Genomic DNA, 55,045 nt, shown 5'->3' with positions numbered 1-55,045 from the left:
GGTACCCACAAGCACCGCATCCCCGACTTCACCCTGCTCGCGGAGGCGCTCGGCTGCGCCGGGCTCCGCTGTGAGACCAAGGAAGACGTCGACGCCACCATTCGGCGCGCCATGGAGATCAACGACCGCCCCGTCGTGATCGATTTCGTGGTGGGGAAGGATGCCCAGGTGTGGCCCATGGTGGCCGCGGGCACCGGTAACGACGAAATCATGTCCGTGCGCGGGATCCGCCCGCTCTTCGACGACGACGAAGTCGCCGCCGAGGCGGAGATCAACGCGGCGGCAGAAGGAGACGCGCGATGAGCGTGCACACCCTGAGCGTTCTGGTGGAAAACAAGCCCGGTGTCCTCGCGCGGGTTTCCGGACTGTTTTCCCGGCGCGGTTTCAACATCGAATCCCTCGCCGTCGGGCCCACGGAGAATCCCGAGGTGTCCCGGATGACGATCGTGGTCGCCGTCGAAGAGCTACCGCTCGAACAGGTGACCAAACAGCTCAACAAGCTGGTCAACGTCATCAAGATCGTGGAATTGGAAAAGTCCACCGCCGTGCAGCGCGAACTGCTGCTCGTCAAGGTCCGCGCCGACAACACCGTGCGCAGCCAGGTCCTCGAAACAGTGCAGTTGTTCCGCGCGAAGGTGGTGGACGTGTCTCCCGAGGCGCTCACCGTCGAAGCCACCGGCACCTCGGACAAGATCGGTGCCCTGCTGCGGATGCTGGAGCCCTATGGCATCCGCGAACTGGTCCAGTCCGGAATGGTCGCGGTCGGCCGGGGCTCTCGTTCGATCACCGCCACCTCCGCCCGCTAAGAATCTTTGTCTGTAAGTCAGGAAAGGAAGTAGTACCCCTCATGGCAGTGGAAATCTTTTACGACGACGACGCGGACCTTTCGATCATCCAGGGTCGCAAGGTCGCCGTGATCGGCTACGGCAGCCAGGGTCACGCGCACTCGCTGAGCCTGCGCGACTCCGGCGTCGATGTCCGCATCGGTCTGCCCGAGGGCTCGAAGTCGCGGGCCAAGGCCGAGGAGCAGGGTCTCCGCGTGCTCACGCCCGCCGAGGCCAGCGCCGAAGCCGACCTGATCATGATCCTCGCGCCGGACACGAAGCAGCGCGCGATCTACGAGAAGGACATCGAGCCGCACCTCAAGGACGGCGACGCGCTGTTCTTCGGTCACGGCTTCAACATCCGCTACGACCTGATCAAGCCGCCGGCAGGCGTCGACGTCGCCATGGTCGCGCCGAAGGGCCCGGGCCACCTGGTCCGCCGCCAGTTCGTCGACGGCAAGGGCGTCCCGGCGCTCATCGCGGTCGAGCAGGACGCCTCCGGCAACGCGCAGGCGCTCGCGCTCTCCTACGCGGCCGCCATCGGTGGCGCCCGCGCCGGTGTCATCAAGACGACCTTCACCGAGGAGACCGAGACCGACCTCTTCGGCGAGCAGGCCGTTCTCTGCGGCGGCGCCTCCGCGCTGGTGCAGACCGGTTTCGAGGTGCTCACCGAGGCCGGCTACGCCCCGGAGATCGCCTACTTCGAGGTGCTGCACGAGCTGAAGCTGATCGTCGACCTCATGTACGAGGGCGGCATCGCGCGTCAGCGCTACTCGATCTCCGACACCGCCGAGTACGGCGACCTGACCCGCGGCCCGCGCGTCATCTCGCCGGCGGTCAAGGAAGAGATGAAGAAGATCCTCGGCGAGATCCAGGACGGCACCTTCGCCCGCGAATGGGTCGCCGAGGACGAGGCCGGACGGCCGAACTTCACCAAGCTCGAGAAGCAGGGTGACGAGCACCCGATCGAGGCGACCGGCAAGAAGCTGCGCGACCTGATGTCGTGGGTGGACCGGCCGATCACCGAGACCGCCTAGTTCTTGGGCCGAAGGGGCCCTTCGCCGCATCCAATGCGGTGAAGGGCCCCTTCGTCGCATCTGATGTGGGCAAAGTTCCCCTCAGCTTGCGCGCCGGAAAGCGATACCGTGGACACCATGAGTGAGCAGCCGGTGGACGACAAAGCCCACATCCGGCCGGAACTGGACTTGAGCGACGCGAAGTGGATCCGGGCGGAACCGGACGGCGCGAATCTCGAAGACTGCGTCGAGTACGCGTTGGTCTCGCACGCGGACGGCGTCACCTACACCGCGATGCGCCAGTCCTCGGATCCGGAAGGCCACGTCCTCGTGTTCACCCCGAGGGAATGGGACGCCTTCGTGAAAGGCGTGAAGGACGGCGAGTTCGACCTTCCTGTTTAGACGGTGTCCGGTTCGCCGGGCCGTCCGGTGGCGGCCGTGATGGCGAGATGGTCGGCGTGATCGCGGGATTTGACCGGAGCGCCGAAGTGACGGCTCGGTGTGGCGGCGTATTCCGCGTGCGCGCTGACTTCCTCGGCCACGCCGGAATTGTCTCAGCCGAGGACGAACGGCGGGTCGCTCATCGGGTCGGTCTCGCGGGTCTTCCGGTCGACTGGGTTGAGGCTGGCGGCGTGCGCCTGGACCAGGGTTTGGGTCGGGGGTGGGGGTGGGTCTTTCGAGGTCGGCGGGTTCGAGGGCTTCGGGGCTGCTCAGGCGGTCTGGTTGATCGCTTGCAGGGGGTTCAGTGTTCGGTGAGTGTCGTGCTTTCGGTGTGGCTCGGGTGGGCTACGGGTCGTCAGGTTCGGGGCAGCGGGTGCCCGGGGCCTGCGGGAGTGCGTTGTGAAAGCCACTTTGGCAACGTTGAGGGTTGCGAAAGTGGCTTTCGCAACGCCGCCGCCCCGCCCGGCCTGCCCGGTCTCGAAGGGGTCGCGTCAGCTCTCTCCGGTGTCGCGAAAGCCACTTTCAGGACATCAGACGTCCCGAAAGTGGCTTTCGCGACACCGCTGCACGGCAGTCGTGAAGAGGCGACCCCACCTAGGCGCTGCCGGAGCAAGTCTGGTCGCGAAAACCGCGAGCATGACTTACAAGGACACCACCTAAGAAGGTATTGGCTCCAACAGAAAGGTATGACCGACCCGGCCCAGCGCGAACCGCCCAAGCCTCACGAACCCCGCAGGACCGCCAGGATCTCCCGGTGCCCGAAATGCTCAGCCCACCCCACGGCGGACGACGAGTACAAGGAATCCTCGAGCAAAGGATCCGCCCCCACCGCCAGCAACGCGCGAACGGCGTCCACGTGCCCACCCTGCACTGCGAGGTGCAGCGCCGTCACCCCCTCGCCGTGGGAAAGCCCGCCGAAAGTCCCCTGACGGTTCACCGAAGCGCCCAGCTCGGCCAAGGTCCCGATCACCTCGGCCTTCCCTTGCGCGGCGGCCCAGGTCAGCGCGGTTCCCCGGTAGACGTCGGCGTCCACCTCCGCGCCACGCGCCACCAGGGTCCGCACCGCCTGCGACCGGTCGTTCCGCGCGGCCCACGCGAGCGCCTCGTTGACGATCTCGGCCGGATCTTCGCTCGGCCGCCATTCCGGGAAACCGCTGTGGGGACGGTGGAACTCGCGATGCGCGCCCGCCGCGGGGGAGAGCGTGCCGTCCGGCGCGATCAGCGCGTCGAGCAGGTCCGCGTGTCCCAAACCGGCCGCGACGCGCAGATTGGCGGGGGACAGGCTTCGCGCGGCCAGCACCTCGGCGGCCTCGCGGTGGCCCCAGAACAGCGCGACCACCAGGGGTGTCCCGCCGTCGCCGCGGGCGGGCACGTCGACAGGGGCGCCCGCGTCGAGCAGCATCGTGACCAGTAGCGGCAACCCGACATAACCTGCCTGGTGCAGCGCCGTCCAGCCGTGCACGTTGGCCGACGCCGGATCGGCCCCGTGGTCGAGCAGGATCCGGCACAGCCGCTCGTCGCGGGTCGCGGCGGCCATGCCGAGCAGGTCGTTCCCGTTCTTCCCGTGCGCATGGACGAGCGTGGGCAGGTCGCCGATCAGGCGCGCGAGACCGGCGAGGTCCCGCGCGTCGATCAGTTCCCGTGCGTTCTCGAAGGCGAGCTCAGCCGGTGACGTCACGCTTCCGCACGTTACCGCCGACCCCCGACAAAAGCCGCCATTCGGCCAGCGGGATCCGGTCGTCCTCGGTCAGGACCTGCAGGCAGACATGGTCCGCCCCCGCGTCCAGGTGTGCCTGCACCCGCTCGGAGATCGCGTCCTCCCCGACGGCGACCAGCGCGTCCACGAGCCGATCGGAACCGTAGTCCACCTCGGTGTGGCCGAACCGCCGCAGATTCGCCCGGTGGTGGGCGGCCAGCTCCAGGTACATCGACACGTGTTTCCGGGCGATCTCCCGGTCCGAGCCCAGCGCCACGGCCTGTTCGACGGCGAGGAAAGCCGAAGGTCCCATGATCTTGCGGGCCAGCGCGGTGTGTTCGACCGGGACGAAGTACGGATGCGCACCGTCCGCGCGTTCCGCGGCCAAAGAGAGCATCTTCGGCCCCAGCGCGGCCAGGAGCCGTCGTCGCGGAAAGTCCGGTGTGGACAGTTCGGCCGCGTCCATCCCGTCGAGGTATCCGCGCATCGCGTCCAGCGGTTTGGCGCCCGGAAGATGTCCGCCGAGCCCGAGGATGAACCGGCCCGGATATGCCTCGGCGAGTGTCCGTTCGGCCGCGGCGGCGGCGATCGGTTCCCGATGGCCGAAGCGCGCGATACCGGTGGCGACCGTCAGCCGCGAGGTCGCCGCCAGCAGCAGCCCGGCCTGGGTGAAGGCCTCCCGTCCCCGGTACTCCCCGAACCACAACGTGTCGAAGCCGAGCTCTTCGACTTCCGAGGCGGCATCGCGGACTTCGCCGATTTCCTTGCCGTCGAAGGAGAACGTCCAGATCCCGACGCTCATCGGGCCACCGCGGTCAGCGCCGGGGCCAGCCGCTCCAACTGCGTCACGAGCGTCTCGAGATCGTCGCCGACGGGGGTGACGAGCACGGTGTCCGCGCCGGCGTCCACCAGTTCCTTGATCCTGGCCGCGATCTTCTCCTCGTCGCCCCACGCTGTCAGCCCGTCCACGAGCCTGTCGCTGACGCCGTCGATGTCGGCGTCGGTGTAGCCCAGCCGCTTCCAGCCCTTGAAGTAGTGCGGGATGTCGTACTGCTTCATCAGTTCGATGCTCTTCGCGACGTCCGCCCGCGCCTGTTCGCGGTCGCCGAGCAGGACCGAATGGGTGGGGATGAGCAGTTTGTCCTGGCCGAGGATCTCGCGCGCGTACGGCGTGTGCTCGAAGGGCTGGGCGAACGGATGCGCGCCGTCCGCCATGTCCCGCGCGAGTTCGAGCATCTTCGGGCCGACGGCGGCGAGGATCCGCGGAAACGGGACCGGCGAAGGGAATTCCTCCTCCGCCGCGGACATGCCCGCGAGGTAGTCACGGGTCTGTTCGAGCGGCCGGTACGCCGAGCCGGTCTTCGCTGCCTGGTGTGCGTGGCCGATCCCGACGCCGAGTACGAACCGGCCGGGGAAGGCCTGCGCGAGCGTCCGTCCACCGCTTTGGGTGGTGTACGCGGGCCGCGACCAGATGTTGGCGATCCCGGTGCCGACGACCACCCGTTCGGTGGCGGCGAGCGTGATGGCGCTGTACGCGAACAGCTCCCGGTTCCCCGGCCCTTCGCCACCCCACACGGTGCGATACCCCGCTTGTTCCAGCCGCTGCGTCGCCCGCCGTTCCTCGTCGGGTGTCGGCGTGAACATGCCGACAGGCAGCCAGACGCCCACCGGTCCCAGCCGGTCGCGGGTGTCTTCGATCAGGTTCATTTCAGTCTCCCCAGCTAACATGAGGCAGCCTCCGGTTACCTCGCCGACTATACGGAGGCTGCCTCCGATTTGTCGAGACTAAGCTCGGGAGCGCGATGGACACCGTGAAGAAGCCGCTGCGCGCGGACGCCAGGCGTAACTACGAGCGCCTCCTCCAAGAGGCGAGGCGCGCCTTCGCGGCGCACGGGGTCGACGCGTCGCTCGAAGAGATCGCGCGTCAGGCCGGTGTCGGGATCGGAACGCTCTACCGGCACTTCCCGACGCGGGAGGACCTGGTCGAGACGGTGCTCCGCGAGGGGTTCGACACGCAGGCCGAGGTCGCCCGCGAACTCCTGGACTCGCCGGAGCCGCTGAGCGCGCTGAAGACCTGGCTCGCCGGAATGGGTGAGCAGTCGGCGCGTTATCGCGGGCTGCCCGACCTGATGGTCGACGTCCTCAACGACGAGACCTCGCCGCTGTACGCGTCATGTCACGCCATGCGGGACGGCGTGTCCCATCTGGTGGAACGGGCGAAGGCCTCCGGGGAGCTCCGGGCGGACGTCACGGTGAACGAATTGCTGGTGGTGCTCCACGCGCTTTCCTGGGCCAGTGAACACCTTTCGGGTGACAAGGGGCTCGAGCGGCTCCTCGATCTCGTTTTCGCCGGATTACGGGCGAGTTAACAATCCCCTGTCACCAGGTCTAAACTGCGGCGCAACCGGGCACAACGGCGTGACCGTCAACAGTGAGTCGCAGGCACAGACCAGATAGTGGGAGCCGTATCGTGACCAAGCCGAACAAGCCCGTCGTCCTCATCGCCGAGAAGCTCGCGCCTTCCGTGTTGAGCGTGTTCTCCGACGAGGTCGAGGTCCAGCATGTGGACGGCACGGACCGCCCCGCGCTGCTCGAAGCCGTGAAGACGGCGGACGCGCTGCTCGTGCGGTCCGCGACCAAGGTCGACGCCGAGGTCCTCGCCGCCACCACCTCGCTCAAGGTGGTCGCCCGCGCCGGTGTCGGACTGGACAACGTCGAGGTCCCCGCCGCCACCGAACGCGGTGTCCTGGTGGTCAACGCGCCGACGTCGAACATCGTCTCCGCCGCCGAGCACGCCGTCGCGCTGCTGCTCGCGGTCGCCCGCCGGGTCCCGGCCGCGGACCAGAGCCTCCAGGGCGGCGCGTGGAAGCGCAGCAGCTACTCGGGCATCGAGATCCAGGGCAAGACCGTCGGCGTGGTCGGCCTCGGCAAGATCGGCCAGCTGTTCGCGCAGCGTCTCGCCGCTTTCGACACCAAGCTCATCGCCTACGACCCCTACGTCTCGGCCGCGCGCGCCGCGCAGCTCGGCATCGAGCTGGTCACGCTGGACGAGCTGCTGGAGCGCGCCGACGCGATCTCCATCCACCTGCCCAAGACCCCGGAGACCAAGGGCCTGATCGGCGCCGAGGCGCTCAAGAAGGTCAAGCAGGGCGTCATCATCGTCAACGCCGCGCGTGGCGGGCTGATCGACGAGCAGGCACTGGCGGACGCGGTCAGCTCCGGTCACGTCGGCGGCGCCGGTATCGACGTGTTCGTCACCGAGCCCACCACCGAGAGCCCGTTGTTCGGCCTGCCGAACGTCGTCGTCACGCCGCACCTCGGCGCGTCGACGGCCGAGGCGCAGGACCGCGCGGGCACCGACGTCGCGAAGTCCGTGCTGCTCGCGCTGCGCGGCGACTTCGTGCCGGACGCGGTGAACGTCGCGGGCGGCGGCACGGTCGGCGAGCACGTCCGCCCGTACCTCTCGCTCACCCAGAAGCTCGGCACCGTGCTGACCGCGCTCAACCCGAAGGCGCCGACCTCGGTCACCGTCGTGGTCAAGGGCGAACTGTCCAACGAGGACGTCAGCGTGCTGCCGCTCGCGGCCGAGCGCGGCGTGTTCTCCGGCGTCGTCGAAGACCAGGTCACCTTCGTGAACGCGCCGCGGGTGGCGGAGGAGCTGGGTGTCCAGGTCGAACTGGTCACCGAGCCCGAAAGCCCCAAGTTCCGCAGCCTGGTCACCGTCCGCGCGGTCTACTCCGACGGCGCGACCCTCTCGGTGTCCGGTTCGGTCACCGGCAAGGACGAGGTCGAGAAGCTGGTCGAGGTCAACGGCCGCCACTTCGACCTGCGTGCCGAGGGCAACGTGCTGCTGCTCGAGTACCCGGACCGGCCGGGCATCATGGGCCGCGTCGGCACGCTGCTCGGCGAGGCGGGCATCAACATCGAGGCCGCGCAGATCAGCCAGACCACCGACGGCGCGGACGCGGTCATGCTGCTGCGTGTGGACCGTTCCGTGGACTCGCACCTGCTGGAGCCGATCGGCGCCACCGTCGGCGCGCACACCATTCGCGCCGTCAACTTCGGCTGACCTGAAAAGCCTGTAACGAAAGCCGCGTCTCCGGACGCGGCTTTCGTTATCTGGCAACAAGTCGTAGTTGTTCTCCGTGCACTTTTCCCCTGGTGGCCACAAGATTGCGAAGAGCAAGATTCAATAACGGGTGAAAATTGCCTACTGAAGTCGGGTGGACGGGCCGATAGGTTCTTCCGGCGAGGCCGAACCATCGCGCCGTCAAGGGCACGGCGCGGCGCCGGGGCTCACCGTCGGGGGTGTGTTCGAGCGGCAGGCAGGTTCCGAGTCAAGGCCTCGAGTGAGGGCACGTACTCATGAACAGATCCCGCGTACCCCGGTGGGCCATCCGCTCATCGGCCGCGGTCTTCGCCGCGTTGCTCGCGACGTCCGTGACGGGCGCGACCGCGGCCGCACAGGATGTCCCCCTCGCGGACGGCGTCACGCCGGCGAAGATCGACCGTAACGGATTCCAGGGGAAGGTCGAGCCGAAGCTCAAGGCCGCCCAAGGCCAGATCACCGCCTTCGTCGAGCTGGCCAAGCAGCCCGCCGTCGACGCCTTCAACGCCGAGCAGAACAAGGGTGCCGGCAAGGAGAAGGCCAAGAAGGCGGCCAAGGACGCCAAGGCCGACGCCGCCGCGACGGTGAACTCCGTCGTCGGGCAGCTCAAGGCCGCCGACGCCGGGACCCAGCTGGTCACCCAGACCTCCAACGCGGTCGCGGGCGCGGTCGTCACGGCCGACGCCGCGAAGATCCGCGAGCTGGCGAAGCGGCCGGACGTCGTCTCGGTCAAGAAGGTCGTGCCGAAGACCCGCACCAACTCCAGCGCGGTCCAGCTGACCAACACGCTCGCCTCGTGGCAGCAGACCGGCCGCTACGGCGACGGCATCCGCGTCGGCGTGATCGACGACGGCATCGACTACACCCACGCCGACTTCGGCGGTCCGGGTACGGCCGCGGCGTACAACGCGATCAACCGCGACCAGGCCACCCCCGCCTTCCCGACCGACAAGGTCGTCGGCGGTATCGACCTGGTCGGCGACGCCTACGACTCGGGCAGCGCCGACCCGGCCCTCAAGACCCCGAAGCCGGACCCCAACCCGCTCTCGTGCGGCCACCACGGCACGCACGTCGCGGGCACGGTCGCCGGATTCGGCGTGGACGAAGCGGGCAAGACGTTCACGGGTGACTACAAGAAGCTGAACAAGAAGAAGCTCGAAGCGATGCAGATCGGCCCGGGCACCGCGCCCAAGGCCCTCCTGTACGCGATCAAGGTCTTCGGCTGCGACGGCTCGACCAACGTCACCTCGCAGGCGCTCGACTGGTCGCTCGACCCGGACGGTGACGGTGACTTCACCGACCACCTCGACGTGGTCAACCTGTCGCTGGGCGGCGACTTCGCCACCCCGGACGACCCGGACTCGCTGTTCGTGCGCAAGATCGCCGCGAACAACGTCGTCCCGGTGTTCTCCGCGGGCAACGGCGGCGACCTCAACGACGTCGGCGGCGCGCCGGGCAACACGCCCGAGGCGCTGACCGTCGCCAGCAGCCGTGACGCGTCCGTCCTGCGCGACGCCATCGAGGCCGTGGCCCCCGCCGGGGTCAAGGGCGCGAAGACCGGGCAGTTCAGCCAGAACTACGCGACCTACGACACGCTCGACGTCACCGCGCCGGTGGTCTCCCTGTCCGCCGCCAACGCGGCCGGATGTGCCCCGTACTCCGACGCCGACAAGGCGAAGGCCGCGGGCAAGATCGTCTGGCTCGAATGGGACGACAACGACGCGACCCGCGCCTGCGGTTCGGGCGCCCGTTCGAACAACGCGCAGGCCGCCGGTGCCAAGGGCGCGGTGTTCTCGTCCACCCTGGAGCACTTCTCGGCCGGTATCGCGGGCAACGCGGCCACGCCGACGTTCCAGCTGACCGGCAGCGCGACCGCTTCGCTGCGCCCGGCGCTCAACGCCGGAACGCTGCAGGTTCGCATGACCGGCAAGGGCCGCGTGTCCGTGCCGACCTTCGACCAGACCATTGTGGACACCCCGAGCTCGTTCACCTCGCGTGGCGGGCGCGGACCGGCCGTCAAGCCGGACGTCGCGGCGCCGGGTGACTCGATCTCGTCGGCGTTGAGCGGAAGCGGGGCGGGCCGTCTGGTCATCTCCGGGACCTCGATGGCGGCACCGCACACCTCGGGTATCACCGCCCTGATCCGTCAGGCGCACCCCGACTGGTCGGTCGAGGAGGTCAAGGCCTCGGTCATCAACACCGCCGGTCACGACATCCACGACGCTTCGGGCCGCACCTACGGTCCGCAGCGCGTCGGCAGCGGCCGGATCGACGCGAAGGCCGCGCTGGACAACCAGGTCCTGGCCTACGTCGTCGACAACCCCGGCTCCGTCACGGTCAACTTCGGCGTCGTCGAAGCGGGCGGTCCGGTCACCCTGACCAAGACGGTCAAGGTGGTCAACAAGGGCCTCAAGCCGGTCGAGTACTCGGTGGGCTACGAAGCCGTGAACGCGCTCCCCGGTGTCGAGTACACAGTGGACAAGCCGACCGTGAAGCTGAGCCCGCGCGGTGTCGCGCTGGTCAAGGTGACCCTGAAGATCGCCGACCCCAAGGCGCTCCGCAAGGTCATGGACCCGACCATGGCGGCGACGCAGGTCGGCCTCGCCCGGCAGTTCGTGGCGGACGCCTCCGGCCGGATCGCGTTCACCCCGAAGAGCGGCACGACCGTTCCGCTGCGGCTCTCGGTGTACTCCGCGCCGAAGCCCGTCTCGTCCATCAGCACCCCGGGCAACGTCAACTTCGGCGCGGGCCAGAACCAGGCCGTGCTGAACCTGACCGGCAAGGGCGTGGACCAGGGCACCGGTCCGCAGCGGTACCGCTCGCTGATCAGCGTGCTCGAACTGCAGGCGGAATCCCCGCAGCTGCCCGAGTGCGACGGCGACGTCACCACCGACTGCACGCTGAACCAGACCGCCAAGGGTGGTGACCTGCGCTACATCGGCGCGGCGTCCACGGCCCCGCTGGCCAAGGCGCAGGGTGAGCCGGAGAACGCGTTGCTGGCCTTCGGCCTCACCACCTGGAGCGACCTGGCCAACCTGGGCAGCAACACCTCGCCGTTCGTGGACATCGACACCACGGGCGACGGGCAGCCGGACTTCGAGACCTATGTCACCAAGGTGACCGCGACCGACGTCCTGGTCGCCGTCACGGTGGCGCTGAAGCCGGGCTTCCCGCAGGTGGACATCCAGCCGGTCAACGGCCAGCTCGGCGACGTCGACACGAACGTGTACGACACCAACGTCGTCGTGCTGCCGGTGAGCATCGCCGCGCTGGGCATCGACCCGAACGCCGCGTCGCACAAGATCAGCTACACGGTCGGGACCTCCGGGTTCTACGCGGCACCGGGTGCCGGCTCGTCGACGATCGACTACGTCGGCACGCCGCTCGCGTTCGACGCCTTGGCTCCCGCGTACACCGTCCAGGGCGGCGGCGACTCCGCGCTGGGCTACGTCGCGAAGCCGGGCACGGCGCTGGTGGTCAACCGCAACGCGGCCGCGCAGGACACCGTTCTCGGCCTGCTGGCGATCGATCACCACAACGCCTCGGGCAACCGGGCGAACGTGGTGAAGATCCAGACGAACGCCGGTGGTGGCAATTCGGGTGTCGACCGGCCGGGTAACGGCGGACGGCACACCGGACGTCAGCCGATCGGTGTCGGCTGACACTGAACTGCGGTAACCCGCGTTCTATGAGGTGAGGGACGCCCTGGCGGCAAGCTTCGCGCCAGGGCGTCCCTTCTTGTATTCACTCTTTCGGCTGTCTCGCTCTGTGGGAGCCTCCGGCATAAGGGTGGTGCGGCTACGGCTACCGGGCTACAGCCGGTAACCTTCCGCTGCTGGCGTTTTCTTGCGGATGGGCCATCCGGACTGCCGGTGGCCTGGTCTACGGAGGTGTGTGGATGCGGCTCGCGGTGATCCCAGGAGACGGGATCGGGCCCGAAGTGGTCTCCGAGGCGCTCAAGGTGCTCGGTGAGGTCGTACCGACGGCGGAGACCACGAACTACGACCTCGGCGCCGCCCGGTGGCACTCCACCGGTGAGCTGTTGCCGGAGTCGGTACTCGGTGAACTCCGTCAGCACGATGCGATCCTGCTGGGCGCGGTGGGCGACCCGACGGTGCCGAGCGGCATTCTGGAGCGTGGCCTGCTGCTGCGTCTCCGGTTCGAGCTCGACCACCATGTGAACCTGCGCCCCGCCCGGTTGTACCCGGGGGTGCGCGGCCCGCTCGCCGAGGGCGGCGAGATCGACATGGTCGTCGTACGTGAGGGCACCGAAGGCCCCTACGCCGGCAACGGTGGCTTGCTGCGCAAGGACACCGAGAACGAGATCGCGACGGAGGTCAGCGTCAACACGGCGTTCGGCGTCCGGCGCGTGGTGACCGACGCGTTCAACCGTGCCGAGGCGCGGCCCCGCAAGCACCTGACGCTCCTGCACAAGACGAACGTGCTGGAGTACGCGGGCTCGCTGTGGTCGCGGATCGTCGAAGAGGTCTCGCTGGAGCACCCGGAGGTGACCGTCGCTTACTCCCATGTGGACGCGGCGATGATCCACCTGGTGACCGACCCGTCCCGGTTCGACGTCATCGTGACCGACAACCTGTTCGGCGACATCGTCACCGACCTCTCGGCGGCGGTGACCGGCGGCATCGGGCTGGCGGCGAGCGGGAACCTCGACATCACGCGGCGGAATCCGAGCATGTTCGAGCCGGTGCACGGCAGCGCGCCGGACATCGCGGGCCAGGGTCTCGCCGACCCGACCGCCGCGGTGCTGTCGGTTTCGCTGCTGTTGGACCACTTGGGACAGAAGGAAGCGGCGCGGCGGATCGAGGCTTCGGTCGCCTTCGATCTCGCGACCCGCGATCAGGCGTCGCCCGGTGCGACGCACGCGATCGGTGACCGGCTGGCGGCTCTCGTGTCGTCGAACGTGCGCCCGGTCACGCAGTAGTTCTCACGACGGGCTGAAGGGGCCCTTCACCGCATCTCACGCGGTGAAGGGCCCCTTCGCTGCGTCAGATGCGGGCAACTCGTTACTCGCGTGATCAGACACGTGACTCGCGTGACCACAGACGTGACTCGCGTTATTGGACGCGGCACTCGGTGTTCCGCCTCTGATCACGCGAGTCACGTCCCTGATCACGCGAGTTCCGTGTCTGATCACGAGGAGAGTCGATTTGCGTCACTGGAGCCTTCAGTCACTCTCAGGAAGTGGGAACCCTCGCCCGGCTTGTGGACGCCCGGCGGAGCGTGTGCCATGATGCGTTCGTGACCTCCTGCACCATCATTATCGCCGAGCGCGCCGGATAACAGCTCCACAAGAGCCCCCGGCGCGCAACCTCTCGCACCCATGCGGGAGGTTTTTTTGTTGCCTGAACCAGCTTCGCCCTCCCGCCACAAGGAGATTCCCGTGACCCGCAAGGAGCCCGCCGATACACCGCTCGGCGACGCTTTCCACCTGTACGACACGACGTTGCGCGACGGCGCGCAGCGCGAGGGGATCTCCTACTCCGTCACGGACAAACTGGCGGTGGCGAGGCTGCTCGACGATCTCGGGGTCGGGTTCATCGAAGGCGGATGGCCGGGCGCGCTGCCCAAGGACACGGAATTCTTCGCCCGCGCCGCTTCCGGCGAACTGAAACTCAGCCACGCCGCGCTCGTCGCCTTCGGCGCGACGCGAAAAGCGGGCACCACCGCGGACCAGGACAAGCAGGTGCGGGCCCTGCTCGATTCCCAGGCGCCGGTGATCACGCTGGTGGCCAAATCGGACCTCCGTCACATCGAACGCGCGCTGCGGGTCGACGTCGACGAAGCCTGCGCGATGGTGCGGGACACCGTCGCCTTCCTCGTCGGCGAGGGCCGCCGCGTCTTCCTTGACGCGGAACACTTTTTCGACGGCTACGCGTTCTCCCCGGACACCGCTTTGAAGGTGCTCGACGCGGGGGTGAACGCGGGCGCCGACGTCGCCGTGCTGTGCGACACCAACGGCGGCCAGCTGCCGCTCGGCCTCGCGGAAACCGTCCGCGAGGTCAAGGAAAGGACCGGATTCCGGCTCGGAATCCATTGTCAGGACGACACTTCCTGCGCGGTGGCGAATTCCGTCGCCGCCGTGCAGGCCGGCGTGACGCACGTCCAGTGCACCGCCAATGGTTACGGCGAACGGGCGGGTAACGCCGATCTGTTCGCCGTGACGGGAAATCTGGTGACCAAGCTCGGGATGGAGGTCCTCCCGACCGGAGGTGCCACCGAGCTCACCCGGGTCTCCCATGCCCTTGCCGAAATCGCCAACCTCGCCCCCTACACCCACCAGGCTTACGTAGGGGCGTCGGCTTTCGCCCACAAGGCGGGACTGCACGCGAGCGCGATCAAGGTGGATCCGTTGCTGTACAACCACATCGATCCAGCTTCTGTCGGCAATGACATGCGGGTACTGGTCACCGAGATGGCCGGCAGGGCCAGCCTGGAGCTCAAGGGACGTGAGCTCGGGGTCGACCTTGCCGGCCAGCCCGAGGCGCTGACGAGCGCCGTGCGCAAGGTGAAGCAACTCGAATCCGAAGGCTGGTCCTTCGAGGCCGCGGACGCTTCACTGGAACTTTTGCTGCGGCGGGAGGTTGACGGCCCGCAGAGCGACGTCCTCGACGAACCGCCGTTCGAACTCGAGTCTTACCGGGTCGTCCTGGACCACCGCTCCGACGGCGAGGTCGTCTCCGAAGCGACGGTGAAGGTGCACGTCGCCGGGCAGCGCGTGATCGCCACCGCCGAAGGCAACGGCCCCGTGCACGCGCTCGACGCCGCACTGCGCGAGGCGCTCAGCCCGCACCTGTCCTGGTTGGACAGTGTCGAGCTCGCCGACTACAAGGTTCGCATCCTGCCCGGCCACCCTGGTACCGACGCCGTCACGCGCGTGCTCGTCGAGACGAGCGACGGCGAGCGGGAATGGACCACCGTCGGCGTGCACGGCAACATCGTCGAGGCGAGCTGGCTCGCGTTGTGCGACGCGCTCGTGCACAAGTCCCTCAGCGAAGCCCCGGCCTGAGGAGTCGTACAGTGGGGGAGTGCGTCTAGCCCGAATTGCTCATCCCGGTGGTGTCGCGTTCGCTTCGATCGAAGGGGACGGCGACGACGCCCAGGTACTGGAAATCGCCGAGCACCCCTTCGGCGCCAACCCCAACTTCACCGGCAAGCGGTGGCCGCTCGCCGACGTCCGGCTGCTCGCGCCGATCCTGCCGTCGAAGGTGATCGCGGTCGGCCGGAACTACGCCAAGCACGCGGCCGAGTTCGGCAACGAGATCCCGACGGACCCGATGCTGTTCATCAAGCCGTCGACGACGGTGATCGGCCCCCACGCGCCCATCCGCCGCCCCCGCGGCGTCGGCCGGGTGGATTTCGAGGGTGAGCTGGCGATCGTCATCGGCCAGCCGGTCAAGAACGTGCCCGCCGCCCGCGCGGCGAGCGCGATCCTCGGCTACACCGTCGCGAACGACGTCAGCGCGCGTGACCTGCAGAAGGCCGACGGCCAGTGGGGCCGGGCGAAGGGGTTCGACACCTTCTGCCCGCTGGGCCCCTGGATCGAGACCTCGCTCGACGCCGCCGACCTCGCGCTCAAGTCCGAGGTGGACGGTGAGCTCAAACAGGACGGCCGGACGTCGGACCTGGTGCACAAGATCCCCGAGCTGGTCGAGTTCGTGTCCGGCGTGATGACCTTGCTGCCCGGCGACGTCATCCTGACCGGCACGCCCGAGGGCGTGGGCCCGATCGAGGACGGCCAGTCCGTTTCGATCACCATCGAAGGCATCGGCACCCTGACCAACCCGGTCCAGGACATCTGACACGAGTCTGGTGAAAGGCCCCTCGTGCGCGAACTTCGCGCGGAGGGGCCTTTCTTTTTCGCTAACCGTCTGCCGGCTCCATCGCACGTCGTGCGAACGCCGGCGCGTGCTCCGGCCGGAGGCCCAGGCCCAGCACCCGCGCGGGGAGGTAGGAAAGCACCGGGAAGCGGCTGAACAGCTTCACCATCACCGCCGGCGGGCCGTTGCGCCTGCCCTCCATCACCGGCCGCATGATGTTCTTGTGCAACAGCCGTTGCAGCCCCTGCACCAGCATCGTCGGCGCGAGACGGCGTTTGCGGACCTTCGCCAACTCGGCCTCCGCCGGCCTGCCGCGGCGGAGCGGCTCGGCGAGCAGGGTGGCGGCCGCGACCGCGTCCTGCACGGCGAGATTGATGCCGACCCCGCCCACCGGTGACATCGCGTGTGCCGCGTCACCGATGCACAGCAGCCCGTCGAGATGCCATTTCCGCAGCAGGTTCATCTTGACGTCGAGGAACTTGACGTCGTCGGTCGTCTTCAGCTCGTCCACGCGATCGGCGAACTCGGGGCAGACTTCGGCCACGTTCTCCCGGAACCATTCGATGCCCTTGGTCCGCAGGTCCTCGCCCTTGGGGCCGAGATAGGCGACCTGGAAGTACCCTTTCCGCGGCAGCGGCACGGCGAATCGCCGGTTCCGCATCTTCGGCGTCAGCCTGCCTTCGAGTTCGCCGTCCCGCCGGGAGATCCGGAACCACCACGCGTCGAACGGGGTGTCGTACTCCCTCGGGATCAGCCCGGCCTCCCGCCGGGCCAGCGACCAGCGGCCGTCGGCGGCGATCACCAGGTCGGCGCGCAGTTCGCCGGTCTTGCCCTCGGCGTCGCGGTAGCGGACTCCCGACACCCGGCCCTGCTCCAGGATCAGCCCGGTCATCTCGGTGCTCTGCCGCAGCGTGAACGTGGGTTCCTTCGCGCCGGCGTCGGCCAGCAGGTCCAGGAAGTCCCACTGCGGGACCATCGCGATGAAGGGATGCGGCACCTTCAGCCTGGTCAGGTCGGCCAGCCGCATCATGGTGCCGTCTTCTGCGGGAAAGCCGGCGTAGGCGATCTCGCTGTGCGGCAGGCTGAGGAATTTCTCGCCGAGGCCCAGCTCGTCGAGCAGGGTCAGCGTCGACGGGTGCACGGTGTCGCCGCGGAAGTCCCGCAGGAAGTCCTTGTGCTTCTCGAGCACCGTGACCTCGACCCCGGCCCTGGCCAGCAACAACCCGGCGACCATGCCCGCGGGGCCACCGCCGACGACCACGCAGTTCGTGCGTTCGTTCATCCGTCCCACCCCTTCGAAACTCTTATTCATCACTTGTTGAATAAGCTCAGCATGCACCTGCTCGAGGGGTGCGTCAAGCGCCATCCGGGCGGATACGCTGTTCGGGCTATGGCGTGGGTCTCACCACCTTCACCGTCCAAAAAGGACTTAAGGCGGCATGACAGTCCTGGAAGGACAGCGGTCGCGGAAGCGCCCTTGTGGACTGTCCGCGATTCAGGATTCCGTTGTCATCACAGGGTGTGCGTGCGGCGAATCGGACGTGTCGCGGGGGTATCGGCGATTCACCCGGCCGTCCGTTGTCCTGTAACTAAAACACGACATCTCGCCAACTGGGAGTAGAGTGCCCGCGCCGGAACAGAGCAGCTTTAATCACCTCATCGGCAGAGTCGCGATCGCGCTGTGTGCCCTAGCCTCACTTGGTGGATTTCGCTCTCGTGCCCCGGACCCCGTCACGAACCACTCCGGCCGTTCCGGACGGAGCCCCTTGGGAGCCCCCGGAATTGCGGTTGGTGTGTCTCGACATCGACGACACGCTGATCGACTGCACGGCGGCGATCCGGCTCAGCCTGCGCGAGCTCACCGGCCAGAACGACCTTTGGCCCCTGTGGGACCTCATCACCGAGGAGCATGTCGCGCTGGTGGTCGCGGGTGAAATCGATTACGCGACCATGCATCACCGGCGTACGGAATGCTTCCTCGCGGAGATCGGCATTCTGGCCGACGAAGACCAGGTCACCGGCTTCGAAAGACGCCGTCGTGAAATCCTCACTCGTTCGTGGCAATTGTTCGAAGATGTCCTCCCGTGCCTGGAATGGCTGCGGGCCGCCGGCGTCCTCGTCGCGGCGGTCACGAACGCCTCGGGCGTACATCAGCGCAAGAAGATCGCCGACCTCGGGCTCGCCCGGTTCTTCGACCACGTGGCCATCGCCGGTGAACTCGGAGTAGCCAAACCGGACCCCGTGATGTTCCACTCGGTCTGCCTCGGCCTCGGCTGCGACCCGGCCCAGGCCGTCCACGTCGGCGACAAACTCGACACCGACGCCATCGGCGCACGCGACGCCGGCCTGGGCGCCGTCTGGCTCGACCGGGACGGCATCGCCGAGCGCGCTCCGGCGGGCGTGCACACCATCTCCGGCCTCGACGAGCTGCCTGAGCTGCTCGTTTCCGAGTTCGCGAAGCTCGGCGTCCCGGCCCAGCGCGCCGCGGAGACCCCCGCTTTCACGGTGCGGAACAGCGTGCTCTAGTATTCTTTCTCGTGCGGCACCGAGCCGGTCAAGATCGGAACGGTACCTCACTGGGGTATGGTGTAATTGGCAGCACGACTGGTTCTGGTCCAGTTAGTCTAGGTTCGAGTCCTGGTACCCCAGCTGGAGAACTCTCCGGAGTGAAACACAGAGTGACCCCCCTGCGAAGGCGGGAAACCCGGTCTGGTAAGTTTCTCCACAGCAACACAGCAGGTGAACAACTGAAAACCTCCTTCTGAAGGAGGAAAGATCCTAGCCCCCGTCGTCTAGCGGCCTAGGACGCCGGCCTCTCACGCCGGTAGCGTGGGTTCGAATCCCATCGGGGGTACTCGCAAAAAGCGTCGATCATTTTGATCGACGCTTTTTGCTATTTCGGGAGCTGACATGGCTTCGGTGATCCTTTCTCCTGCTTTCGCTATCGCGGTCACTTGATCTGCTGGCAGTTTAATCCCGATCGTCACTTCGTCGCCGCGGCCGTTCAAATGCACGGTGAGCTGTGTCACCTCGAAGAGTGCCTGAAGCAGGGGCTGTGGAGCTCTGGCCAAGTTGACTCGTAAGTAGGGAACAGCGTCCAGGAGGCTCAGGTCCGATGGTGTGGGTGGTTCTGGAGTCTCGGTGTCTTGCGCGTTCAGCTGCGCCACTTCGGCTTGAACGGTGTTCTTGGTCGTTGCCAGCTCGTTGAAGCTTTGCCTCAGCGCCTTCGCGAACGGATCGCCAGGTGCACCGTTTTGGGCTTGCCGGAGCAGGACTTCCTGTTTGCGTTCGATGTCGGCTAGCTGTCGTTGGAGGCGTTCTCTGTCTTCGGCGCGTGCTTGTGCGGCGGTGTCGTCCACAGTGGCCAGGTCGGCTTCCAGAATGGACGTACGGTCAGGTCCGAAGATGCGGTCGGCGAAGAAGCATCCGACGGCGTCCAGGAGCTCGTCTTCGCGGATCCTGACCGCGGTGGGCAGATCGGCGTGTGGGTCGGCGCCGCCGCGGTTGTTCTTCCGGGGCCAGCACAGGTAGTACGTCGGCCGCCCCTTCCGGGAGTCTCCGATCATGCGGCGTCCGCAGCTGTGGACGACCCTGCCCCGGAACAGGTAGGTGCGTTCGGTCTGTGGGTGCGGATTGGTGGTTGGGGTTGGTGCTGATGTTGTCGACCGCACTTCGCCCCCAGAAGCCCCGAGTCCGAGCCTTGCTGGGTGCAGTCGGCGGTGGGTAGCGCTCGAGATCGGCGTTGAGCAGGTCCGCGATGGTCTCGCAGCCGAGACCGTCGTAGTACCGCCAGCGCAAGATCTGTGTGACGGTCTCGGCCCGGAGCCCGTCCGGTGCAAGACGAGACTTGGTCTTGCCCTTGTCGGCCTTCGTCGGGTTCGGGTGAGGCAGAACCTTTGCCTTGTATCCGTGCGGTGGCTTGCCGATGTTCCAGCCGTCTCGGACGTGGGTGCAGAGCCCGCCCCAGGACTGTTCCAGGGTGTTGAGGACCTCGTACTCGGCAATGGACTGGTTGATGCGGCGTTGGAGAACGCGTTGCGCGCGGCTGCCGGACAGCCCCTGAGAAATGGTGGGCGCGGTCATCGGCGGTGGCAGAACGCCAGCAGAATGTCGGCTGCCACCGTGTCGGCGTTGTCGAACGCTTCGTGGATCTCGTTGGGGATGCGACCGTGCTCGGCAATCGAGTAGCCGTTCGCCGATGCCCAGGCGCGGAACTGCTGGTTGCGCTCGCGGTCGACCGGCGCCATGGTCGTCTACTGGCCGCGTTCGCTGTCAGTGAGCGCGGCCAGAGCGCGCCGGTGTGGTCGGTGGCTTTGAGTAGTTCGTAACCTGAAGGCGCTGAACGGAGGTTTCTCGGCGGCACTGAGATTCGAGGCGTCGAATCGCGAGAAGAATCTGGTTTCTCGCGGACCGGGCTGGCGGTCGTCGACGAGGCGTCCGAAGGCGGTAGGAGCTAGTGCTCCAGTCTGATCAGGACTTCCTCGATGATGTCCGGCGCGGACACGACTACGAAGCCGAGGCCTCCCAGGGGGATTGCGCAGGCTGTAACCTGGATGCCTTGGCGTACCGAGCGAATCCCTCGAAAGCCCACGAAGCCGATCGCGACTGCCGTCGCGAGCAGTAGGACGCCGATGCCTGAGCGGCCGGACTGCCGGACAACGTCGGCGATCAACAGTCCGATTACCGCGGCGGTAGCGACCGTGCCGCGGATATCGGTTCGCCCGATCGTATTCAAGAGGAAGCCGGCGAGGAGGCCGCCTGCGATCGCCAGTGCGCACCACAGCGTTGTCGTCGACACGTCGATCTGGTACGGCATGCCCTCGTACTTGATGCCATAGAACAGGGCCTTGCCCCAATAAAAGGCAAGAACAGCCGCGATCAGCGCTCCGGTCGCTCGGATCACCGCGCGCCGACGAGGTGCGCCGGCGGTCACCGCGACGACCAGCACGATCCAGATGGTGAAGCTGTGCGCCAGCGGCCTCAGCACGTCGCTGTAGTAGGCGTAAGCGCCGACGGCGCCAGAGACCACACCGGCCAGGACCGCGCCGAGATCGGAGGCACGAAAATAGTCCGACCGGGGCGCTCGCGTCGCATCATCCTCAGTCTCAACCGGCACCCTGACCCCCGCCTAGTGCATGTAGCGACAACTTGCAGTCTCCTGCGAGGAGCGGCAGGTCCGACACCATCCGTAGCCGCTGCGGGGGCAGCATACCGTCATGATCAAAATCTGGATGTGATGCGGGCGGTCGCACGACGTCGCGTCGGCGAGCGCGCAGCAAAGCCGGCGGGGGAGGACTCGGCGGCGTTTCGCCGCCTGCTCTGGTGAAGGTGGTGATACGGCGCAGCACGCGTGCATTTAGTTCGTCGGCCGTAAGGTCGTTCGCCGGATATCGGTGGTGGTCCCGGGCTACCGGTGAGCCGCACTGGTAACCGTATCGGGTCGGGGTTTCCGCCTTCGGTCATGGCGCCGGCTGTGCAGGGAATGACGAGACACGGGTCAGCAGGTTCGACTACGCTGGCCGCTCGGCCGGTTACGCTCGTGTATCGATCACGGAGTAGCTCGGCGTGGCCGGTGGGGCGGCCAGCAGGGGAGATGTCGGGCGACGGGGAGGGCGAGCCGGCGTGTCATTGAACGTGCCCAGGTTGCGGCAGCAGGCTGGGGAGCTTGACGTTGAGTTGGAGCAGGCCCGGTTCACCGGGCAGTCTGCTGACGGTGTGGCGTCGGCGGTGGTGACTGGCCAGGGCAGGCTGGTGGATCTGACGATCGCGGATCATGTGATCCGGAGCTCGCATCCGCAGCGGCTGGGGCCTGCGGTGCTGGAGGCGGTGTCGGTAGCCCGTCGTGCGGCCGCGCAGGTCGGTGTAGCCAAGGTGCGCGCGGTGGTGGACAAGGACCAGGAATGGATGCCCGAACCCGCCCCTGGGCCTGCGGCGGGCCAATGGAACGACTCCGTGCCGGCATCTCCTCCCCGTGCCGCGACGGCGGCTGAGCCGCGTGGAGCGCGTCCCGATGCCAGGGAGTTCGAGGAGGAGAGTTTCGATCAGCTCGACTTCCTGGACGCTGATCTCGAGGACGAGGGGCGGTAGCGCTGGTGAGTCACCAGGACGAGCTGTATCACCTGGCTCGGGAGATCGACGCGACGGTGGCCGCGGTCGAGCGGGCCGCGACGAGCGCGGCACGGGATCGTGCCACGTGGTCGTTGCCGGGAGAGCTGGGGTCGGTGACGGTGACCGGTGCGGGTGAGCTGGTCGATGTCTCGGTGGACGTGGCCGCGATGAAGGACTACAGCGCGCCGAGCTTGTCGCGGCAGCTGCTGCTGGGCATCCGGCGAGCCGAGGAGACCGCGGCTCGCCGGTTTGAGGCGGCGATGGCGGCTGTTCGGGATGAGGAGCGGCTGGTATGAGCATTCCGGATCCGTTCGACCCCGGTCCCGGCCAGGGCTATCACGTCTATCCGGAGAAGTTGCGGGCCGCGGCCGACGCGATCGCCGAGGCGGCTGGACTGTTGCAGAACTTCGCGGTGGCGGACCTGGCGGACGTCACGCTCGGCGCATACGACCTGGGCTTGCCGGGAACGGCGACGAACCTGATGCCCGGTCTCAACGGTCTGGGGACGGTGGACCGGTACAACGCGGCCATCGACACGATTCAGCGAATCACAGCCTCGAACTCGACTCAGCTCGCTGTGCTGAGCGCGGCGCTGGGCAAGGCCGCCCAGCATTATGAGCAGCTGGATCAGGAAGCGTATGAGCGGATGAAGAAGCTGGAGGGTGAGATCAAGTGACCACCCCCGACCCGGGCCAGAGCGCCGCGGAACTCGCCACCATGAGCTACCCGGAGGGCGCGGACGCGAAGATCCGGGAGTACGCGGACCTGATCGGCGCGCATGGGATCATCGGGCTGCTGGACAAGCTTCGCGTGTTCGTCGCCGGTGACTTGGCAAAGGCGTTGAGGTTGGCTGAGGCCTTCGCCAGGGAGAGCAAGTTGAAGGACGCGGCCGAGATCGTCAATGACACGAAGCTGTCGCTGACGGCCGCGTGGCGTGGTGACGCGTTCGACCAGTACTCCATGTATTCCGGGATGGCCGTCGACAGCCTGAACAAGGGCCAGGTCTCCATCACGAGCCTGACCAAAACGATGAGCACGATCGCGACAACGGTGATCGACACGTACAAGAACCTGTTGCTCGCGCTCGGGAACTGTGCGGCGAACCTGGCGCAGCTGAGTGGGAAGTTCGCGATCGTTCTCGGGTCGTTGCTTGTCCCGCCGTTGGCCGCGTTGTCGGCCAAGGACTTCGTGGACGCGATCAACTCGGCGTTCGAGAAGTTCTGGCGTGACTGCAACGCGCTCCTGGGCAGCATGATCACCAACATCGGAGCGCTGGTCGGGAGCGGTCTCGAGCTGACGGTCATCGAGACCACCTTCCCCAAGATCCCGGATGTCGGCACGAGTGTCGAGGTAGTCGGGGAACCCCGCCGCTGGCGGATCAAACCGGGAGCCGATCCTTCGTGACACGACGTCCCGCCCGAGGGCTCGCCATGCTGATGGCCGGCGGACTGGTGGTGATGGCCGGCTGCGGAACGAGCCCGCCGCCTCCGCCGCCGGGACCGTCGGCCTCGGTCCCGCCGATCCCCGCACAGCTGAACGGCAACAAGTTCATCGCCGATCCGTGTTCGGCGATCACCGTGGAGCAGCTGCGGAGCATCGGCTTCGGTGAAGGCAGGCACGAACAGACCCGGCAGGGTCAATGCCTGATCGTGCTCGGCCGGTCGGTCGACGTGACCACATCCTGGTTTCCGCCGCTGCGGGAGAGCATCAGCACGTTGTACAGCGGCCGCGCCCAAGGCCGCGATGCCGGCAACCACTGGGAAGAGATGACGATCAACGGCTACCCTGCGGTGATCGTGGATGTCGAAGAGAACATTCCGAGCAGGCGTGACGAGGGGCCTCTGGCGTGCAGGCTGGTTCTCGGCGTCGACGACAACACGCTGGTGCACATCAAGGCCAACACCCGGGGCAAGCCGGAAGCGGGCCCCTGGCTGAACGATCCCTGCGGTGCGGTCAAGAAAATGGCGGAGTTCGTCATCGGCAACCTACGCAGCTAGGTTCGCCGATCCGGCCCAGGCCCAAGAGCGGAAGTCAGCAGGCGACGTGACGTCGATGCGGCCACGCTCTCGCAGCCACTCATAGGTTCCGTGCCGCGAACGAACGTCTCGGACCATCGTGAAGCACGGGACGCCTGCCAGGGAGGAGCCTGCCACTCAGGCTTACGTCTGTGCGCTGGATGGCCAGGTCTGAATCAGCCACCGCTCGTGTCGGTAGTCGAGATCCGGGAAGTCGGCGTTCTCTACAGGGGCGCTGGTGCGGAACGCGCGTAGCTGGAAAGGGCCGGGGATGGGAAGTTCGATGATGACGTCCGATGGCGAGCCGGTCACGGAGCCGAGGACGACACGCCAGGTATCCACGGTGAAGGACCCTTCAAAACGATCTCCCTCTGGAGGCACGGGCGGGGCGGGTTCTGCTGTCCAGAGTTCGAAGTCCACCACAACGTCCGTCATCTCGCCCAAGGTGAAGAACTTGCCTCCCCCGTGGCCGCTGACTGCGATGGCCCCGTCGGTCTGCGGAGACAGGTGTGAGGCCCGGGCCTCGGCGGACTCGACATCGAACAGCATGAATTGGTGATAGTCGATCCAGGGGCTTCCGGTCTCGCGGAGAAGCAGGACTGGTTCGGCCATTGTGTTTCTTGCTGTGCGTGGGTGATGGTCAGGATATCCACCATCACCCACGCGAACGACTCTACTTGCAGGCCTCTACGAAGCTGCGAGCGACGTCGCAGCGCAGCGGCCATGACACCGGCTGAGTCTGACCGATATTGCCCCACGGTCCGGGGCCACCGTAGCCGTAGGCGTAGCTGGAGATGCTGTACAGCGTGCGTTTCTCGGGCTTGACCTGGTCGGGTTCCTGAGGGTTGGGGGATCCTCGCCCTGGAACTGGAACGTGTAGTCGGTCTGTGTGATGGCCTGCCGGCCTCCTAGCTACTTCCCGTTGGCGTTTGCCCGGATCCAAGCGCGAAGTTCAGGCTCGGCCAGGTTGGCGAAGACGGTATAGGAACCGTTCTTGGTCGGGTACAAACAGCGATAGCCGAAAGACACCAAACCCACCAGAAGTCTGTGGGAATCGGTCGCCGGTCCGCCCGAGTCACCTTTGCAGGTGTCCAAGTGGCCATCGGCCGTGCCAGCACACAACATTCTTTCCGTGAGCTTTGTTTTGTACGCCGGCTGACAGACGTCGACCCGATCCACCGTCGGGACCTGTATTCCCAGCAGATGTTTTGGCGTTCCGCCGCCGTGGTGCTTGATACCCCATCCCACCACGGTCAGCATGGTGCCCGTTCGTCGGTCCGTGTCCGCTATTCGTGCGACCTTGATTCTCGGGTTGGGTCTCAGCTTACGCTCCAGGCGCAGCACGGCGACGTCGAAGTCTCTGCTCTCTGCGTTGTTCTGGGGGTGCGAGAGGGCGGACGACACGGCTACCCTGTCTCCTTTGGTGCGATCGCTATCGCCTGCGCTGACACGCAAGGTGGCGGGTATTCTGTTCCGCATGCAATGAGCGGCGGTCAGGGCGATGTCGAGATCGACCAGGACGGCACCACAGAAGGGGGTGCCGTTCGCAGTTTGAAGGCTCAACGTCCAGGGAACCAGTTTGATGTCGTACGGAGTGCCGCCCTGGATGTCTTCTTCAGCGGAGGCGGCCGGAGCCATTGACAAAGTCAGCAGGACGGCGATGGCCGCGATCAGGAAATGCCGCATGGTGTCCTCCTTGTTGATCCGTGCCTTTCAGGATCAACGGGCGACATCGGCGACTGAAAGGGAATTCACCCGGCCATCAGGTCAGGCCCCCCAGTTGGCCGCGTCGAGCCGGGCAAGCGTGACGAGCGGGTCGAGCCGGAAGTGATCGAGGGCGGCTCCTCGAAAGGGCCTCGAGATCCGCGCTGCCCGCATGGGTGGCTGGCCCACGATCAAGGGCACTCGCATCCCTTACGACACCATCGCCCAGCTCGTCGAAGACGGCGACGTAGGCGTCGAGGACGTACGCCACTACAGCCCTGGTGTCACTCCGGACGCCGCCCGGGATGCGCTTGACTTCGAGCAGGCCGTGCGAGGGGCCGCCGCGTGAAGTTCTTCTTCGACCACAACCTCAGCCCCCGGCTCATTGACACCCTGAAGGCGCTCTTGCCTCATCTGGTGGACTTCCACCTGCTGGACCGCGAGATCGTCGACCTGGCCGGAGCCAAGATCGGCAAGGTCGACGACATCGAGTTCGAGATCGGTGACGACGGACGGCCCCTGGTCGCGGCCCCGCTCGTCGGACAGCGCGCACTCGGGCTCCGCATCGGCGGCCGGTTCGGGGCCTGGCTCGCCGCGGTCGCCACCCGGCTGCGCGCCGAGGAAGACCCGCAGCACTGCGAATCCCGTACGACCATGTCTCACAGGTCGGCAGCCATCTCACGCCGGCACTCCACCGCGAAGTCCTGACGACGCCACCGCTGGAAAGCTGGCTACGCCGCCACCTCATCGGCCGCATCCCTGGAGCCCGTGATGCGCGCCAGTGACCTTCTCGGCGCCGCCGCCTACGACGACTTCGGACAGTGCATCGGCTGGATCGTCGAACTCATCGCCGAAACCTCACCGGGTGGTCCACCGGCGATCACGACAGTCCTCGTCGCGCCACGAAGGCATGAACCAGCGTGAACCGGTTAGCCGGTTGAGACCACATGAACGACGAGATAGGCCAGGTCACCGGCACGAAAGACAAGCACTGCATGGAGGGCTACGCCCGTATCCCGGGCGGCCCTTTCCATCGTTCGAAGGGGGATGGGTACCCGGTACCCGACGGTAGAAAACTGTTCTGAGCAAAGAAAAAAAGATCGTCTTTCACCCAATCTGATGACCTTCCCCGGCCCGAAAACCTCGTGACAGGTGAAGCTCGGGAAGGGGGTGAGATGGATGAAGTCTTCCCAGTCACAGGCGATCGCGGAGGCCAGCGGCAGTACGGTCCTCGCGCGATTGTTTGTCACGGCAGGCGCGCTGCTCGGATTCGTTGTCCTGGCGGTGCTGATGTCGGGGGCAGCGGACGCGGCGGAGAAGCCCGCCGAGCCCGATGACCACGCGTTCCTCGGGAACGTCCTGCACCCTGTTCACGAACTGACCTCAGAGATGGCGCCCGTCGTGGAACGGGTGACGAAGCCGGTCGAGCCGGTGGTTTCCCCCGTGGTGCGGCCGGTCGTGAAAGCGGTCGAGCCCGTACTGAACGTGGTGCGACCGGTCACCGGCCCGGTGACGAAGCCCTTGGTACGCACACTGGCGCCGATCACCCATGTGGTGGGCGCTGATCCGGTGGCCGACGCCGTCACCGGAACACCTGCCAGGCCGGTTCCTCCGGCGCCTCGTGCCGATGTCAGCCCGGAACCACTGATCTATTCCGGACCGCAGGCACGGAAACAGGAGATGCGGGTGCCGGCCATGCCGCGTGCTTCGGCCGTCCCACTGCGAGAGTACGCAGCTGAGCGGACGAGCGAGCAGGATGATGTGCAGTTGAGTGCCCCGTCCGGGCATAGTGACGGTGGTGGCCCGGCTTTGCCCGCAGGACCGGGTGCCGTTCAGACGGGCGGCACGATGACGGCCGGTGGCTCCGGCGCACACGGTGGTGACCACGCGGTGACCGAGACCGGTTCCGGAATGCCCGGAACCGACCGGGCATGGCGGGCACCGCCGGACGATCGCCGGGCCGTTCCCTGGCCGGACGACTACGGTATCGACCATCCGAGTTAGTGGGCCCTTTTCATCCTCAATTCCACAATGGACAGAAGATGAGAAAGGGAACGTCATGCACAAGTACGTGCGACGCGGATTGACCGCCGCAGTGCTGTCCGGCGGGTTCGTCCTGCTGGGCACCGCGGTGGCGAGTGCGGACACCGGGAACTCCGGACCGCTGGGCGACACGGTGAACTCGGTGGTGGCCGGCATCTCGTCGGCGGCCGCGCACGGCGGTGACGGTGGTGACTCCGGCAAGGCCGGGAACGCCACCAGTGGCAACAGCGCCGTGAGCGGGAACTCCGGTGATTCGGGCAAGTCCGGTTCGACCGGTGGGAACAGCGCCTACGGCGTCTGCGTCCTGGCCAGCTGTTCGACGTCGGTCTCTTCGGGCGGCTCTGGCGACACCGGATCCACCGGTGCGACCGGCAACGCCTCCAACACCAGCACTACGACCGGGGGAAACTCCGGCAAGGCCGGTGCCGGAGGTAGCGGGACCGCTGCCACCGAGGGACACAACGCCGCGGACTCGCGGGGCGCCCACGGCGGAAGGTCCAGCGTGCTCGGCAAAGTGACGGGGACCGCGAAGGGCGGCGATGGTGGTGACTCCGGCAAGGCCGGGAACGCCACCAGTGGCAACAGCGCCGTGAGCGGGAACTCCGGTGATTCGGGCAAGTCCGGTTCGACCGGTGGGAACAGTGCTTACGGGCTCTGCGTGCTCGCCCGCTGCGAGACCAGTGTGAACTCGGGCGACTCCGGGAACACCGGCGACACCGGCTCCACCGGTGACGCGCACAACGAGAGCGCCACCGACGGCGGGAACTCCGGTCAGGCGGGCGACGGCGGCGACGCCATCGCGGCCGCGTCCGGCCGCAACTCCGCCACGAACAACGGTGGACACCGCAGCAGTGACAGCGGTGTGCTCGGCAAAGTGACTGGGATCGCGAAGGGCGGCAATGGTGGTGACTCCGGCGATGCCGGGAACGCCACCAGCGAGAACAACGCCGTCAGCGGCAACTCCGGCGACTCGGGGAACTCGGGCTCCACCGGCGGCAACACCGCGGCGACGTGGACGCTCGGCGGCCGGGACTCCGGTCACGGCGGCTGGAAGCATCAGGGTGACCACTCGAGCACCACGGTCACCTCTGGTGATTCGGGCAGCACTGGTGCCACCGGTGCGACCGGCGACGCGAAGAACGACAGCGTCACCACCGGCGGACACTCCGGCCCGGCAGGACGTGGCGGCGACGCCGCGGTTCTCGCCTCCGGCCAGAACTCCGCGGCGACCCACAACGGTGGACACCGCAGCAGTGACAGCGGTGTGCTCGGCAAAGTGACTGGGATCGCGAAGGGCGGTAACGGTGGTGACTCCGGCGATGCCGGGAACGCCACCAGCGAGAACAACGCCGTCAGCGGCAACTCCGGCGACTCGGGGAACTCGGGCTCCACCGGCGGCAACACCGCCGTCCAGTCCGTCCGAGGTAACGAGCAGGGTCACCACGGTGACTGGAAGCGTGAAGGCGACCGCGTGAACACGACGGTCACCTCGGGCGATTCGGGCAGCACCGGAGCCACCGGTGCGACCGGGAGCGCGGACAACTCCAGCATCACCAACGGTGGGAATTCCGGCCCGGCGGGCCACGGCGGCGACGCCGTGGTCGACGCCCTCGGCTGGAACAGCACCGGTGATCACCTCAGCCTCGTCTGACGAGCAAAGGGGAAACACGAGCGGGGACACCGGATTCCGGTGTCCCCGCTTTCTCGCTGGCGCCCGGAACGCGGCTAAAGTTCGCGGCGGTGCTGGACGACCCATTCGGCGACCAGTTGCAGTTTCAGGTTGGTGGTCTGGGAGGACTCGACCAGGAGCTGAGAGGCCTGCAGGTCGTCGATGTCGTGGCGTTGCATGAGGATGCCTTTGGCCATTCCGATCACGCCACGGTTCTCGACCGCGAGGTGCAGGCGGGCTTCGTTCTGCGCGCCGATGAGCGCGATCGCGGCATGGGTGGCGAACAGCCCGGTGTACCTGGGGTTGGTACTCGAGGGCGCCGGAACCCGCCCCTGCCGGGTTCCGGCGCCCTCAGCGCTCGTCACTCACCTTGGCCCGGTGGGACGAGACGTCGTACGGCGCCATCGAATCCGGTGCTGTAGAGGCTTTCCAGATCCCAGCCCGGTCCGGCGCCGAAGCGCACGGACGAGCCGAGGTGGACGCCGGTGGCGATCGCGCAGGTCGAGCCGGATTCCGGGTCGACGCGGTAGACGATGCCGTGTTCGCCCGCCGTGTAGAGCCGTCCGTCGGGTCCGATGGTCAGGTCGTCGATGATGTTCAGCGGCCATGGCGCCTGAAGCCGGATCTTCTTCGCGGGCGCCGAAGGATTCGCGAGGTCGATACCGGCGATCTGGAAGCCGGGGTCGCCGGTGTTGGCGACGTACAGCGTGCGGCCGTCGTTGCTGACGACCATTCCGTTGGGCCCGAGCAGATCGGGTCCGTACCGTTCCGGCGCCGACGGATTCTCCTTGCGTACCAGCCAGAGTCCGCGTTCGGGGCCGATGAGGGTGCTGATCACCGCGTCGCCGTTCGGCAGCACCGTGCCCCCGTCGGGCATCGTCAGGTTGGTCGCCCAGGTCCTCCGTTTCCCCGTGCCGAAGTCGTAGATGTCGATGGTGCCGGTCTTCAGCCCGAGCGTCCCGTCGACGGTCAGGTGCCCGGTGTTGACGTACAGCTCGTCGCCGCGCACCGTGAGCGCGCCGGGGCCGCGGACCGGTAGCAGGGTGCTCACCGCGCCGTCCGGGGTCACGCGTTCGACGGATCCGTTGCCCGCGAACAGGGTCTTCGAGACGAGCAGTCCGCCCCGGCCGTCGAAGGCGAGGTTTTCCAGTGGCAGGCCGAGACCGGTGGCGACGGTGCGGACCTGCCAGGGTGTGCAGTCTTGTGCCGGAGCGGCCGTGGCCGCGCCAGGTGTGGTGAGAGCCGCCGCGGCGATGACGGCCGCCGTGATGACGCTTCGGACACGTCCGGTCATGACGTCCTCCCACAGTTTCCGGCGGTCGGGACGCCGCTCAGTCGTTGGCTGATCCAGGAAATGGCGTAGGGCACGCTCGCGATGGCGTACGTGATGTGTTCGGGCACGTTCGACAGGTGGTACTCCACGTTCGCGCCCCGCGCGCACCAATCCGCGACCGAGCCCTGGTTGTAGGAGGGGGAGACGATTTCGTCGAAACGGGACTGCTGGACGAGGACCGGCCCCTTCGGCGCGCGGGTGCCGACGTAGTTGTCCGCGAGTACCGCGTCGACGTCGGCGTTGTGGTAGATGTCGTACCGGGTGTAGTCGTTGACATGCTGGAACGGGTTGGCCGCGACCAGTTCGATGACACAGTCGTCGCCGATGCGTTCGGCCAGTTGCTTTCCCTTGTCGTTGAACGGGTCCAAGGTGGCGTATTCGCGGGACAGGCCGACCATCGCGGCGAGTGCGAATCCGGAGAACGGACCGCCGTCGATCCCTTCGACGGTTTTGCGGAGATCGCCGGTGAAAGCGTTGGCCACCCAGGCTTTCACGTCCATTTCGGGGGCGTAGGAGGGTTGCTCCTGTGCCGCCCACGCGGTGGCGTGCCCGCCGCCGGAGTACCCCCAGGCGGCAACCGGCGCGTCCGGGCCGAGGCCGGCTTCGGGGAGGGCCAGCGCCGCGCGGATGCCGTCGAGTGTCGCGCGTCCCGCCACCTTGCCGGCGATCCACGACATCCGGGGGCCCTGGTAGTCGGTCTGGATGGCGACCCAGCCCTTGAGCAGTGCGGCGGCCACCGCGCTGGGATCCTTCTGCAGGCCGGTCCGCAATTCGTACGACGGATTGCAGTGCGTGCCGAGGCTGTCGATCGCGCTTTGGTACGACAGCAGCGTGCGCTTGCCGCTCGGGGGTGCGGCGAGCGGCACCATGATCGTGCTGACCGTGGCGATCGGCCTGTCGGCGCCGTCGGTCGAGCGCACCAGCACCTGGTAGGCGCGGACCGGGGTGGGGATGAGGTAGGTGCTGATCTTCACTTCGCGCTTGCGCAGGACGGCTCCCGGCGGTTGCGCCTCGTACCCGGCGGGCGGGCGGTAGAACGGATCGTCGTCGGGCCGCGGGATCGTCGTCTGCGCCGAGGGGGCGGCCGACGGCACCGCCGCGGCGACCCCCGTTCCCGCCGCCGGCGAGATGATCAAAACACCCAGCAGCAGCATCGATCGCAGTACCGGTCTGGACTTCATCGCTCCTCCTTGAGCACGCGCCAAACTAATACATGTGTATCAATTTTTCTGATACGGGAGTATTGATCAGGGCTCGGGAGCGTGTCAACGGTCACCACGATGTGAGGGCCTCGTGTCCGGGATCGGGAGGTCGAAGTGCGCGTCGATCGCGGAAACCTGTAGCCGAGATCGACGCGCTGTACCGAGGCTCCGCGCGTTAGTCTCGACATGTGCGTTGCGAGCGATGTGCGCACCAGCTTCGATATACCGGTCATGGATGGCCGCGTACGGTCTTGGCGGGCCATAGGCGCTCTTCGTCCGCGATCTGCCACTCCCTCAAACTGGTCACCGGCAACCTGAACCCGGTCACGGCCTTCCTACGTCGCAGGATCAGCGTGCGCGACGATCTCATGTTCGCGAGCAGGCTCCTCACCGTCTTCACCATTCCGACGGCGAACCCTCATCGCAGCTGGAGACCGTCGATGAGCCACCGGCCGTCCTGATGGACCAGGGTGAGCTCGACGCGGTTGCGATCGACCCGGGCCTGCGGGCTGTTGGTGTTGGTGATCGTCTGGTCGACGAACAGCACCGCGACCACCCGGTCCGCGGTCGCGTTCACGATCCCGCTCTGCAGCACGGTGCTCTTGGAGACCGCTTTGTACTGCAGGAGCAGGGGTTTGATGCCGTTCGTGGTCTCCTGGTACTGCTGGGCGAAGGCCGCGGTCGAGTTCCCGGCGACCGTTTCGAAGTTCTCGTCGAGTTTGCCGAAGTCGTAGCTGGTCAGGTCGACGGCGTACTTCCCGGCGGCGGCGGAAGCCTCGTCCCGCGCGGTGTCCAGCAGTTCCTGGCGATACCACTGCCAGCCGGCGAACCCGGCCGCTCCGGCCAGCAGCACCACCACGGCCGCGGCGGCGATCCGGCGCGGAGCCCTCTTCGCCGGCATGTCCTCCTTTTCCGGCGAAGGGACTTCGGCCGCCGCGGGCTCGCTCTCTTCCTTCTCCGGCGGGGGTTTCCGCGGCATCGGTGACGGCTTGACGTCGTCACCTTTCTTGGCGGGCGGCGGATGCCCCGCCACTCGTCGCGTGACGGAGGTGACTTGCGTGTTCTTCATCAGCGCGCTCCTTGCAGATAGAGGGACGACCAGGACGTACGGCCGGTGGACGAGTCCGGCGCGCCGGGCGGCGGCACCGCCGGGGCACCCGTGCCGGTACCCGGTCTCGGTGCGTTCGCCGCCCCGCGCACTCCGGAGTCGCCGCGCTGACCACCCGGGCAGTGGAAATCGAGCCCCGGCTCCCGCGGCGTGGTGTCGGTGGGGGTGCGGCGATCCACCGGGTAGTAGCAGATCCCGCCCTGCGCCAGCACCAGGGTGAACGCGGCGTACCCGTTCCTCGCGGAACTCGCGAGGTCTCCGAGCCCCTTCGGACCAGCGGTGAACAGGGCACGCAGGGCCGGGATCCGGTCCGCGGTCACCTCGAGCGGGGACACCAGGTTGGCCAGCAGCGCGCTGATCTGCGGCTGGTTCACCCGCAGCAACGGCACCAGCTGTTCGGCCAGCCCGGGCGCCTGCTCCAGCAGCGGAGTCGCCTTCGGCACCAGGCCGCGCAGTTCCCCGGTCAGCCGGTTGAGCGAACTGACCACCTTGGGCAGCCGTGCCGAGGTGCCTTCGCCGAGGAAGTCCTTGGCATCGGTGAGCAAAACGTCGACGGTGGGCCGCATCGCTTTGAGCTGCGCGACGATCTCACCGCCGTCGTCGAGGATGTCCCGTAGGTGCCCGCTGGTCCCGTCGAAGCCGATCGCCAGGTCGTCGGCGATCGAGGAGACCTTGCCGAGGTCGACACTGTCGGCGAGCCGCATCAGGTTCACCAGCAGGGTCTGCAGGGGGAGCACCGTCTTCGTCTGTTCCGAGTGGATGGTCGCGCCGTCGGTCAGATAAGGCGCCTTGTCCGCGGCCGGGCGCAGATCCAGATGTTTGAGCGCGACCGCGGTGTCCTGTGCGACGACGGCCCGGGTGTCGGCGGGGACCCGCAGCCTGCCGTCGAAACTGATCGCGATGTCCACGCCGGACCCGTCCGTGCGCAACCGGACGGCGTCGACGTCTCCGGCCCGCACCCCGTGATAGGTCACCGAAGCGCCGGGGGAGAGACCGCCGGCGTCGGGCATCTGGACGGTCACGTGCGTGGCGTCCCGGAATTCGGCCGGGCCGACCGCGGTCACGCCGAGGTAGACCGAGCAGCCGACGCCGATCACCAGGAACAGGGCGAGCTGCACCAAGGGCAGCCCGCCGCCGCGACGGATCCTCATCGCGTTCCTCCCATCAGTGGCGCTCCGGCGTCACCAGGCAGGGGAGAACCCGGCGGGGACGCGGGGCCGCCCAGGAACGAGGTGAACAGTGACGAGAGCGACGCGGGAACGTTCACGGTGAGATCGATGTCGAGGTAGTCGCCCGGGATCGACTTGTCCAGTACTCCGCCGACCGTCTTCAGCGCGCCCAGCGTCCGGCCGAGGTCGCCGGCGAAACCGTTGAACGCGTCGAGGATCGGCCCGAGATCGCTTGCCATCCGGGTGAGCGAGTCCTTGGTGCGGCCCAGGGTGTCCCCCGCGACGTTCGCGAGCGGCGGGACGCTCGCCAGCATCGCGTTCAAGGCTCCCTGCTGGTCGCGCAGCATCCGGACGGCGGGGGTGATCCGGGTGAACGCGGTGTCCAGCAGCGCCTTGTTGTCGGCGGTGGTCTTGCTCAGCTTGCCGAGTGACTCCAGGGTGCGCTTGAAGTCGGTGGTTCTTGCGTCCAAAGTGGACAGAATGCCGTCGACGCGGGACAGCAGGTCGCGGATCTTGTCCTCGCGTCCGGACAGCATGGTGTTCAGCTCGGTGATGATCGTCCTCGCCTGCTCGAACCCGCTGTTGTCGAGCACGGTGCCGAGCAGGGCGAGCGTGTTCTCGACGTCCGGGCCACGCGCGGTGTCGGCGACGGGGATCACGGCGCCGGGCGGCAGCGTTTCCCCTCCCGCCCGCGCCGGGGGCAGGAGGTCGACGTACTGGTCGCCGAGCGCCGTGCTCAGCTTCAGCTCGGCGCGGGTGCCTTTCGGCAGCTTGACGTCTTCGCGGAGTTCGAGCGTCACGTGCGCCTGGAAGTTCTCCGAGCGCGCCGAGATCACCTTCCCGACCGCGGTGGGGCCGAGCTTGACCTCACCGCCCGCCGGGAGGCCGGACACTTCGGTGAAGACGGCGGTGATGCGATAGGACGGTCCGTCCACGCCGGTGACGGAGTCGAGGTTCTGGAGACTCACCCCGCAGCCACCGAGCAGCCCCGCGGTGACGACCAGACCGAGTACCTTTCCGTGCGCTCGCATCACTTTCCTCCCGTCGGAGGCACGGACACCGGGAATCCGAGCGGGTCGTTCACCGAGGGCGGGAACCGGACCGGGTTGACCAGCCCCGCTCCCGAGCACAGTGGGATCGGGAACGATTCGCACAGTTTCCGCCCGGCCGCGAACTGCGAAAGGTTCGTGGACACGTCCAGCCGGACGCGCAGCCGGTCGTCCCCCGTAACCGCCTTGCTGAGGTTCTGCGCGCCGAGCGGCAGGGTGTCGAGGATTTCGGCGATCTGCGGGCCACGGGCCGCGAGGTCGCCGACAACGGCGTTGAGCTGGGGCAACGTGGTGGTCAGGGAGGCGCCGCTGTCCTTCACCAGCTGGGCGACGTCGGTGAGGACGACGGACAGGTTCGACATCGTGGCCGCGATGGTGTCCTGCTGCTCGCCGAACTCGGCCGCGGCCAGGTTCACCGAATTCGTCACCGAGTCGACCGTGTCCTTGTTCTTCGCCAGCGCGCCCACCAGTGTTTTCAGTGTCTCCAGGAAGGTGGCGACGTCCGGCAGCTCCCCGGCGACGAGCCCGCTCGCCTGCGCCACATGGGTGATCGCTTCCTTGAACGCGGGACCGTTGCCGTGCAACAGCTTCGCCGCCGAGTCCAGCAGTTCGCCGAGCGGTGCGGTGGTCTTGCCCGGTTCGGGGCCGAAGGTGGTGAGCAAGGTGTTCAGCGACGCCATCAGGCTGTCCCACTTCACCGGGGAGTGAGCGCGGCCGACCGGGATCACCCCGCCTTCGGGAAGGGCGGGACCGGACTTGTAGGCCGGGGTCAGCTCGACGTACTGATCGCTGATCACCGCGGGCGACATCACCCAGGCCTGCGCGTCGGCGGGCACCTTGACGCCCTCGGGGAGCGACAGGCTGACCCGGACCTTGCCACCGAGCGGCTCCACCGCGGTGACCTCGCCGAGTGGCACGCCGAGCACCCCGACCTTGCTGCCCGGGTAGATGCCTTCCGCCTGCGGGAACTCCGCGACGACGGTGTACGCCGGGGCCGGGCGCAGGACGAGGAAGGCGCCGGCCACGAACAGGGTCGCGACGATGAGCAGGGACAGCACCCGGGCGGCCGCGGTCATTTGCATCCCTTCACGACGCCGAAGAGGCAGAGCAGATCGTCCGGCACCGGGCCCGCCGGGCCGACGACGTCGAGCCAGGGGCCGTTGCCCGACGCGTTGGCGAGGTAGCGTCCGGTCGGCGCCAGCAGATCCAGCGTCCGGCCGAGCTGTTCCTTGTTGTCGGTGAGCGTCTTCGCCACCGTCTGCAGCCTGTCGAGCAGGGGCCGGACCATCGGCCGGTTCGTGTCCAAAAAGGACCGGACCTGGGTGCTCAGGGTGCCGAGGTCGGTGATGAGTTTCTCCAGGGTGGCCTTGCGCTCGACGAGTGCCGTGGCGATCAGGTCGGTGTCGCCGAGCAACGCGACCAGGCTGTCCTGTTGGCTCACCAGGGTGCTCGTCACCGACTGGGCGCCCGCCAGGAGGCTTTTGAGCTGCTCGCTGTACTTGTCGAACACGCTGGTCGCCGCGCCGACACCCCGCAGAGCCTGCGCGGCGAGATTCGCGTCGGGAGCGTTGGCCCGCAGGGTCGAAATCATCTGCTTGAGCGCGCCGAGGTCGAGTTCCTCGGTGGTCTTGGCCGCCGAGCGGCCGAGGTCGTCCAGGGAGAACGGGACCGAGGTGCGCGCGAGCGGGATCGTGCCACCGGCGGGGATCCGGCCGCCGCCACGGGGCTGGACGTCGAGATACCGCTTCCCGAGGATGGTCTGGAGTTTGACCCCGGCCGTGGTCTCCGTCCCCAGCGTCTGGTCGTGGTCGAGGCGCAGACCGATCCGCACCCGGTCGACGGCGAGGTCGACGGTGCGCACGCGCCCGGACGGCACCCCGGCGATGAACACCTGGTCGTCCGGCCGGAGTCCGGCGGCGTTGGCCAGCTCGACCGCGTAATCGGTGGTGCGCTGGTAGAACACCGCTTGCGGCAGTCCGATGGCGAAGCCGACCAGACCGAGCAGGACGAGCATGCCCGCCCCGGCGAGTTTGACCGGATCGCGGTCGCGATAGGGCCGCCTCATCGGCACACCGCCGAATGCGGGCCGTTCCCGATGTCGATCCGCGGCCCGCCGATCCCGATGCCGAGATTGCAGAAGTAGATGTTGACCCAGCCGCCGTAGCCGAGGATGGTGTCGACCTTGCCCAGCACCTTGGGCAGGTCATGGAGGGCTCCCACGAGCGGCTCCCGGTTCGCGTCGAGTTTCCCGGACAGTTCGAACAGCGACCTGAGATCGCGGTCGATCGCGGGTTGGGTCTGCCGCACGACGTCGGCTACGGTCCCCGCCAGCCGGGCGCCGCTGTCGAGCGCTTCGGTGATGAGGCCGCGGTTGTCCGCCAGCCCACCGGCCAGCGCGCCGAGTCCGGCGATGAGGTCCTTGAAGTCCTGGCCGTGGGCGATCGTGCTTTCCAGCACGGGCTGGAGATCCGCCAGCACCCGCCCGATCACCTCGTCCTGCCCGGCGAAGGTGTCGGTCAGGGAAACGATCCTGGTCAGCAGCGCGTTGATGGTCGGACCCTCGCCCTGGAACACGGCGATGATCTCCTTGGCGAGCTGATTGACGTCGGCGGGGGCGAGGACGTCGAAGATCGGTTTGAAACCGTTGAACAGTTTTGTGAGGTCGAGGGCGGGGGTGGTCCGTTCGAGGGGGATAGTGGCGCCCTCGGCGAGTCGTTCGCCGCGTGCGGGGCCCGGGTTCAGCGCGACATACCGCGCGCCGAGAAGATCGGCGTAGCGCACCGCGGCGCCGGTACCGATGGGCAGTTCCTGGTCCGTGGTCACTTCGAAGGAGACCAGGGCCTTGCCTTCGCGCAGCTTCACCGCGTCGACCTTGCCGACGCGGACACCGGCGATCCGGACGTCGCTGCCGGGTTTGACGCCGAGCGCGTCGGTGAAGACCGCCGAGAACCCGGCCGTGGGTGTCCCGAAAGGACGGTGCAGGGTGTTGGCCACCAGCGCCGTGCAGAGCAGGCAGACCGTGCCGAACACGCCCAGTTTCGTCAGTGTCGGCAGTAAACCGCGCAGAGCCCTCATGGCACCGGCACCTCGGCGCCGCGCAGGATCGGCCCCGCGAGCACTCCCAGGATCCCGGTCCGTGTTCCCGGGTCCGGGCGGAGCCGTCCAGCCAGCCTGTCCGCGAACCGGGTGAGCGACTTCGCTTCGACGTCACTGCCGACGGGACCGGACGCGCCGCCGAAGATCGGCGGGACGACGACCGCACGCGGTTCTTCCCGCGGCCGTTCCGGTGCGGGGCCGCAGTTGGGGCCGGTCAGTTCGCCGTAACGCGGGCAGTCGGCCGAGGTGTACGGACGGGTCCCGTCCAAGGTCACGTCGAGGTCCACCGGGAGGGTGCGGCCGTCGCCGACCACTCCGGCGATGTTGGTCATCAGCCTGCCGAAACTCCCGTAGAGCTCGGTGATCCCCTTCGCGTTGTCCGCCAGGGCGCCGGTGACCTCGCCGCCCTTGTCGACCAGCCTGATGACGCGATCGGCGTTGTCGCCGAGCAGTTGCCGTCCCTGCCCCATCAGTTCGAGTCCTCCGGTGAGCAGCGCCTGGATGTTCCCCTTCTGCCGGACGAGGTCCTGCGAAAGGACGATCGCGTTTTCGAGCGCCTGGATCCCTTCCGGCGCGACCTCACCGAGTTGTTCGCTGAGGTCGGAGACGAACCCGAGGGTGTCGCCGAAGGTGGCGAGCAGGGCGGGCGCGTCCGCGGTGAGTTCGTGAGCCTGGTCGATCAGTTCGCCGAGTTCGGCGCCACGGCCCGAAAGCGCCTCGCTCACCGCTGTCAGCGCCGTGTTGATCTTCGCGGGCTGGACGGCCTGCAGGACCGAGAACAGCCGCTTGAAGGCGGTGTACAGCTCGACTGTCTCGCCGGAAGTGTCGGCGGGAATGGGTTCGTCGGTGCTCAACCGCCCGGCACCGGGCCGGTCCGGTGGCACGAGGTCGATGTACTGGTCGCCGAACAGCGTGCGCGGCAGGATCCTGGTCCGCACCCCGGCCGGGATGTTCTCGAGCTGGTCGGGGAACATCCGGAGGGTCAGCCGGGTGCCCTGCCGATCACTGCGTACCTCCTCGACGGTGCCGACCACCGCGCCCCGGTACTCCACTGTGGACCGTTCCAGCACGCCGACGCTCTGGCCGGGGATGTCCGAGGTCACCGCCGGGTCGGCACTGAGCGCACCCGCGCCGTACGCGATCACGAGCACGATCACCACCACGCCGACGACCAGACCGGTGACCCCGCGCCACGCGAGCGCGGCGAGGCCGGGTTCCCCGCGCCGCCTCATCGGCCCGCTCCGGTACCGGGAAGGGTGGGGTAGACACCCCAGAAGGCGAACGACACCAGGATGTCGGCGATCATGATCAGCACGATGCTGGTCCGCAGCGCGCGTCCGGCCGCGATGCCCACGCCCTCGGGCCCGCCACGCGCGGTGTAGCCGTAGTAGCAGTGGATCATGGTCACGATCATCGCCAGCACCAAGGCTTTCAGCAGGGACAGCAGGATGTCCTGGGGTGGCAGCACGAGATGGAAGTAGTAGTCGTAATTCCCGCCGGACTGGCCGTTCGCGTTCACCACGATCAGCCTGGTGGCCACGTAGGAGGCGAACAGGCCGACCAGGTACAGCGGGATGACCGCGACGAACGCGGCGATCATCCTGGTGGCCACCAGGAACCGCAGCGAGCGGATCGACATCGCGTCCAGCGCGTCGATCTCCTCGGCGATCCGCATCGCGCCCAGTTGCGCGGTGAAGCCGGTGCCCACCTTCGCGGCGAGGGCGATCCCGGCCACGACGGGCGCCAGTTCGCGGGTGTTCACCAGGCCCGACATCGCCCCGGCCAACGGGGAGAGGCCGACGAGGTCGAGGCCGCGGAATCCTTCGAAACCGATCTGCGATCCGGTCACGAAGCTCATCGCGAAGACCACGCCGACGCTGCCACCGCCGGCCAGCAGCGTGGCCGAACCGAAGCTGATCTCCGCCACCAGGCGGACGATGTGACGCCAATGCCGGGCCGCCGCGGCGGGCAGTTCCAGCAGCACCCGCAGAGCGAAGGTGAATTGCGCGCCCGCTTCGGCGATACCGGCTAGCCCACGGTGCGCCCACGGCGCCAGCTTCCGGCCGAGCGCACCGGCGAACGGGACGGCCATCAGAAACCCCCGTCCGGGGGAGAGACCAAGGCATAGAGCTCGCCGATTCCGACGTTGGCCAGGAACACCAGCAGGAACGCGAGTACCACCGCTTCGTTCACCGCGTTGCCCACCCCGGCGGGCCCGCCTTTCACGGTGATCCCCTTGAAACAGGCGACGCCGGCGGCGAGCAGCGCGAACACGGCGGACTTGAGCTGGGAGACCAGGAAGTCCGACAGGTGCGCGAAATCGGTCAGCGTGGTCAGGAAGCTTCCCGCGCTCACGTTCAGGACGGTGACCTGGAACAGGAAACTCGCGGTGATCCCCACCGCCATCACCAGGCTGTCGAGCAGCATCGTGATCACCACCGCGGCGGCGATGCGCGGGACCACCAGCCGTTCGAGCACCGGCAGGCCCATCACTTCGAGCGCGTCGGTCTCCTCGCGGATGGTGCGGGCGCCCAGATCGGCGCACATCGCCGAGCCGCCGACCCCGGCGATCATCAGCGCGCAGACCAGCGGCGCCGCCTGGCCGACGATCAGCAGCCCGACCACGGCGCCGCTGTAGTTCTGCGCGCCGATCTGCGCGGTCAGGGATCCCACCTGCGCGGCCACCACCACGCCGAACGGGATCATCACCAGGATCGAGGGCAGCGCGGTGACCCCGGCCAGGAACCACATCTGGTGCACGGTTTCGCGGACGTTGAACCGGCGCCGGATCACCGCCGACCAGCTCGCGGCGAGGGTGTCGGCGGCGAAACCGAACAGCACCCCGATCTCGGCCACCGAGCCGGAGCGCCACCGTGCCGGAGCGGTCATGCGGGCCCCCTTGCCTGCGTCCGGCTACCTACCTGTCGGTAAGAAACGAGTGAACGTAACGCAGGTTACGCAACACGCGTTACGGAAGCTAGGATGAATTTCGTGGCACGCCAGATCAGGGATCCCGAAAGCCGTCGTCGTGTCATCGCCGCCGCGTGGCGGCTCGTGGCCGGGCAAGGGGTGCACGCGACGACCATGCGGGCCATCGCCACCGAGGCCGGGGTCACCACCGGGTCGGTGACCCACTACTTCGAGGACAAGGCCGAGGTCATGGCGTCGGTGCTCCGGTACAACAACAAGCTCGCCGCGAACAGGGTGCTCGAAGCCGCCGCGGGCAAGAGTGGGCTGAAAGTCATCGACAGTTACGCGAAGGCGATGCTGCCGCTGGACGAGGAGCGGCTGAAGTCGTGGACGGTCTGGCTCGCGTTCTGGGGACAGCACGACGCGCACCGGCTCGTCACCCGTGAAGGTGCCGCCGCCGGTTACGGCGCGATGAGCGGATGGCTGGTCCAGGCGTTCGCGGACGCGGTGGCCGCCGGAGAGCTGCCGGACACCGTCGATCCCCGGTACGAAAGCGACCGGATGCAGGTGCTGATCGGCGGACTCGGGCTGATGGCCGGCGGTGCTCCGCAGCTGCTCGGGGACGTCCGGCGGCGGTCGCGGAAGATGCTGGCCGAGCACCTCGCCACGCTCGCCGCGAAGTCCTGACCGGCCCCTTTTTCGCGAAGATCGTTCTCCCGCAAGGGCTTGCCCAATTACTTCGGCTGTGTATATTCACTTGCTACAGCCCTGTATATTCACTGGGCACCGAGCTCGGGAGGCGTCGATGGCGGCCAGGCGAAAGAGCGATGTGGCCAGGAAAAGCGATCCGGCCGCGGTTCAGCCCCACCAGGACTACGGGTTCTTCGGGCCGGACTCGGTGGCGTGGAAGGTGTGGAGCTACCCGACGTCGCTGACGGTGGGTTTCCAGCGCGCCGTCACCGTCGAGGAACTGGATCCCGCGCTGGTCGCGGCGGTCGACGAGACCCGCGCGATCCGCAACCGGCCGCGCACCCGGTACGACCGCACTCTCCGGTACTTCGCGATGGTCGTGTTCGCCGGTTCGCACGATCTCATGAAGGCCGCCGACATCCTGGTCAAGGTGCATTCCAAAGGGATCGGGATCGAGCCCCTTTCCGGCGAGCCCTACGACGCCAACGACCCGAAGTCGCAACTGTGGATCCACCTGACCGCTTGGCATTCCATCCTCTACGCCTACGAAAAGTACGGCCCCGGCAAGCTCGATGAGGCGGAGGAGAAGCAATACTGGCGGGAATGCGCGGTCGCCGCGGAGTTCCAAACCTGCAGCGTCGACGCGATCCCGCGCGGGCGCGCCGGAATCCAGGCCTATTTCGAGACCATGCGGCCGAAACTGGTCGGATCCGAGGTCGCCCGGTCCACAATGGACCACCTGCTGCACGCCGAGGTCATGTTCCCGCCGGTCCCCGCCGTCTTCCGGCCGATCGCGCTGATCGTCGCGCGGGTGCTGCGGATCGGTACGATCGCGACCATGCCCCACTGGATGCGGGAGATGTCCGGCCTGCGCCAAGGCCGCCTGCTCGACGCGCTGGTCACCCCGGTGCTGAAGATCGCCTTCCGGATCCCGCAACTCAACCGGCGGCTGAAACTGGCTCTGCTCAAGCGGCTCTCGCCCGCGACCGTGTCCGTGGTGGCGCCGGTGATCCTCGAGATCCCGCCGTTGAATCCGGTCACGCTCACCCCGGCCGAGGCGCGGGAGAAGTACGGCTACCCGAAGCCCGCGGACGCGCATCTGGAATGGCGCGCCAAGCAGCACGAGAAGGTGTTCGGCGGGAAGGGAAAGCCGAGCGACGCGGGACTCCTCGAATCCGAACCGATCCTCGGCTCGCTGACATGAGCGGACGGCGGCCGTACACCGCGCGGATGCCCGTCGAGCAGCGAAGGACACAGCTGCTCGACGCGGCTTTGCGGATCATCGCCGACGAGGGGTACCGCGCCGTGTCGATCGATCGCGTCGCGCGGGAGCTGGATGTCACGAGGCCTGTCGTCTACAACGTGTTCGACGGGCTCGACGCGTTGCTGAAGGCTTTGCTGGAACGGCAGGAACAGCGGGTGGTGCAGCAGCTGCTGACCACGATCTCGACCGAGGTCGACCTGCTCGACCCGGCCGCGTACCTGAGGCGGACGATCACCGCGCTGGCCACGATGGTCACCGCCGATCCGCTCACCTGGAAGCCGATCTTCCTGATCTCGGTCGAGGCGCCGGAAATCGTGCGAAAGCGGATCGATCGCAACCGGGACGTCGTCCGCGAGCGGATCCAGACGATCGTGGAGATGTCCGTCGCCGGGCGGAAACCCAAGCCGGACGTCGATCCCGCGGTGATCGCGCATTCCCTCATCGCGATCGGCGAGTACTTCGGACGGTTGCTGCTCACCGACCCGGGCGCGGTCGACGTCGAACGGCTGGCGTCCACGGTCACGGCCCTGTTCGAGCCGGTGAACCGTTCGGCGCACGCCTGAGCGTCGCCTTGTGCGGGATCCGAAAAACAGGACCGTAGTAGGGATTCTGTCCAATCAAGTCGTCATGAGGACCGGCCGATGACAGTGGGGAGGGCGCCCCGAGGAGCCGGGGTGGTGGGTAGCGAACGGGGGTGTCGCCGACGGCGCGTGTGAGCGCGCCGCGCGGCCGGCGGATTCAGCAGGGGATCCGCCGGCCGTCGTCGTGCCGTGAGGGGTGAGACCCGGCCGATCGCTTTCGCAACCTCGGCACCGCAGGACGTGAAGGCCTCCTTCACTACTTTCAGGGTAGGGAAGGAGGCCTTCACGGACCCGCGACCAGCCGAAGTCGGTGTTGCCAGCGACCGCTCGCGCCACCCCGGAGAATCGTCCGAGATCGCTCCGCGCTCCTGGGATTCACGACAGCACTGTCCGTTGCGGGTTCAGTACGTGAAGGTCGCGCATCGCAAGTGCTCGTCTCCGACCCATTCCAGTACCGACCGGGTCAAGCCTGGCGGTGCGCACACGTGGAATCGCCGCCGCCCGGCGGTGCCCGCGGACCGGACGTCGGACGGCTCGATCCGTCGTGTGTGGACGCGCGCGCCGAGCTTGCGCAGTTCCGCGATCTCCGGCTCCTGCCCGGCGCGAAATCGCGCCGGACGTCGCACTCGCCCGCACCCACGGCGATCCGGACAACTCGTGACGAACGGCGGCTGGGCCTTTCTCAGGCGCTCGTGATCGGTGCGGCGTCGAGCGCGGCGGCCTGGTCCGGATATACCGAGAAGAGGTCGAGCAGCCCCATGAGTTCGAGCGGTCGCCGTACGATCCGGGAGCCGGGGATCAGCAGCAGTCGCGCGCCGGCCGCCGGTATCCGGGTGTTGAGGGCGACCAGTTCGGTGATCCCCGCCGAGGCGAGGAACGTGAGGCCGGAGAGGTCCACCACCACCGCGGTGGTGGTGGGTCCCGGTTCGGCTGACACCGCGTTCTCGAAGAGTGGGGCGGTCGCCATGTCGAGGTCTCCGGCGGCGGTCACGACCACTCGTCCGTCGCCCAGCCGGGTGACGCTCACCTGGAGCGCGTCCCGCTGATCGCCGGGCAAGCGGCTCGCCGCGCGATCCTGGTCTTCCGTGCCCATGTCGCCTTCCTTCGCGGGCTTGTTCACCAGGACGCTTTCGTGCGTTGCCTGAGAACGATTTCGAGATCGGCGGGACCGGTCGGTGTCCGCAGGGAAGGCCGACGAAGTCGTCCAGTGACCTCGTCGCCCTCGCGCAGGGCTGTGATGAAGCGTGAGACGCGGTCCGCCGGGGGAGCGATGGTGTCTCCGCCGAGGTACCGGATGACGACGAGTTCTCCATCGGAGTGGTTCTCGATCGCGGCTGCCCAGCCGTGGGTTTCGTTCCACACCAGGGCGGTGTCGCATCCGGGGTGGGCGCGGAACTCCTCGTCGAGGGCAACGTAGGCGGTCACGGGGGTGTCGTGGTCGACTGTGCACGACTCCAGGCCGACGCCCAGGGCATCCGTGACTTCGGCGAGGTAGCCCCACACGGCATCGAGCGACAGATGAGGGTGACGGCTCGGCAAGGCGAACATGGCGGTCAACGCGGGTCCCTGGGGTCTCGGAGCCTCCCGAGGTGGGGCCGGTACTCGCCCCGCCCCACCTCGGATGTGCTGTCAGGCCTGGATTTCCCTGCGGTCGGTCTCGGTGCCGGTGACTTCGATACGCCGGGGTTTGGCCTTCTCGGCGATCGGGATGCGCAAGGTCAGCACGCCGGCCGTGTAGTCGGCCCGGATGCGTTCGGTGTCGAGCGCGTCCCCGAGGAACAGCTGGCGGGAGAACACGCCGAGCGGACGTTCGGTGACCTGCATCTGGACGTCGCCGCCGGTGGCCGGGCGTCGTTCCGCTTTGACGGTGAGGACGTTGCGTTCGATGTCGAGTTCGATCGCGTCGGGGGCGACCCCGGGAAGATCGAAGCAGGCCACGAACTCGTCGCCGTCGCGGTAGGCGTCCATCGGCATCGCGGCGGGTTTGGACCAGGTTCCCTGGCTCGCCGCGCCGAACATCTGCTGGGCCAGCCGGTCCAGCTCGCGGAACGGGTCGGTGCGCATCAACATCGATTCCACCTCCTGGGTTCGTTGTCTGGTGTCAACACGCCCCACTGTTCTAGCATGTCATCGAAACGATGACAACACTGAAGTCGTCGAGAGGATGACTATGACCGAGGACGATCTCGCCCATCGGGTCCAGGCCCTGCACGACGTGGTCGTGGCCGCCCGTTCGGATGCCGTGGATTCGGCGGTGCTGCTGGCCGCGCTGTCTTCCTTGCGCATGGCACGTGAGGAGCTTTCGGCCTGGGAGCCGGAGCTGATCGCGGCGGCTCGTTCCGGTGGCGCCAGTTGGACCGCGCTCGCGCCCGCGTTGGGGGTGGCGAGTCGTCAGGCGGCGGAGCGGCGGTTTCTGCGCCTGCGGCCGTCGGCGACAGGCGAGCACACCGGCGAAGCGCGCGTCGACGCGGAACGCGACCGGCGTGCCGGCGACCGTGCGGTCACCGACTGGGCGCGGCGCAACTCGGCGGTCCTGCGCCGGCTCGCCGGGCAAGCGGAGGGGCTGGACGGTCTGACCAAAGAGGGGCGGCGCAGCGCGGACAGGCTCAGTACGGCCCTCGGTGAGGACGACGCGGCCGACCTCCTGGCGCCGTTGGCCGATTTCCGCACCCACTTGACCGGGAAGCACGCCGGCTTCGCCGACCGTCTCGGTGCCATCGGCGACCATGCCGGGCAGGTCAGGCAAGAGGCGCTGGAAAGCCGACGGCAACGCGACAACTGAAGGCTCCTCTCGCGGAGTGCGGAAGGGGCCTTCGGCGTCAGCTCTTGGACTTCTTGGTGGCCTTCTGTTTCACGGCTTTGGCCTTGCCCTTGACTGTGCCCACCGCGTCCTGGACCGGCGCGTAGGTGCCGTAGAGGGCTGGGTCGGGCTTGGGCGCGGTACCAGGTCCGCCGAGCGCTTCGGGATCCATCAGGTAGTCGATGCCGTCTTCGCCGGAGCTCCAGCCGCCCTTGGCCCCGTCCGGCCCGTCGGACAGATGCCAGACGGTGTTGTTGTGCTCTTGGTTCTCCTCGTCGAACAACGCCGTCGGCGCGATGCACGGTGTCGCGGGCGAGGTTGGCGCGGAAATCGGTCGTTATTCGGGCACCGCGTTCGACGTCCGGCGCGTCCGCTGGATGGTGAAGATCGCGACGACGAGGGCCGTGAGCGAGGTCAGCGCGTGAAGGACGTTGTCCGCCCAGTTCAGATTGACCGCGTCTCCGGCCGACGTCGTGGCCGCGGAGAGGACGCCGAAGCCGGTGAGCCCGGCGAAAGCCACGAATACGAACCAGGTGTAGAGGGAGATCAGGGCCGGCCTCAGCACCGCGACGAGCCCGATCACCCCCGTCGCGGTGCGCAGGAGGTCCAGTATGCCGGTCGCGCTGAAGATCCAGACCGTGTTCTCTCCGGTCTGGTTGTTCTCCGGCATGAAGAAGAAGCCGAGGACACCGATGGCGAGGTGGACGAGCGCCAGAACCAGCACCGTCACGCGGAGAGAAGACAGTGTCATCGATTTGCCCATCGGAGAACCTCCGTCTCGTGGGAATTCATTTCTTGGTGTCGAAAATCCGGGTGAGGCTGTCCTCGGTGTCCTTGCCGATCTTTTCGAACACGAGCTTGGCGATGGGGGAGGCGAGTTTCGCCGCGCCATGGAATTCGATGGTGGCGTGGTAGGTGAGCTCAGCCGTCCCGTTTTCGCCGGTGGTGACCGTGATGTCGTCAGTGGAGGTCGCGGTGTCGTTCTTGCCGACGAAGACGACCCGGCCGGGTTCGAGGCGGGTGAGCTCGTAGGTCAGCTCGGTCTTCATCCCGGCGATCTCGGACACGTTGCGCCACCGGGTACCGACGGCGACCGGGCCGGGGCTGGTCTGTTCGCAGGTCACCGTGCCCGGATCCCATTCGACGGCGCGGGAGAAGTCGCGCAGGTAATCGACGACGACCTGCGGGGTGGCATCGACGGTGAAATTCCGGGTGACTTCGACCATGGAGGTCCTCCTGGGCTGGATATCGGTTTGTCGCGGATACCCGGTCAGGGAGCTCTCACACTTCAGGTGTCACGGCCAAGTCATGGACGTCGCCATCATCCGAATGATGACGGCATCTAGACGATGCGGCGGGTCCTGTAGCGAACGAGCGGGTCCGAACGACTGCATGCGGAGAATCCTGGAGGTTCGATGCGGTCTGGTCCTGCTTGTCTCACGCCTGACGAACTCAGCGCCGCGGAGCTGGAGTTGGTCGAGTGCTCGATGACGGGAAACCGGTGGGAGGCGGCCAACGCGACCTTTGGCCCTGTCCGGAAGGACGAGCCTTCGCGGGAGAACCACATCCGGGCGCAAGTCCTCTACCAGTTGCTGTCCGGACACGGTGAACTGAGTGTCGGCGAAGACGGTGAAGTGAAGTCCGTCCGGGCCGTTCGCCTGTACGGGGCGACGATTCCCGACCATCTCGATCTTCGCGGTGTCGTCATGCGGTGCCCCTTGGAGTTGGTTTCGTGCAGATTCACCTACGCGCAGGGGCCGGTTCTGTTCCGGGACGCGAGTGCGCCCTACGTCAGGCTCAACAGCAGCGTGTTCAGGGGGGGCATAGACGCGCATAACCTCACTGTCGACGGCGATTTCGAGTGTGGTTACGTCAAATCCGACAAGACCGTCAACCTGCTGCGGTCACGGATCCGCGGCGCGGTGAGCTTCCGCGGGGCCGAACTGGGTGCGCTGGGCCTGCAAAGCCTGAGTCTGGAGGACGCGGAAGTCGGTGGATCCGTGTTCTGCGACGCGGGCTTCCGTTCGTACGGGTCCGTGACGATGTTCGGAGTCCGGGTCAATCGCTCCCTGGAGTTCAGCGGTGGGAAGTTCGTCAACCCGGGTGCCACCTGCCTGTCGTTGGACCGTGCCACGATCAAAGGGGCGGTTTTCGCCCGTTCCGGTTTCTCTTCGGAGGGACAGGTCAGTTTGCATGGCGCGATCGTGGACGGGGTCGTCTATTTCGACGGTGCCCGCCTCGAATGTCAGGGTGGGACCGCGCTCAACCTCAGTAGCGCCGACATAGGCGACCTGCGGTGCGGAGCGGGGTTCGAGGCGAACGGGATGGTCGACCTGTCGCAGGTGGAAGTGGCGAACACGGTGAACTTCGACGGCGGACGGGTTTACTCTCCCGGACTCAGATCCGTCAACGCCGACGGGGCGAACATCGGCGGTTCGGCCTTCTTCAGATCCGATTTCAGATCGGATGGTGAGCTCCGGTTGCTGGGAGCGACCGTCGGCAAGCAGTTGAATTTCGACGCGGGCGAGTTCGTCAACCCCGGGCAGCACGCCATCGCGGCGGATCACCTGCGGGTCGGTGGTTCTCTGTATTTCCGGGACGGTGCGCGCGCCGACGGCACGCTGCGCTTCGCCGGTGTCGCCGTCGAAGGTCAGTTCGGCTTGAACGGGGCGACAGTCGAGTCGGACGCTCTTGACGCCGTCTCTCTGCGCAGTGCTTCGATCAAGGGTGACGGGGTGCTGCTCCCGGCCGCGCTGGTGGGCAACGTCGACCTTCGCGGGGCTTCGTTCGGCAGGATTTGGGACAACGAGCGGTTCCGGGCTTCCCGGGTCCTCCAAGACGGCCTGAAGTACGAGTCGCTGCATCCGGAACCGCCCGCCGTGACGGTGCAGGAGCGCTTGCGGATGATCTCCGGGGATCCCGAGGGCTACGCGGCGCAACCGTACAGTCAGCTCGCGAGGACGTACCGGGACAAGGGGTACGCGGAATCGGCAAGGAAGGTGTTGGTCGAAGCGCAGAAAGTGCGCCTGAGCCAGGCTTCCGGGTGGCGAGGCGTGCTGTCTTTCGTGTGGAGCGCTTTCTTCGGGTCCGTCACGGGGTACGGCTACCGGCCGTGGCTCGCCGCGGGGTGGAGTTTCCTGGTCCTCGTGGTGGGCACCGTGTCCGTGGACCTGCTCAGCCGCAGATCGCCCTACTTCTTCGAAAAGACCACTGGCGCACCGGATTTCCATCCGATCTTGTACGTGATCGACACGATGATCCCGTTCATCGATTTCGGCTACGGCAAATGGGTCGCGCACGGCGTCGCGCAATTCCTGGCGAGCGGGCTGGTGATCGTGGGCTGGGTCGTCGCGACCATGCTGGTGGTCGCGTTCACCGCCGTGCTCAGGCGCGGCGAGTAGCGCCGGTCAGTCCCTGTCCAGTCCGAGGGCGTCGGCGAGGCTGAGCAGGCAGTCTTCGAAGACGGGTTCCAGATCGGTGTAGGCGAAGTCGAGCTGATGCAGGACTTCCATGCACAGCAAGCCGTACAGCCGGGTCCAGCAGGTCAGGAAGACGTGCGCGGCCTCGGGCGGGAGACGTCCTTCGATGGTGGCGGAGTAGGCGATCAGCTGTTTGCGGAGCGCCGGGGGAAGTTCGGACGGATCGGGTACCGGGAAGGGCTTGCTCCGCCAGAGTTCGGTGGTCAGCTCGAGCAGGACGTTCTCGAACCGTTGTCCTGCCTCGTGCCGGGGTGAGCTCTGCTGCCTGTCGGGCGGGGCGATCGGGCTCGCGAAGATCCAGCCGAATTCGGCCGGATGCGTGATCGCCCAGGTCCGCAGGGCCCGGCACACCTCGAGGATGCGATCGCCGACCGGGGCGGCGGCGTGGGTGTCGCGCGCCTGTTCCAGGACGGTGGTCAGCTCGCGGAAGAAGTCGGCGGTCACGGCGCCGACGAGTTCTTCGTGGCCCGCGTAGTAGTGGTAGAGCGCGGGGCCGCTCATGCCCACCTTCCTGGCGACCGCGTTGATGGTCACCGCCGCCGATCCCTGCTCGACCAGCAGCGCGCGCACGGCCGCGTGGATCTCCTTCAGCGCGTCCTGACGCCTTCTTTCCTGCCTGCTGCCCGGACCGGCGGCCATGGTCACCTCTTCTCGTCGCCCTGTTGACATCCTAGAGTACCTATGTTTCCTTAATGGCTCTAAGCTAGCCTAGAGTCATTAAGGAGAAAATCGATGAAGGTGACCATCGTGGGAGGCGGCATCGGCGGGCTGGCCACAGCCGTCGCGTTCCACCAGCGGGGCTGGGAGGTCGAGGTGCTCGAGCGCGCGCCCGAGTTCACCGAGATCGGCGCGGGACTGTCGATCCAGCCCAACGCCCTGCGCGCGCTGGACGCGCTCGGCCTCGGTGACCGTCTTCGCGACGGTGGACTGGCCGACCCTGTCGCGGGTGTCCGGCTCGCGGACGGGCGATGGCTGGTCCGCAACGACGTCGCCGATCTGAAGCGCCGGTTCGGCCAGTGGGCGACCGTGCACCGCGCCGACCTGATCGACCTGCTCGTCGAGGCCCTCCCCGAGCGGGCGCTCCGGCCCGGCAACGACGTGCGCGAGGTGCGGCCCGACGGGACCGTCGTGCACAGCGGTGGCGAAAGCACGGCGGACCTCGTCGTGGGCGCCGACGGGGTGCACAGCGCGACCCGGCGTTCCCTCTGGCCCGGCGCACCCGGACCGCGGTACGTCGGGTACACCACCTGGCGCTTCATCGTCCCGCCGATTCCCGCCGGCGAAAGCGTCGAAACCTGGGGCCGTGGCGAACGGTTCGGGCATTTGCCGATGCCCGACGGCCGCGTCTACTGCTACGTGATGGCCAACGCCCCCGTCCGTTCGAGCACCGGGCTGGACGGCCTGCGCGAACGGTTCGCGCGCTGGCACGACCCCATCCCCGCGCTGATGTCGGCGGCGCGGGAGGACACGGTGTCGCAGCACGACGTCCACCACTTGCCGGAGTTGCCCACCTACGTGTCCGGCAGCGTCGCGCTCCTCGGCGACGCCGCGCACGCCATGACCCCCAACCTGGGACAGGGTGCGTGCCAAGCGCTCGAAGACGCCGTCGTGCTCGCCGCCGTCGTCGACAAGCTGGGCGTGCCCGCGGGACTGGAAGAGTACGACCGTTCCCGCAGGCCCCGGACCCAGATGATCGCGCGCCGCTCCCGTCAGGTCGGGGCTCCCGCGCACTGGACCTCCCCGCCGATGATCGCCCTGCGCGACGCGATGCTTCCCCGGCTGCCCAAGGCTTTCTTCGAGCGATCGATCACCCCCGCCTACACCTGGACGATCTGACGAGCCCGAAAGGCTTCCCTCAATGGCCCTGTCACGAACACTGATCATCGGCGTCGGAGTGATCACGACGGTCAGCGCGGTCCTCGCCGATCTGGTCGTTCCCGAACTGGCGGCACAGCACGCGTTCAACCCGGGCTGGCCGCCCCACGCCAAATTCCACGACGCCCAGTACATGGTGATGACCGTGTTGCTGGGCCTGCTCGGACTCACGCTCGCGCTCCGGCGGGCCGGCAACCTGGTGCACGCGGCCGGCGTTCTCGCCGTCCCCTGGCTCGGGATGATCGGCGCGCTCTCATTCCCGGGCACCGCGACCTACGATCCGGAATTCGCCGACCGGACCCTCTTCGTTCTCGGCTTGCACGGTCAGGTCCTCATGGCGATCGTCCTGATTCTCGTCCTGCTCGCCGCGGTGGTGGCGACACCGCGGCCGCCTTCGGATTCCGGCGCCCGGCCGTGAAAAGCGCGCGATCGGCCGCGGAATGGGCCGAGACTGTTTCTGCCGCCGCCGGAAATGCCGGTACCAGCGTCGATTCGATGGCATTAGCCGAAATGGAGCCGGTGACTGCTCCTTTTACTTCGGAGTGGCGCGCATCCGGTATTTCCGGCGCACGCTGGTCCCCTTGCTGAGGTCGGCGCCGTAGACGTGCAAAGTGATCGCGACGGTGTCGCCGGTGTTGTGCACCTGGTGGATGTCGTCGGGGGGAGCGACACCGCTGACCGAGCCCGCCGGGCGTTGCCGCTGGGCTGTCCGGACCAGTCGATCGCCGTCGATGTCGAAGACGTTCTCCGTCTCGGTTCCTTGGAGGACAAGGAATGTGCACCATACGAGATGGTCGTGGATCTCGGTGAGCTGGCCGGGCCGCCAGACCAGCGCGGCGATCGAGAAGGCGGATTCGGCGTGCAGCGTGGTGCGGGTGTACCCGTCGGCGGCGCCCTCCCGTTCCACCGGGGTGAGGAGGTTCGGGGTCGGGCGGAGTTCGGTGAGAACGGAGGCCACCGTCAGCGCGGTCGCGTGGGGTTCGAAAGTTCGCCTGGTGCACTCGCGAAGGCGTTTTATCAGCTCCGCGAGTCCGGGTCTGGCGGAGACGGCCGGGGTGGTGGACGCGGTGGTCATTCTTGCTCTCCTTCCGGTTGCTTCTCATCGTGGTCCGCGTTTCGCCCGGCGTCCAATGCCGACGTTCTTTCGTTTGTATAGGTACTCTTCATGTATGCTGAACCTGGTCCAACTCACGGTGCTGGACGCTGTCGCACGGCATGGTTCGATGACCGCCGCGGCGAAGGAACTGCATTACACCCAACCGGCGGTGAGCCACCAGCTCGCGAGGCTGGAAGCCGAGACGGGCGCGAAGTTGATCCAGCGCATCGGCCGCGGCATCCGGCTCACTCCCGAAGGAAAATTGCTCGCCGCCCGCGCGGCCGAGATCGTCGTCCGGGTCGAGGGCGCGGAGGCCGAATTGGCCGCGCAGGTGGGTTTGCGGGCCGGGCGGGTCCGGATGGCGGGGTTCCAGTCGATCCTGAGCACGATCGTTCCCGAGGCGGCCGCCGCGCTGGCCCGCGCCCATCCCGGGATCGAGCTGGGACTGGTCGACGAGGATCCCGTCGAAGCGTTGCGCATGCTGCGGGAGGGGCAGATCGACGTCGCGCTGATCTTCCGGTACGCCGACACCCCGCGCGAGGACCAGGGGCTCCGGTTGGTGCATCTCCTCGAGGACCCGATCTATCTGATCACCAGCGAACCGGGGCAGACCATCGCCGATCACCGCGACTCGAGCTGGATCGGCGGATGTGATCGCTGCCGGCACGAGCTGGTCACGATCTGCGGGCGAGCCGGGTTCACCCCGCGTATTTCCCTGCTGAGCGACGACATCGTCGTCATGCAGTCGCTGGTCGCCGCTCGGATGGGCGTCACCACGCTGCCCAGGCTGGCGCTGCGCGCTCACCGGCTTCCCGGTATCCACACCACCGAACTGGCCGAGGATCCGCGCCAGATCTACGCCGTCACCTATGGCGAGCCGCCGGATCCGCCCGCCGCCACCGCGCTCATCCGCGCGCTGCAGGCCAGTGTCCACGCGGGTTGAGGGCACGCTCGACGGAAGCTCCGACAGCCAACAGTTTCCGGTCTCCGCCGACGGGCCCGTCGAGCGCCAGCCCGGCGGGCAGGCCACTGTGGCCGCGGCCCATCGGGACGGTCAACCCGGGGACGCCCGCGATGCTGCCGGGCTGGCAGTTGCGGATGAAGGTCGGGAAAGTGGGGACCACGCGCCCGCGGTGGACGAAGTTCGCGACGGCGGAGAAGTCCTGGGCGATCGCCGGTGTCGTGGGGAACACGAGGGCGTCGATGCCGCTTTCGCCGAAGATCGCCGCATAGGCGCGGCGCAGGGCCGAGCGGGTGACGAGGGCCGCCTCGTAGACGGCCGGATCGACGCCCGGTAGGACCGATTCGGCGAAGATCGCCCGGACGTCAGCGGCGGCGACGGCTTCGACGAGCTGCTCGAACGAGACCTCGGGCACGTACTCGCCGAGGTAGGACCGGAGCCCGACGCCTGCTTCGTGGATCACCAGCGGCATTCCCTGATCGGCGCTGAGCTCGGCGAGCAGGGTGTCGTCGATCGGCACCAGGGTGGCCCCTTCCGCGCGCAGACGGGTCACCGCGGACGCCCACAGTTCTTCGACTTCGTCGTCCAGGTCGCCGGTCAAGAAGCCGTGCGGCACACCCAGCCGGAGCGCCGAGAGCTCGCTCAGGGGTTTCGGTTCCTCCGCCGCGAGCACCGCGTCGAGGAGCGCGAGATCGGCGACCGTGCGAGCGATCGGCCCGGCGGTGTCCCGGGTGCTGCTCAACGGTGTCATGCCGTCGGACGGGTAGCGGCCCGTCGTGGGCCGGAAGCCGCAGACTCCGTTGAGCGCGGCGGGAACGCGGACCGAGCCTCCGGTGTCGGTGCCCAGACCGGCCGGGACGACACCCGCCGCGACGGCGACCGCGGTCCCGCCACTGCTGCCCCCGGCGAAACGGAGCGGGTCACAGGCGTTGCGGACCGGGCCCAGCGGAGTCGTGTCGCAGGTGATGCC

General features: G+C 67.6%; 60 protein-coding genes, 2 tRNA genes and 1 pseudogene (2 of these 63 cut by a window edge). 31 read left to right on the top strand and 32 right to left on the bottom strand.

Annotated features, from left to right (window positions below; genetic code table 11):
* The 4 genes from HDA45_RS11070 to HDA45_RS11055 form a co-directional block, all read left to right on the top strand.
* Positions 1-303, top strand: partial view of an acetolactate synthase large subunit gene (locus HDA45_RS11070; protein WP_184894366.1) — the 3' end only. Its footprint begins 1,566 nt before the window's first position; only the last 303 of its 1,869 coding nucleotides appear in the window; its start codon lies beyond the left edge, outside the window; it ends in the stop codon at positions 301-303.
* Positions 300-806, top strand: coding sequence for an acetolactate synthase small subunit (ilvN, locus tag HDA45_RS11065; protein ID WP_005162051.1), 507 nt, complete (start codon positions 300-302; stop codon positions 804-806). The genes HDA45_RS11070 and ilvN overlap by 4 nt, the downstream gene beginning before the upstream one ends.
* 41 nt (positions 807-847) lie before the next feature.
* Complete coding sequence (gene ilvC, locus HDA45_RS11060) at positions 848-1,861, top strand: ketol-acid reductoisomerase (protein ID WP_184894364.1); 1,014 nt, start codon at positions 848-850, stop codon at positions 1,859-1,861.
* A gap of 117 nt (positions 1,862-1,978) precedes the next feature.
* Positions 1,979-2,242 (top strand): DUF397 domain-containing protein, encoded by a 264-nt coding sequence (locus HDA45_RS11055; RefSeq protein WP_184894361.1) that lies wholly within the window; start codon positions 1,979-1,981, stop codon positions 2,240-2,242.
* On the opposite strand, the gene HDA45_RS11050 is transcribed toward HDA45_RS11055, so the two are convergent.
* The 4 genes from HDA45_RS11050 to HDA45_RS11035 all read right to left on the bottom strand — a co-directional run bounded on the left by HDA45_RS11050 (position 2,239) and on the right by HDA45_RS11035 (position 5,684).
* A complete protein-coding gene (locus tag HDA45_RS11050) occupies positions 2,239-2,382 on the bottom strand; it encodes a hypothetical protein (RefSeq protein ID WP_184894359.1) in 144 nt (47 codons plus the stop codon). The genes HDA45_RS11055 and HDA45_RS11050 overlap by 4 nt on opposite strands.
* Before the next feature lie 620 nt (positions 2,383-3,002).
* Positions 3,003-3,959 carry an ankyrin repeat domain-containing protein gene (locus HDA45_RS11045; RefSeq protein ID WP_184894357.1) on the bottom strand — a complete coding sequence of 319 codons (957 nt, stop codon included), beginning with the start codon at positions 3,957-3,959 and terminating at the stop codon, positions 3,003-3,005.
* Entirely contained in the window at positions 3,943-4,779 is an 837-nt protein-coding gene (locus HDA45_RS11040) for a TIGR03620 family F420-dependent LLM class oxidoreductase (RefSeq protein WP_184894356.1), read from the bottom strand. The genes HDA45_RS11045 and HDA45_RS11040 overlap by 17 nt, the downstream gene beginning before the upstream one ends.
* On the bottom strand, positions 4,776-5,684 hold the full coding sequence (locus tag HDA45_RS11035) for a TIGR03620 family F420-dependent LLM class oxidoreductase (protein ID WP_184894354.1): 909 nt from the start codon (positions 5,682-5,684) through the stop codon (positions 4,776-4,778). Before HDA45_RS11035 ends, HDA45_RS11040 begins: the two co-directional genes overlap by 4 nt.
* A gap of 95 nt (positions 5,685-5,779) precedes the next feature.
* Between HDA45_RS11035 and HDA45_RS11030 the strand changes: the two genes are divergently transcribed.
* From HDA45_RS11030 to HDA45_RS11005, 6 genes are all read left to right on the top strand, one after another.
* Positions 5,780-6,346 (top strand): TetR/AcrR family transcriptional regulator, encoded by a 567-nt coding sequence (locus tag HDA45_RS11030; protein ID WP_184894352.1) that lies wholly within the window; start codon positions 5,780-5,782, stop codon positions 6,344-6,346.
* Between the two features lie 101 nt (positions 6,347-6,447).
* Complete coding sequence (serA, locus tag HDA45_RS11025) at positions 6,448-8,046, top strand: phosphoglycerate dehydrogenase (protein ID WP_184894350.1); 1,599 nt, start codon at positions 6,448-6,450, stop codon at positions 8,044-8,046.
* 296 nt (positions 8,047-8,342) lie between these two features.
* Complete coding sequence (locus tag HDA45_RS11020; protein WP_184894348.1) at positions 8,343-11,747, top strand: S8 family serine peptidase; 3,405 nt, start codon at positions 8,343-8,345, stop codon at positions 11,745-11,747.
* 236 nt (positions 11,748-11,983) lie between these two features.
* Positions 11,984-13,027, top strand: a complete 1,044-nt coding sequence (locus tag HDA45_RS11015; RefSeq protein WP_184894346.1) for a 3-isopropylmalate dehydrogenase — start codon at positions 11,984-11,986, stop codon at positions 13,025-13,027.
* A 459-nt stretch (positions 13,028-13,486) separates the two neighbouring features.
* Positions 13,487-15,112, top strand: coding sequence for a citramalate synthase (gene cimA / locus HDA45_RS11010; protein WP_184894344.1), 1,626 nt, complete (start codon positions 13,487-13,489; stop codon positions 15,110-15,112).
* A 19-nt stretch (positions 15,113-15,131) separates the two neighbouring features.
* Positions 15,132-15,905, top strand: coding sequence for a fumarylacetoacetate hydrolase family protein (locus HDA45_RS11005; protein ID WP_184894342.1), 774 nt, complete (start codon positions 15,132-15,134; stop codon positions 15,903-15,905).
* Positions 15,906-15,966: 61 nt separating this feature from the next.
* On the opposite strand, the gene HDA45_RS11000 is transcribed toward HDA45_RS11005, so the two are convergent.
* Positions 15,967-17,205 (bottom strand): FAD-dependent oxidoreductase, encoded by a 1,239-nt coding sequence (locus tag HDA45_RS11000; protein ID WP_184894340.1) that lies wholly within the window; start codon positions 17,203-17,205, stop codon positions 15,967-15,969.
* Positions 17,206-17,714: 509 nt separating this feature from the next.
* Here HDA45_RS11000 and HDA45_RS10995 point away from each other — a divergent pair.
* The 3 genes from HDA45_RS10995 to HDA45_RS10985 all read left to right on the top strand — a co-directional run bounded on the left by HDA45_RS10995 (position 17,715) and on the right by HDA45_RS10985 (position 18,777).
* Positions 17,715-18,449 carry an HAD-IA family hydrolase gene (locus HDA45_RS10995; RefSeq protein ID WP_184905493.1) on the top strand — a complete coding sequence of 245 codons (735 nt, stop codon included), beginning with the start codon at positions 17,715-17,717 and terminating at the stop codon, positions 18,447-18,449.
* 51 nt (positions 18,450-18,500) lie between these two features.
* A tRNA-Gln gene (locus HDA45_RS10990) sits at positions 18,501-18,572 on the top strand.
* A gap of 132 nt (positions 18,573-18,704) precedes the next feature.
* A tRNA-Glu gene (locus tag HDA45_RS10985) sits at positions 18,705-18,777 on the top strand.
* Here the strand turns inward: HDA45_RS10985 and HDA45_RS43035 are convergent.
* From HDA45_RS43035 to HDA45_RS10975, 3 genes are all read right to left on the bottom strand, one after another.
* Positions 18,740-19,489 carry a hypothetical protein gene (locus tag HDA45_RS43035; RefSeq protein ID WP_343072289.1) on the bottom strand — a complete coding sequence of 250 codons (750 nt, stop codon included), beginning with the start codon at positions 19,487-19,489 and terminating at the stop codon, positions 18,740-18,742. The genes HDA45_RS10985 and HDA45_RS43035 overlap by 38 nt on opposite strands.
* Before the next feature lie 513 nt (positions 19,490-20,002).
* Positions 20,003-20,170, bottom strand: a complete 168-nt coding sequence (locus tag HDA45_RS10980) for an Lsr2 family DNA-binding protein (RefSeq protein ID WP_184894338.1) — start codon at positions 20,168-20,170, stop codon at positions 20,003-20,005.
* Between the two features lie 206 nt (positions 20,171-20,376).
* A complete protein-coding gene (locus tag HDA45_RS10975) occupies positions 20,377-21,039 on the bottom strand; it encodes a hypothetical protein (protein ID WP_184894336.1) in 663 nt (220 codons plus the stop codon).
* Between the two features lie 506 nt (positions 21,040-21,545).
* Between HDA45_RS10975 and HDA45_RS10970 the strand changes: the two genes are divergently transcribed.
* From HDA45_RS10970 to HDA45_RS10950, 5 genes are read left to right on the top strand one after another with little or no spacing between them, the layout of a single operon-like run.
* Positions 21,546-22,010 (top strand): YbaB/EbfC family nucleoid-associated protein, encoded by a 465-nt coding sequence (locus HDA45_RS10970; protein ID WP_343072048.1) that lies wholly within the window; start codon positions 21,546-21,548, stop codon positions 22,008-22,010.
* Between the two features lie 5 nt (positions 22,011-22,015).
* Entirely contained in the window at positions 22,016-22,327 is a 312-nt protein-coding gene (locus HDA45_RS10965; protein ID WP_184894334.1) for a hypothetical protein, read from the top strand.
* Entirely contained in the window at positions 22,324-22,707 is a 384-nt protein-coding gene (locus HDA45_RS10960; RefSeq protein ID WP_184894332.1) for a hypothetical protein, read from the top strand. The genes HDA45_RS10965 and HDA45_RS10960 overlap by 4 nt, the downstream gene beginning before the upstream one ends.
* Positions 22,704-23,435 carry a hypothetical protein gene (locus HDA45_RS10955; RefSeq protein ID WP_184894330.1) on the top strand — a complete coding sequence of 244 codons (732 nt, stop codon included), beginning with the start codon at positions 22,704-22,706 and terminating at the stop codon, positions 23,433-23,435. Before HDA45_RS10960 ends, HDA45_RS10955 begins: the two co-directional genes overlap by 4 nt.
* Positions 23,432-24,028 carry a DUF3558 domain-containing protein gene (locus HDA45_RS10950; protein WP_343072047.1) on the top strand — a complete coding sequence of 199 codons (597 nt, stop codon included), beginning with the start codon at positions 23,432-23,434 and terminating at the stop codon, positions 24,026-24,028. The genes HDA45_RS10955 and HDA45_RS10950 overlap by 4 nt, the downstream gene beginning before the upstream one ends.
* 162 nt (positions 24,029-24,190) lie before the next feature.
* Here the strand turns inward: HDA45_RS10950 and HDA45_RS10945 are convergent, their stop codons facing one another.
* Both HDA45_RS10945 and HDA45_RS10940 read right to left on the bottom strand, forming a co-directional pair.
* Positions 24,191-24,658, bottom strand: a complete 468-nt coding sequence (locus tag HDA45_RS10945; protein WP_184894328.1) for a hypothetical protein — start codon at positions 24,656-24,658, stop codon at positions 24,191-24,193.
* 300 nt (positions 24,659-24,958) lie between these two features.
* Entirely contained in the window at positions 24,959-25,732 is a 774-nt protein-coding gene (locus tag HDA45_RS10940; RefSeq protein ID WP_184894326.1) for a S1 family serine peptidase, read from the bottom strand.
* Positions 25,733-25,907: 175 nt separating this feature from the next.
* Here HDA45_RS10940 and HDA45_RS10935 point away from each other — a divergent pair, with 175 nt between their 5' ends.
* From HDA45_RS10935 to HDA45_RS10915, 5 genes are all read left to right on the top strand, one after another.
* The gene (locus HDA45_RS10935) at positions 25,908-26,099 is read left to right on the top strand and encodes a DUF433 domain-containing protein (protein WP_343072288.1); all 192 of its coding nucleotides are present in this window, start codon (positions 25,908-25,910) and stop codon (positions 26,097-26,099) included.
* Positions 26,096-26,458, top strand: coding sequence for a hypothetical protein (locus HDA45_RS10930; RefSeq protein WP_246480671.1), 363 nt, complete (start codon positions 26,096-26,098; stop codon positions 26,456-26,458). The genes HDA45_RS10935 and HDA45_RS10930 overlap by 4 nt, the downstream gene beginning before the upstream one ends.
* 63 nt (positions 26,459-26,521) lie before the next feature.
* Complete coding sequence (locus HDA45_RS10925) at positions 26,522-26,674, top strand: hypothetical protein (protein WP_184894321.1); 153 nt, start codon at positions 26,522-26,524, stop codon at positions 26,672-26,674.
* A gap of 255 nt (positions 26,675-26,929) precedes the next feature.
* A complete protein-coding gene (locus tag HDA45_RS10920; protein WP_184894319.1) occupies positions 26,930-27,754 on the top strand; it encodes a hypothetical protein in 825 nt (274 codons plus the stop codon).
* A gap of 55 nt (positions 27,755-27,809) precedes the next feature.
* Positions 27,810-29,444, top strand: coding sequence for an autotransporter outer membrane beta-barrel domain-containing protein (locus tag HDA45_RS10915; RefSeq protein WP_184894317.1), 1,635 nt, complete (start codon positions 27,810-27,812; stop codon positions 29,442-29,444).
* Positions 29,445-29,518: 74 nt separating this feature from the next.
* On the opposite strand, the gene HDA45_RS43030 is transcribed toward HDA45_RS10915, so the two are convergent.
* From HDA45_RS43030 to HDA45_RS10855, 12 genes are all read right to left on the bottom strand, one after another.
* A complete protein-coding gene (locus HDA45_RS43030) occupies positions 29,519-29,827 on the bottom strand; it encodes an ANTAR domain-containing protein (RefSeq protein ID WP_343072046.1) in 309 nt (102 codons plus the stop codon).
* Positions 29,824-30,756, bottom strand: a complete 933-nt coding sequence (locus HDA45_RS10905) for an SMP-30/gluconolactonase/LRE family protein (RefSeq protein ID WP_184894315.1) — start codon at positions 30,754-30,756, stop codon at positions 29,824-29,826. Before HDA45_RS10905 ends, HDA45_RS43030 begins: the two co-directional genes overlap by 4 nt.
* Positions 30,753-31,976: a lipase family protein gene (locus tag HDA45_RS10900; protein ID WP_184894313.1), complete on the bottom strand. Its 1,224-nt coding sequence runs from the start codon at positions 31,974-31,976 to the stop codon at positions 30,753-30,755. The genes HDA45_RS10905 and HDA45_RS10900 overlap by 4 nt, the downstream gene beginning before the upstream one ends.
* A gap of 439 nt (positions 31,977-32,415) precedes the next feature.
* Positions 32,416-33,066: a hypothetical protein gene (locus tag HDA45_RS10895; protein WP_184894311.1), complete on the bottom strand. Its 651-nt coding sequence runs from the start codon at positions 33,064-33,066 to the stop codon at positions 32,416-32,418.
* Positions 33,066-34,256: an MlaD family protein gene (locus HDA45_RS10890; protein WP_184894309.1), complete on the bottom strand. Its 1,191-nt coding sequence runs from the start codon at positions 34,254-34,256 to the stop codon at positions 33,066-33,068. Before HDA45_RS10890 ends, HDA45_RS10895 begins: the two co-directional genes overlap by 1 nt.
* Entirely contained in the window at positions 34,253-35,305 is a 1,053-nt protein-coding gene (locus HDA45_RS10885; RefSeq protein WP_184894307.1) for an MCE family protein, read from the bottom strand. The genes HDA45_RS10890 and HDA45_RS10885 overlap by 4 nt, the downstream gene beginning before the upstream one ends.
* Entirely contained in the window at positions 35,305-36,399 is a 1,095-nt protein-coding gene (locus HDA45_RS10880) for an MCE family protein (RefSeq protein WP_184894305.1), read from the bottom strand. The genes HDA45_RS10885 and HDA45_RS10880 overlap by 1 nt, the downstream gene beginning before the upstream one ends.
* Positions 36,396-37,388 carry an MCE family protein gene (locus HDA45_RS10875; protein WP_184894303.1) on the bottom strand — a complete coding sequence of 331 codons (993 nt, stop codon included), beginning with the start codon at positions 37,386-37,388 and terminating at the stop codon, positions 36,396-36,398. The genes HDA45_RS10880 and HDA45_RS10875 overlap by 4 nt, the downstream gene beginning before the upstream one ends.
* Positions 37,385-38,398 carry an MCE family protein gene (locus HDA45_RS10870; protein WP_184894301.1) on the bottom strand — a complete coding sequence of 338 codons (1,014 nt, stop codon included), beginning with the start codon at positions 38,396-38,398 and terminating at the stop codon, positions 37,385-37,387. Before HDA45_RS10870 ends, HDA45_RS10875 begins: the two co-directional genes overlap by 4 nt.
* Positions 38,395-39,651, bottom strand: coding sequence for an MCE family protein (locus HDA45_RS10865; protein ID WP_184894300.1), 1,257 nt, complete (start codon positions 39,649-39,651; stop codon positions 38,395-38,397). Before HDA45_RS10865 ends, HDA45_RS10870 begins: the two co-directional genes overlap by 4 nt.
* A complete protein-coding gene (locus HDA45_RS10860) occupies positions 39,648-40,511 on the bottom strand; it encodes an MlaE family ABC transporter permease (RefSeq protein ID WP_184894297.1) in 864 nt (287 codons plus the stop codon). Before HDA45_RS10860 ends, HDA45_RS10865 begins: the two co-directional genes overlap by 4 nt.
* Positions 40,511-41,308: an MlaE family ABC transporter permease gene (locus HDA45_RS10855; protein WP_184894296.1), complete on the bottom strand. Its 798-nt coding sequence runs from the start codon at positions 41,306-41,308 to the stop codon at positions 40,511-40,513. Before HDA45_RS10855 ends, HDA45_RS10860 begins: the two co-directional genes overlap by 1 nt.
* 102 nt (positions 41,309-41,410) lie before the next feature.
* Here HDA45_RS10855 and HDA45_RS10850 point away from each other — a divergent pair, with 102 nt between their 5' ends.
* From HDA45_RS10850 to HDA45_RS10840, 3 genes are all read left to right on the top strand, one after another.
* Positions 41,411-42,016 (top strand): TetR family transcriptional regulator, encoded by a 606-nt coding sequence (locus HDA45_RS10850; RefSeq protein WP_184894294.1) that lies wholly within the window; start codon positions 41,411-41,413, stop codon positions 42,014-42,016.
* A gap of 118 nt (positions 42,017-42,134) precedes the next feature.
* A complete protein-coding gene (locus HDA45_RS10845) occupies positions 42,135-43,223 on the top strand; it encodes an oxygenase MpaB family protein (protein ID WP_184894291.1) in 1,089 nt (362 codons plus the stop codon).
* Positions 43,220-43,846 (top strand): TetR/AcrR family transcriptional regulator, encoded by a 627-nt coding sequence (locus HDA45_RS10840; protein WP_184894289.1) that lies wholly within the window; start codon positions 43,220-43,222, stop codon positions 43,844-43,846. Before HDA45_RS10845 ends, HDA45_RS10840 begins: the two co-directional genes overlap by 4 nt.
* Positions 43,847-44,265: 419 nt before the next feature.
* Here HDA45_RS10840 and HDA45_RS10835 read toward each other — a convergent pair whose 3' ends face one another.
* The 4 genes from HDA45_RS10835 to HDA45_RS10820 all read right to left on the bottom strand — a co-directional run bounded on the left by HDA45_RS10835 (position 44,266) and on the right by HDA45_RS10820 (position 45,934).
* On the bottom strand, positions 44,266-44,490 hold the full coding sequence (locus tag HDA45_RS10835; protein ID WP_184894287.1) for a hypothetical protein: 225 nt from the start codon (positions 44,488-44,490) through the stop codon (positions 44,266-44,268).
* Positions 44,491-44,546: 56 nt separating this feature from the next.
* Positions 44,547-44,957, bottom strand: coding sequence for an STAS domain-containing protein (locus tag HDA45_RS10830; protein WP_184894285.1), 411 nt, complete (start codon positions 44,955-44,957; stop codon positions 44,547-44,549).
* A gap of 23 nt (positions 44,958-44,980) precedes the next feature.
* Complete coding sequence (locus HDA45_RS10825) at positions 44,981-45,412, bottom strand: DUF6292 family protein (RefSeq protein WP_221471822.1); 432 nt, start codon at positions 45,410-45,412, stop codon at positions 44,981-44,983.
* 81 nt (positions 45,413-45,493) lie between these two features.
* Positions 45,494-45,934: an Hsp20/alpha crystallin family protein gene (locus tag HDA45_RS10820; RefSeq protein ID WP_184894283.1), complete on the bottom strand. Its 441-nt coding sequence runs from the start codon at positions 45,932-45,934 to the stop codon at positions 45,494-45,496.
* Positions 45,935-46,034: 100 nt separating this feature from the next.
* Between HDA45_RS10820 and HDA45_RS10815 the strand changes: the two genes are divergently transcribed.
* Positions 46,035-46,646, top strand: coding sequence for an HSP18 transcriptional regulator (locus tag HDA45_RS10815; protein ID WP_184894281.1), 612 nt, complete (start codon positions 46,035-46,037; stop codon positions 46,644-46,646).
* Between the two features lie 37 nt (positions 46,647-46,683).
* Here the strand turns inward: HDA45_RS10815 and HDA45_RS10810 are convergent.
* The 3 genes and pseudogenes from HDA45_RS10810 to HDA45_RS10800 form a co-directional block, all read right to left on the bottom strand.
* Positions 46,684-46,962 (bottom strand): annotated as a pseudogene (locus HDA45_RS10810) (manganese catalase); the annotation flags it as partial.
* Positions 46,963-47,001: 39 nt separating this feature from the next.
* Entirely contained in the window at positions 47,002-47,427 is a 426-nt protein-coding gene (locus HDA45_RS10805) for a DUF4383 domain-containing protein (RefSeq protein WP_184894279.1), read from the bottom strand.
* 25 nt (positions 47,428-47,452) lie between these two features.
* Positions 47,453-47,890, bottom strand: coding sequence for an SRPBCC family protein (locus HDA45_RS10800; protein WP_184894277.1), 438 nt, complete (start codon positions 47,888-47,890; stop codon positions 47,453-47,455).
* A 189-nt stretch (positions 47,891-48,079) separates the two neighbouring features.
* Here HDA45_RS10800 and HDA45_RS10795 point away from each other — a divergent pair, with 189 nt between their 5' ends.
* Positions 48,080-50,065, top strand: a complete 1,986-nt coding sequence (locus HDA45_RS10795; RefSeq protein WP_184894275.1) for a hypothetical protein — start codon at positions 48,080-48,082, stop codon at positions 50,063-50,065.
* Between the two features lie 6 nt (positions 50,066-50,071).
* Here HDA45_RS10795 and HDA45_RS10790 read toward each other — a convergent pair whose 3' ends face one another.
* A complete protein-coding gene (locus HDA45_RS10790) occupies positions 50,072-50,782 on the bottom strand; it encodes a TetR/AcrR family transcriptional regulator (RefSeq protein ID WP_184894273.1) in 711 nt (236 codons plus the stop codon).
* Positions 50,783-50,875: 93 nt separating this feature from the next.
* Here HDA45_RS10790 and HDA45_RS10785 point away from each other — a divergent pair, with 93 nt between their 5' ends.
* Positions 50,876-51,979, top strand: coding sequence for an FAD-dependent monooxygenase (locus HDA45_RS10785; protein ID WP_184894271.1), 1,104 nt, complete (start codon positions 50,876-50,878; stop codon positions 51,977-51,979).
* A 22-nt stretch (positions 51,980-52,001) separates the two neighbouring features.
* Entirely contained in the window at positions 52,002-52,436 is a 435-nt protein-coding gene (locus tag HDA45_RS10780; RefSeq protein ID WP_184894269.1) for a DUF6640 family protein, read from the top strand.
* 114 nt (positions 52,437-52,550) lie between these two features.
* Here the strand turns inward: HDA45_RS10780 and HDA45_RS10775 are convergent, their stop codons facing one another.
* Positions 52,551-53,093: a cysteine dioxygenase family protein gene (locus tag HDA45_RS10775; protein WP_184894267.1), complete on the bottom strand. Its 543-nt coding sequence runs from the start codon at positions 53,091-53,093 to the stop codon at positions 52,551-52,553.
* Positions 53,094-53,187: 94 nt separating this feature from the next.
* On the opposite strand from HDA45_RS10775, the gene HDA45_RS10770 reads away from it, so the two are divergent.
* Positions 53,188-54,057: a LysR family transcriptional regulator gene (locus HDA45_RS10770; RefSeq protein WP_184894265.1), complete on the top strand. Its 870-nt coding sequence runs from the start codon at positions 53,188-53,190 to the stop codon at positions 54,055-54,057.
* Here HDA45_RS10770 and HDA45_RS10765 read toward each other — a convergent pair.
* A protein-coding gene (locus HDA45_RS10765) for an amidase family protein (protein ID WP_184894263.1) crosses the window boundary here: on the bottom strand, positions 54,020-55,045 show its 3' portion. Its footprint extends 291 nt past the window's final position; only the last 1,026 of its 1,317 coding nucleotides appear in the window; its start codon lies beyond the right edge, outside the window — the gene reads right to left on this strand; it ends in the stop codon at positions 54,020-54,022. The two genes, HDA45_RS10770 and HDA45_RS10765, sit on opposite strands and share 38 nt — an antisense overlap.

The organism is Amycolatopsis umgeniensis (assembly GCF_014205155.1).
Classification (GTDB): Bacteria; Actinomycetota; Actinomycetes; order Mycobacteriales; family Pseudonocardiaceae; genus Amycolatopsis; species Amycolatopsis umgeniensis.
This window is presented reverse-complemented; position numbering and strand designations above follow the sequence as displayed.

Coding starts and splice junctions, on each gene's coding strand:
- HDA45_RS10870 (WP_184894301.1), bottom strand. CDS start 38,398: ATGAGGGCTCTGCGCGGTTTACTGCCGACACTGACGAAACTGGGCGTG.
- HDA45_RS10785 (WP_184894271.1), top strand. CDS start 50,876: ATGAAGGTGACCATCGTGGGAGGCGGCATCGGCGGGCTGGCCACAGCC.
- HDA45_RS10890 (WP_184894309.1), bottom strand. CDS start 34,256: ATGAGGATCCGTCGCGGCGGCGGGCTGCCCTTGGTGCAGCTCGCCCTG.
- HDA45_RS10920 (WP_184894319.1), top strand. CDS start 26,930: ATGAAGTCTTCCCAGTCACAGGCGATCGCGGAGGCCAGCGGCAGTACG.
- HDA45_RS10900 (WP_184894313.1), bottom strand. CDS start 31,976: ATGAAGTCCAGACCGGTACTGCGATCGATGCTGCTGCTGGGTGTTTTG.
- HDA45_RS10880 (WP_184894305.1), bottom strand. CDS start 36,399: ATGACCGCGGCCGCCCGGGTGCTGTCCCTGCTCATCGTCGCGACCCTG.
- HDA45_RS10940 (WP_184894326.1), bottom strand. CDS start 25,732: ATGCGGCATTTCCTGATCGCGGCCATCGCCGTCCTGCTGACTTTGTCA.
- HDA45_RS10980 (WP_184894338.1), bottom strand. CDS start 20,170: ATGGCGCCGGTCGACCGCGAGCGCAACCAGCAGTTCCGCGCCTGGGCA.
- HDA45_RS10775 (WP_184894267.1), bottom strand. CDS start 53,093: ATGACCACCGCGTCCACCACCCCGGCCGTCTCCGCCAGACCCGGACTC.
- HDA45_RS10855 (WP_184894296.1), bottom strand. CDS start 41,308: ATGACCGCTCCGGCACGGTGGCGCTCCGGCTCGGTGGCCGAGATCGGG.
- HDA45_RS10895 (WP_184894311.1), bottom strand. CDS start 33,066: ATGAAGAACACGCAAGTCACCTCCGTCACGCGACGAGTGGCGGGGCAT.
- HDA45_RS10815 (WP_184894281.1), top strand. CDS start 46,035: ATGACCGAGGACGATCTCGCCCATCGGGTCCAGGCCCTGCACGACGTG.
- HDA45_RS10780 (WP_184894269.1), top strand. CDS start 52,002: ATGGCCCTGTCACGAACACTGATCATCGGCGTCGGAGTGATCACGACG.
- ilvC (WP_184894364.1), top strand. CDS start 848: ATGGCAGTGGAAATCTTTTACGACGACGACGCGGACCTTTCGATCATC.
- HDA45_RS10840 (WP_184894289.1), top strand. CDS start 43,220: ATGAGCGGACGGCGGCCGTACACCGCGCGGATGCCCGTCGAGCAGCGA.
- HDA45_RS10845 (WP_184894291.1), top strand. CDS start 42,135: ATGGCGGCCAGGCGAAAGAGCGATGTGGCCAGGAAAAGCGATCCGGCC.
- HDA45_RS10820 (WP_184894283.1), bottom strand. CDS start 45,934: ATGTTGATGCGCACCGACCCGTTCCGCGAGCTGGACCGGCTGGCCCAG.
- HDA45_RS10860 (WP_184894297.1), bottom strand. CDS start 40,511: ATGGCCGTCCCGTTCGCCGGTGCGCTCGGCCGGAAGCTGGCGCCGTGG.
- ilvN (WP_005162051.1), top strand. CDS start 300: ATGAGCGTGCACACCCTGAGCGTTCTGGTGGAAAACAAGCCCGGTGTC.
- HDA45_RS10805 (WP_184894279.1), bottom strand. CDS start 47,427: ATGGGCAAATCGATGACACTGTCTTCTCTCCGCGTGACGGTGCTGGTT.
- HDA45_RS10960 (WP_184894332.1), top strand. CDS start 22,324: ATGAGCATTCCGGATCCGTTCGACCCCGGTCCCGGCCAGGGCTATCAC.
- HDA45_RS10800 (WP_184894277.1), bottom strand. CDS start 47,890: ATGGTCGAAGTCACCCGGAATTTCACCGTCGATGCCACCCCGCAGGTC.
- HDA45_RS10945 (WP_184894328.1), bottom strand. CDS start 24,658: ATGGCCGAACCAGTCCTGCTTCTCCGCGAGACCGGAAGCCCCTGGATC.
- HDA45_RS11000 (WP_184894340.1), bottom strand. CDS start 17,205: ATGAACGAACGCACGAACTGCGTGGTCGTCGGCGGTGGCCCCGCGGGC.
- HDA45_RS11055 (WP_184894361.1), top strand. CDS start 1,979: ATGAGTGAGCAGCCGGTGGACGACAAAGCCCACATCCGGCCGGAACTG.
- HDA45_RS11040 (WP_184894356.1), bottom strand. CDS start 4,779: ATGAGCGTCGGGATCTGGACGTTCTCCTTCGACGGCAAGGAAATCGGC.
- HDA45_RS10830 (WP_184894285.1), bottom strand. CDS start 44,957: ATGGGCACGGAAGACCAGGATCGCGCGGCGAGCCGCTTGCCCGGCGAT.
- HDA45_RS43035 (WP_343072289.1), bottom strand. CDS start 19,489: ATGATCGGAGACTCCCGGAAGGGGCGGCCGACGTACTACCTGTGCTGG.
- HDA45_RS11035 (WP_184894354.1), bottom strand. CDS start 5,684: ATGAACCTGATCGAAGACACCCGCGACCGGCTGGGACCGGTGGGCGTC.
- HDA45_RS10825 (WP_221471822.1), bottom strand. CDS start 45,412: ATGTTCGCCTTGCCGAGCCGTCACCCTCATCTGTCGCTCGATGCCGTG.
- HDA45_RS11020 (WP_184894348.1), top strand. CDS start 8,343: ATGAACAGATCCCGCGTACCCCGGTGGGCCATCCGCTCATCGGCCGCG.
- HDA45_RS11030 (WP_184894352.1), top strand. CDS start 5,780: ATGGACACCGTGAAGAAGCCGCTGCGCGCGGACGCCAGGCGTAACTAC.
- HDA45_RS11015 (WP_184894346.1), top strand. CDS start 11,984: ATGCGGCTCGCGGTGATCCCAGGAGACGGGATCGGGCCCGAAGTGGTC.
- HDA45_RS10875 (WP_184894303.1), bottom strand. CDS start 37,388: ATGAGGCGGCCCTATCGCGACCGCGATCCGGTCAAACTCGCCGGGGCG.
- HDA45_RS10795 (WP_184894275.1), top strand. CDS start 48,080: ATGCGGTCTGGTCCTGCTTGTCTCACGCCTGACGAACTCAGCGCCGCG.
- HDA45_RS10905 (WP_184894315.1), bottom strand. CDS start 30,756: ATGACCGGACGTGTCCGAAGCGTCATCACGGCGGCCGTCATCGCCGCG.
- HDA45_RS10790 (WP_184894273.1), bottom strand. CDS start 50,782: ATGGCCGCCGGTCCGGGCAGCAGGCAGGAAAGAAGGCGTCAGGACGCG.
- HDA45_RS10925 (WP_184894321.1), top strand. CDS start 26,522: ATGCGCGCCAGTGACCTTCTCGGCGCCGCCGCCTACGACGACTTCGGA.
- HDA45_RS10865 (WP_184894300.1), bottom strand. CDS start 39,651: ATGAGGCGGCGCGGGGAACCCGGCCTCGCCGCGCTCGCGTGGCGCGGG.
- HDA45_RS10770 (WP_184894265.1), top strand. CDS start 53,188: ATGCTGAACCTGGTCCAACTCACGGTGCTGGACGCTGTCGCACGGCAT.
- HDA45_RS10915 (WP_184894317.1), top strand. CDS start 27,810: ATGCACAAGTACGTGCGACGCGGATTGACCGCCGCAGTGCTGTCCGGC.
- HDA45_RS10885 (WP_184894307.1), bottom strand. CDS start 35,305: ATGCGAGCGCACGGAAAGGTACTCGGTCTGGTCGTCACCGCGGGGCTG.